This is a genomic window from Bradyrhizobium sp. 134, assembly GCF_023074155.1.
Taxonomy (GTDB): domain Bacteria; phylum Pseudomonadota; class Alphaproteobacteria; order Rhizobiales; family Xanthobacteraceae; genus Bradyrhizobium.
The window spans coordinates 1-57,671 of record NZ_JADPKX010000072.1 but is presented as its reverse complement, the minus strand read 5'-3'; the positions used below and the strand labels follow the sequence as shown (position 1 = coordinate 57,671).

The 57,671-nt window shown below is 58.9% G+C and carries 46 protein-coding genes and 1 pseudogene (1 of these 47 running past the window's edge); 37 read left to right on the top strand and 10 right to left on the bottom strand.

Going from position 1 to position 57,671, the window contains the following annotated elements:
- A protein-coding gene (locus tag IVA75_RS27565) for an ABC transporter ATP-binding protein (protein ID WP_247285561.1) crosses the window boundary here: on the top strand, nt 1-579 show its 3' portion. 159 nt of this gene lie to the left of the window's left edge; the window shows 579 of its 738 coding nt (coding positions 160-738); the start codon falls outside the window, past its left edge; it ends in the stop codon at nt 577-579.
- A 15-nt stretch (nt 580-594) separates the two neighbouring features.
- Nucleotides 595-1,647: a phenylacetaldoxime dehydratase family protein gene (locus IVA75_RS27560; protein ID WP_018458442.1), complete on the top strand. Its 1,053-nt coding sequence runs from the start codon at nt 595-597 to the stop codon at nt 1,645-1,647.
- A gap of 15 nt (nt 1,648-1,662) precedes the next feature.
- Here IVA75_RS27560 and IVA75_RS27555 read toward each other — a convergent pair whose 3' ends face one another.
- Entirely contained in the window at nt 1,663-2,526 is an 864-nt protein-coding gene (locus IVA75_RS27555) for a LysR family transcriptional regulator (RefSeq protein WP_018458443.1), read from the bottom strand.
- 319 nt (nt 2,527-2,845) lie between these two features.
- Between IVA75_RS27555 and IVA75_RS27550 the strand changes: the two genes are divergently transcribed.
- From IVA75_RS27550 to IVA75_RS27480, 15 genes are all read left to right on the top strand, one after another.
- A complete protein-coding gene (locus IVA75_RS27550) occupies nt 2,846-4,528 on the top strand; it encodes a methyl-accepting chemotaxis protein (protein ID WP_247285562.1) in 1,683 nt (560 codons plus the stop codon).
- 169 nt (nt 4,529-4,697) lie between these two features.
- Nucleotides 4,698-5,090 carry a tautomerase family protein gene (locus IVA75_RS27545; protein ID WP_247285611.1) on the top strand — a complete coding sequence of 131 codons (393 nt, stop codon included), beginning with the start codon at nt 4,698-4,700 and terminating at the stop codon, nt 5,088-5,090.
- Nucleotides 5,091-6,707: 1,617 nt separating this feature from the next.
- Nucleotides 6,708-8,042 (top strand): NtaA/DmoA family FMN-dependent monooxygenase, encoded by a 1,335-nt coding sequence (locus IVA75_RS27540; RefSeq protein ID WP_247285563.1) that lies wholly within the window; start codon nt 6,708-6,710, stop codon nt 8,040-8,042.
- A 47-nt stretch (nt 8,043-8,089) separates the two neighbouring features.
- A complete protein-coding gene (locus IVA75_RS27535) occupies nt 8,090-9,793 on the top strand; it encodes an ABC transporter substrate-binding protein (RefSeq protein ID WP_247285564.1) in 1,704 nt (567 codons plus the stop codon).
- On the top strand, nt 9,790-10,746 hold the full coding sequence (locus IVA75_RS27530) for an ABC transporter permease (RefSeq protein ID WP_018458450.1): 957 nt from the start codon (nt 9,790-9,792) through the stop codon (nt 10,744-10,746). Before IVA75_RS27535 ends, IVA75_RS27530 begins: the two co-directional genes overlap by 4 nt.
- Before the next feature lie 89 nt (nt 10,747-10,835).
- Nucleotides 10,836-11,615, top strand: a complete 780-nt coding sequence (locus IVA75_RS27525) for an ABC transporter permease (RefSeq protein ID WP_247285565.1) — start codon at nt 10,836-10,838, stop codon at nt 11,613-11,615.
- 1 nt (nt 11,616) lies between these two features.
- A complete protein-coding gene (locus tag IVA75_RS27520) occupies nt 11,617-13,335 on the top strand; it encodes an ABC transporter ATP-binding protein (protein WP_247285566.1) in 1,719 nt (572 codons plus the stop codon).
- A 766-nt stretch (nt 13,336-14,101) separates the two neighbouring features.
- On the top strand, nt 14,102-15,487 hold the full coding sequence (locus IVA75_RS27515) for a sugar ABC transporter substrate-binding protein (protein ID WP_247285567.1): 1,386 nt from the start codon (nt 14,102-14,104) through the stop codon (nt 15,485-15,487).
- 82 nt (nt 15,488-15,569) lie between these two features.
- Nucleotides 15,570-16,505, top strand: a complete 936-nt coding sequence (locus tag IVA75_RS27510; protein ID WP_247285568.1) for a sugar ABC transporter permease — start codon at nt 15,570-15,572, stop codon at nt 16,503-16,505.
- Nucleotides 16,506-16,545: 40 nt separating this feature from the next.
- On the top strand, nt 16,546-17,376 hold the full coding sequence (locus IVA75_RS27505) for a carbohydrate ABC transporter permease (RefSeq protein ID WP_247285570.1): 831 nt from the start codon (nt 16,546-16,548) through the stop codon (nt 17,374-17,376).
- Nucleotides 17,373-18,314, top strand: a complete 942-nt coding sequence (locus IVA75_RS27500; protein WP_247285571.1) for a ribokinase — start codon at nt 17,373-17,375, stop codon at nt 18,312-18,314. Before IVA75_RS27505 ends, IVA75_RS27500 begins: the two co-directional genes overlap by 4 nt.
- On the top strand, nt 18,311-19,081 hold the full coding sequence (locus IVA75_RS27495; protein WP_026233437.1) for an SDR family oxidoreductase: 771 nt from the start codon (nt 18,311-18,313) through the stop codon (nt 19,079-19,081). Before IVA75_RS27500 ends, IVA75_RS27495 begins: the two co-directional genes overlap by 4 nt.
- On the top strand, nt 19,074-19,901 hold the full coding sequence (locus IVA75_RS27490; RefSeq protein ID WP_247285572.1) for an HAD-IIA family hydrolase: 828 nt from the start codon (nt 19,074-19,076) through the stop codon (nt 19,899-19,901). The genes IVA75_RS27495 and IVA75_RS27490 overlap by 8 nt, the downstream gene beginning before the upstream one ends.
- The gene (gene ugpC, locus IVA75_RS27485; protein WP_247285573.1) at nt 19,901-21,013 is read left to right on the top strand and encodes a sn-glycerol-3-phosphate ABC transporter ATP-binding protein UgpC; all 1,113 of its coding nucleotides are present in this window, start codon (nt 19,901-19,903) and stop codon (nt 21,011-21,013) included. The genes IVA75_RS27490 and ugpC overlap by 1 nt, the downstream gene beginning before the upstream one ends.
- 33 nt (nt 21,014-21,046) lie before the next feature.
- The gene (locus IVA75_RS27480; RefSeq protein ID WP_247285574.1) at nt 21,047-22,822 is read left to right on the top strand and encodes a phosphoenolpyruvate hydrolase family protein; all 1,776 of its coding nucleotides are present in this window, start codon (nt 21,047-21,049) and stop codon (nt 22,820-22,822) included.
- On the opposite strand, the gene IVA75_RS27475 is transcribed toward IVA75_RS27480, so the two are convergent.
- Complete coding sequence (locus IVA75_RS27475; protein ID WP_247285575.1) at nt 22,797-23,471, bottom strand: hypothetical protein; 675 nt, start codon at nt 23,469-23,471, stop codon at nt 22,797-22,799. The two genes, IVA75_RS27480 and IVA75_RS27475, sit on opposite strands and share 26 nt — an antisense overlap.
- 1,099 nt (nt 23,472-24,570) lie before the next feature.
- Between IVA75_RS27475 and IVA75_RS27470 the strand changes: the two genes are divergently transcribed.
- From IVA75_RS27470 to IVA75_RS27460, 3 genes are all read left to right on the top strand, one after another.
- Nucleotides 24,571-25,722, top strand: coding sequence for a glycoside hydrolase family 88 protein (locus IVA75_RS27470; RefSeq protein ID WP_247285576.1), 1,152 nt, complete (start codon nt 24,571-24,573; stop codon nt 25,720-25,722).
- A 10-nt stretch (nt 25,723-25,732) separates the two neighbouring features.
- A complete protein-coding gene (gene araD1 / locus IVA75_RS27465) occupies nt 25,733-26,725 on the top strand; it encodes an AraD1 family protein (protein WP_247285577.1) in 993 nt (330 codons plus the stop codon).
- Nucleotides 26,726-26,951: 226 nt separating this feature from the next.
- Nucleotides 26,952-28,304, top strand: coding sequence for a PLP-dependent aminotransferase family protein (locus tag IVA75_RS27460; RefSeq protein WP_247285578.1), 1,353 nt, complete (start codon nt 26,952-26,954; stop codon nt 28,302-28,304).
- A gap of 58 nt (nt 28,305-28,362) precedes the next feature.
- Here IVA75_RS27460 and IVA75_RS27455 read toward each other — a convergent pair whose 3' ends face one another.
- Nucleotides 28,363-29,808, bottom strand: coding sequence for an aldehyde dehydrogenase family protein (locus IVA75_RS27455; RefSeq protein WP_247285579.1), 1,446 nt, complete (start codon nt 29,806-29,808; stop codon nt 28,363-28,365).
- A 263-nt stretch (nt 29,809-30,071) separates the two neighbouring features.
- Between IVA75_RS27455 and IVA75_RS27450 the strand changes: the two genes are divergently transcribed.
- From IVA75_RS27450 to IVA75_RS27440, 3 genes are all read left to right on the top strand, one after another.
- Entirely contained in the window at nt 30,072-31,283 is a 1,212-nt protein-coding gene (locus IVA75_RS27450) for a CoA transferase (protein WP_247285581.1), read from the top strand.
- Nucleotides 31,284-31,357: 74 nt separating this feature from the next.
- A complete protein-coding gene (locus IVA75_RS27445; protein ID WP_247285583.1) occupies nt 31,358-32,137 on the top strand; it encodes an enoyl-CoA hydratase-related protein in 780 nt (259 codons plus the stop codon).
- A 1,246-nt stretch (nt 32,138-33,383) separates the two neighbouring features.
- Nucleotides 33,384-34,709 (top strand): MFS transporter, encoded by a 1,326-nt coding sequence (locus IVA75_RS27440; protein ID WP_247285585.1) that lies wholly within the window; start codon nt 33,384-33,386, stop codon nt 34,707-34,709.
- 501 nt (nt 34,710-35,210) lie between these two features.
- Here IVA75_RS27440 and IVA75_RS27435 read toward each other — a convergent pair.
- From IVA75_RS27435 to IVA75_RS27410, 6 genes are all read right to left on the bottom strand, one after another.
- Entirely contained in the window at nt 35,211-36,446 is a 1,236-nt protein-coding gene (locus IVA75_RS27435; RefSeq protein ID WP_247285587.1) for an FAD-dependent oxidoreductase, read from the bottom strand.
- On the bottom strand, nt 36,443-37,318 hold the full coding sequence (locus IVA75_RS27430) for a sugar phosphate isomerase/epimerase (protein ID WP_247285589.1): 876 nt from the start codon (nt 37,316-37,318) through the stop codon (nt 36,443-36,445). The genes IVA75_RS27435 and IVA75_RS27430 overlap by 4 nt, the downstream gene beginning before the upstream one ends.
- 28 nt (nt 37,319-37,346) lie before the next feature.
- A complete protein-coding gene (locus tag IVA75_RS27425; protein ID WP_247285591.1) occupies nt 37,347-37,667 on the bottom strand; it encodes a Rieske 2Fe-2S domain-containing protein in 321 nt (106 codons plus the stop codon).
- Nucleotides 37,668-37,819: 152 nt separating this feature from the next.
- On the bottom strand, nt 37,820-38,815 hold the full coding sequence (locus tag IVA75_RS27420) for a sterol desaturase family protein (RefSeq protein ID WP_247285593.1): 996 nt from the start codon (nt 38,813-38,815) through the stop codon (nt 37,820-37,822).
- A gap of 109 nt (nt 38,816-38,924) precedes the next feature.
- Nucleotides 38,925-39,755 carry a 3-methyl-2-oxobutanoate hydroxymethyltransferase gene (locus IVA75_RS27415; protein WP_247285612.1) on the bottom strand — a complete coding sequence of 277 codons (831 nt, stop codon included), beginning with the start codon at nt 39,753-39,755 and terminating at the stop codon, nt 38,925-38,927.
- A gap of 336 nt (nt 39,756-40,091) precedes the next feature.
- Nucleotides 40,092-41,027, bottom strand: a complete 936-nt coding sequence (locus IVA75_RS27410) for a ribokinase (protein WP_247285595.1) — start codon at nt 41,025-41,027, stop codon at nt 40,092-40,094.
- 246 nt (nt 41,028-41,273) lie between these two features.
- Between IVA75_RS27410 and IVA75_RS27405 the strand changes: the two genes are divergently transcribed.
- From IVA75_RS27405 to pyk, 11 genes are all read left to right on the top strand, one after another.
- Nucleotides 41,274-42,161: an AraC family transcriptional regulator gene (locus IVA75_RS27405; protein ID WP_247285597.1), complete on the top strand. Its 888-nt coding sequence runs from the start codon at nt 41,274-41,276 to the stop codon at nt 42,159-42,161.
- 409 nt (nt 42,162-42,570) lie between these two features.
- A complete protein-coding gene (locus tag IVA75_RS27400; protein ID WP_247285598.1) occupies nt 42,571-44,085 on the top strand; it encodes an amidase in 1,515 nt (504 codons plus the stop codon).
- Nucleotides 44,086-44,121: 36 nt separating this feature from the next.
- Nucleotides 44,122-44,979: a branched-chain amino acid ABC transporter permease gene (locus tag IVA75_RS27395; RefSeq protein WP_026233434.1), complete on the top strand. Its 858-nt coding sequence runs from the start codon at nt 44,122-44,124 to the stop codon at nt 44,977-44,979.
- Nucleotides 44,980-44,983: 4 nt separating this feature from the next.
- Nucleotides 44,984-46,204 (top strand): substrate-binding protein, encoded by a 1,221-nt coding sequence (locus tag IVA75_RS27390; protein ID WP_247285599.1) that lies wholly within the window; start codon nt 44,984-44,986, stop codon nt 46,202-46,204.
- Nucleotides 46,205-46,282: 78 nt separating this feature from the next.
- Nucleotides 46,283-47,320, top strand: a complete 1,038-nt coding sequence (locus IVA75_RS27385) for a branched-chain amino acid ABC transporter permease (protein ID WP_247285613.1) — start codon at nt 46,283-46,285, stop codon at nt 47,318-47,320.
- Complete coding sequence (locus IVA75_RS27380) at nt 47,307-48,041, top strand: ABC transporter ATP-binding protein (RefSeq protein ID WP_247285600.1); 735 nt, start codon at nt 47,307-47,309, stop codon at nt 48,039-48,041. Before IVA75_RS27385 ends, IVA75_RS27380 begins: the two co-directional genes overlap by 14 nt.
- A complete protein-coding gene (locus IVA75_RS27375) occupies nt 48,034-48,735 on the top strand; it encodes an ABC transporter ATP-binding protein (protein ID WP_247285601.1) in 702 nt (233 codons plus the stop codon). The genes IVA75_RS27380 and IVA75_RS27375 overlap by 8 nt, the downstream gene beginning before the upstream one ends.
- Before the next feature lie 921 nt (nt 48,736-49,656).
- Complete coding sequence (locus IVA75_RS27370) at nt 49,657-50,835, top strand: Tm-1-like ATP-binding domain-containing protein (protein ID WP_247285602.1); 1,179 nt, start codon at nt 49,657-49,659, stop codon at nt 50,833-50,835.
- Complete coding sequence (locus IVA75_RS27365) at nt 50,828-51,652, top strand: phosphoenolpyruvate hydrolase family protein (protein WP_247285603.1); 825 nt, start codon at nt 50,828-50,830, stop codon at nt 51,650-51,652. The genes IVA75_RS27370 and IVA75_RS27365 overlap by 8 nt, the downstream gene beginning before the upstream one ends.
- 30 nt (nt 51,653-51,682) lie before the next feature.
- Nucleotides 51,683-53,458, top strand: coding sequence for an FAD-dependent oxidoreductase (locus IVA75_RS27360; protein WP_247285604.1), 1,776 nt, complete (start codon nt 51,683-51,685; stop codon nt 53,456-53,458).
- A gap of 299 nt (nt 53,459-53,757) precedes the next feature.
- Nucleotides 53,758-55,170 (top strand): pyruvate kinase, encoded by a 1,413-nt coding sequence (pyk, locus tag IVA75_RS27355; protein ID WP_247285605.1) that lies wholly within the window; start codon nt 53,758-53,760, stop codon nt 55,168-55,170.
- Between the two features lie 6 nt (nt 55,171-55,176).
- Here the strand turns inward: pyk and IVA75_RS27350 are convergent, their stop codons facing one another.
- Entirely contained in the window at nt 55,177-55,437 is a 261-nt protein-coding gene (locus tag IVA75_RS27350; protein WP_247285607.1) for a hypothetical protein, read from the bottom strand.
- A 378-nt stretch (nt 55,438-55,815) separates the two neighbouring features.
- Between IVA75_RS27350 and IVA75_RS27345 the strand changes: the two genes are divergently transcribed.
- The 3 genes and pseudogenes from IVA75_RS27345 to IVA75_RS27335 all read left to right on the top strand — a co-directional run.
- Entirely contained in the window at nt 55,816-56,193 is a 378-nt protein-coding gene (locus tag IVA75_RS27345; protein ID WP_247285608.1) for a nuclear transport factor 2 family protein, read from the top strand.
- Nucleotides 56,194-56,473: 280 nt separating this feature from the next.
- Nucleotides 56,474-57,072 (top strand): annotated as a pseudogene (locus tag IVA75_RS27340) (IS481 family transposase); the annotation flags it as partial.
- Nucleotides 57,070-57,671 (top strand): rRNA adenine N-6-methyltransferase family protein (locus IVA75_RS27335; protein ID WP_247285614.1); only part of this gene is annotated, 602 nt, incomplete at its 3' end. The pseudogene IVA75_RS27340 and the gene IVA75_RS27335, both read left to right, overlap by 3 nt.

Here is a 57,671-nt window from a genome sequence, read left to right as displayed (position 1 = left end):
ATCCGGGCCATCCTCGGGTTGACCCGGATCCGGAAAGGCGAGGTTCGCTTTGGGCACGTAGCGACTACAAACATGCCTACCCACAAGATCGCGGCCCTCGGGATCGCGACGGTCCCAGAAGGCAATCGCGTGATGCCGCGCATGAGCGTCCTTGATAACCTCAAGGTGGGCGGATTGATCATGCGTGACGACAGGCGCGTTGCGGCCCGGATGGAGGAGATGTTCGAGGTGTTCCCGCGTCTGAAGGAGCGGCGAAGCCAGCTCGCGGGAACACTGTCCGGCGGTGAGCGGTCAATGCTCTCCATCGCGCGAGGGCTGATGGCCGATCCGGAGCTCGTGATCTTCGACGAGCCCTCGCTCGGACTGTCGCCGTTATTTGTCTCGGAGGTTTTCGGAATAGTCCGACAACTGAAGACAGCCGGACTTTCGGTTCTGCTGATCGAGCAGAACGTGCGTCAAACGCTCGACGTGGCCGATTACGGCTACGTGCTGGCACAAGGACTCGTTGTCGCCAAAGGAAGCGCTGAACTCTTGAAAGAGAACTCCGAGCTTCACAAGGCATATTTTGGAATCCACTAGGGAACGGAGCTCGCTATGAATTTTCAGGTGTTGGAGCGGATCAATCCGCTGCGTAAGCCGAAAGGTTTCGAGCCGGTGGTCCAGCGTTGGTCCGTCGGTTTCCCACGCAAATGCGACGCCTTGTGTGTTGCATTTCACGGCATCCAGGGACCGAACGCGGAAGCCGTCTACAAGTCCGGCTTCATACGGTGGATGTCCGAGGCCGTCAGCCTGCCGAACGGCCCGCACGTGCACGATCATGCGTGGTTCGTCGATCACAACGGCCTCTATACGCATGTGGTTGCGAGCTATTGGGTTGACCGGACCCGTCGTGATGATTGGCTCGAAGATAGTCGCGTGGCAAATTGGTGGAACGATTCGGCGAGGTGTTCGGAGGCAACGGGCTACTTCCGTGAGAGCTTGACCGTTCCGATCGAACGCCTTGAGACGCTGTATTGGAACGATTATCCAGCCGGAATGAGTCGCTCTAACGAAGTGGCGCTCTACCCGACACCGTATTGCGGCTATTACGGCGCGATGCGCGACCGGATCCCACTCGCCGCGGTCGATCCCTTGCCGTCGGCGCTGCCTGAGCTCCCATCGGCGACGCCGCGCGAGACCAGGTCCAATCGGTGGCGGATCGCTACGCCCCGGAACCTCACCGTCATTCGATCGGCGGCCTTTTGGGGGCGCTGCGATGCCGACCAAACCGAGGATTACATGCGCGACCTGCGAGCTCCCCTCGAACGCGGAATGGACTTCTTGCGCGAAAGTCCTGAGGCAACGGGTTGCTGCTCGCTGCGGTTTCAGCAAACATGCGATGTCGGCGGGGCACCCGAGCTCGAGACTCATGCGCTCGGATATTTTCTCTCGCTCGGCCACATGGAGAACTGGGCTGAGCATCATCCGTCGCACGGGGCGATCTTCCGCGCCGCAATGGCCCGTTACCGCAAGTTCGGCGCGAAGAACCAGCTCAGAACCTGGCATGAAGTCTTCGTGCTGCCGGAGAACAACCAGCTTTTCGAGTATGTCAACTGCGCACCAGGCACGGGCCTATTGAACTACTTCGAAGGCGAGCGGCGGTCCTAGGCTGGACGGCTCGAGTTACGGCCAGGATTCGATCAGATCGAACAGGGCTGTCATCGCGCTCGATACATAGACATCCTTTCGCCAGACGAACACCGTCTCAACGGCCGTCCGGGAAGGCGGCAACGCATGCGCAGCGACCCTGCCGTCCCGGGCGGCAGCTGCAATGACACCTCTCGGCATCAAGGTGACACCAAGGCCGGCGGAGACGCAACTGATGATGGCGTCGAGAGAACCAAGCTCTTGCGGCTCGGACAGAGTGATCCCCATTTCCATCAGCATCGTCTCCAGACGGGTGCGATAAGAGCAGCCGGTCTGAAAGACGATCATCTTCAAGGGCCCGATGGCAGCCAGGTCCTTTGTCCGGACCGAAGGGGCCGTTACCAGCACGAGCTCCTCGTGGAAGAAAGGCCGTTGATGCAGGTCCGGGTGATCGACCGGGCCCGCGACAAACGCGCCGTCGAGACGATACTCGAGGACGTCATTCAACAAGCGTGTAGTGTTTCCGGTCGTGATCGTGAGCTGGACGTGGGGACAGGCGCTGGCAAACCTTGGCAGAAGCGGAGACAATCGCAACGCGGTGGTCGTCTCGAGGCTTCCGATCAGCAGAGTGCCCCTCGGCACACCATCATCCCGTGCCGCAGCTCGGGCATCCGCGGCAAGTTTTGAAAGCCTAGCGACATAGGGGAGGACCCTGTGGGCTGCCGGGGTTGGCGTTACGCCCCGTGCGTGACGCTCGAAGAGTGAAATGCCAAGCTTGCCCTCAAGCACTCGGATACGAGTTGTGACTTTGGATTGAGCAGTACACAGCTGCGTTGCCGCACGGCTGATACTTCCAAGACGCAGAACCGTCTCGAACACTTTGAGATCGGAGAGATCCATTCCAGTCCACTCTTGAAGCCAGCAGCAGCAACATTTTGAATGTCGTCACAATCATCCTAACGACCAATGTGGGCCGCGTGAAAGACGCATTGGGGAACGATGCGGCGCGCATCGTCATCTAGAGAAGAGATGACCGTCATCTCAACTGGTAATGGTTCGCCGCGAAACGTCGCAACGAGGCTTGCATAAACTCGCATCCCTGCGCCCTTGTTCGACTGGCGCTGATATCAAGGTGGCCCTGTGGGCTAAAGGCAATTTTTATCAATGTGCGATAGATGAGGCGGAGTGATGGTCGGACTCAGCGTGTTGAGGATTTTTCATGCTTGCCAAGTTCAAGATTTCTTCCAGGCTGATGTTGATGGTGGTTCTCTCTGTTCTAGGTGTTGCATCCGTGGCCGGGGTCGGCTTGTCGGCCCTCAAGAGCAGCCTGCTCGAGGACCGAAAAGACAAGCTTCAGCAGCTCGTCCTCCTGGCGAAGCAGGTGCTTGAATTGGACTACCAGGGATCCCGAGCGGCAGGGCTCTCCGATGCGCAGGCCTTGGAACGGAGCAAGCAACTGCTTCAATCATTGCGTTTCGGCAAGGACGACTATTTCTATGCCCTCGACATGGATTCCGTACTGGTCGCGCATCCCAATCCCAAGTTTCAGAACAAGAGCATGAAGGACACCTCGGATGCCAACGGTGTCTTTTTCTCCCGGCTGCAAGTCGATCTTGTGAAGTCCGGCGGATCCGGCTTTGTCGCCTTTAGCTTTCCCCGTGCCGGCGTCGGCGACCCACTTCCCAAGATCGCCTATGTCGTGGGGTTCAAGCCCTATGACTGGGCAGTCGCGGGCGGCATCTATCTGGACGACGTAGACGCGATATTCATGGCAGAAGCAAAGCGCATTGGCCTTCTCATCCTTATAGCCCTTGCGCTTGTCGTGGCCACGTCAATTCTTCTCAGCCGCAGTATCACGCGGCCGATCGCCAGTCTCACGCGGGCGATGCGAAAGCTCGCCAGTGGCGATACAAGATCGGCGATTCCTGCGCTCTCGCGTGCGGATGAAGTGGGAGAGATGGCGACGACCGTCAAAGTGTTTCAGGACGCCATGATAGAGACCGCTCGCCTTCGCCAGGAACAGGACGAGATGAAATTGATGGCCGAGACGGAAAAACGGGGCCTCCTGGGCAAGCTGGCCGACGAGTTCGCACAAGGTGTAAGCACGTCACTCGATGCCCTCTCTCACTCGGCTTCCGCTATGAGGACGACGTCCCAAGGCATGTCGGAGACGGCGAGATCTGCCAGCCGCCAGTCCGGAGTGGTTGCGACTGCTGCAGAAGAGGCCAGCTCAAGCGTGCAGTCGGTCGCGTCGGCCACTGAGCAGCTCTCGGCCTCGATCGCCGAGATAGGCAATCAGGTGGCGCGTTCGACCAAGGTCGCCGGAGGCGCCGTTGAAGAGGCGCAACGCACTAATATCACAATTCAAGGTCTTGTAGCCGCGACATCAAAGATCGGAGACGTGGTTCAGTTAATAACTGCGATCGCAAGCCAGACGAACCTGCTGGCGCTAAATGCAACCATTGAGGCCGCCCGTGCCGGCGAGGCGGGAAGGGGGTTTGCCGTCGTAGCAAGCGAGGTGAAGTCGCTCGCAGGGCAGACCGCACGTGCAACGGAGGAGATCTCGACCCAAGTCAACGGCATGCAGGGCGCCATGAGCGAGGCTGTCCAAGCAATCGAGGGCGTGAGCGGCACGATATCCTCGATCAACGAGATCGCAATTGCGATTGCATCCGCCGTGGAGCAACAGGGCGTCGCGACGCGCGAAATCGCACGCAGCATCCAGAAGGTCGCGCAAGGCACCGAAGATGTAACGCGCAACATCGTCGGGGTGAGCGAGGCGTCTGCCCAAACCGGGGTGGCTGCGGCTGGTGTGCTTGCGGCTGCAGATGGGCTGAACCACCAGTCCACTTTGCTGAAAGCGGATGTCGATCGCTTCCTGGCAAGTGTTCGGGCCGCGTGAGTTGGAGTGCTCCGTCGTCCATCTTAAAGATAGATGACCGTCATCTTGAATGATGATGTCGATTTCGGCAGAGAAAACATACACCGAGTATTGCAGCTTTTCATTGCTCGGTCCACCTTGGTTGCCCGCCGCAGCTTTGTTAGTTGAGCCGGCAGTGAGGAGCATCGCCATGCCATTTTTACGGTTCGATTTGATCGAGGGACGAAGTGATGCGGAGATCCAACGGCTTTTGGATGTCACTCACGAAGTTCTGGTCGAAACGCTCCACGTGCCGCCCCGCGACCGCTATCAGGTGGTGCATCAGCACCCCAAGTCCAGCATCGTCGCGCTTGACACAGGTCTTGATATCAATCGGACCGATAAATTGGTCATGTTGCAGTTGACGAGCCGACCGCGCGACAAGGCGTCCAAATTGGAGTTTTATCGCGTCCTGGCCGAGAGGCTGTCGTCGTCCTGTGGAGTAGCGCCAACTGACCTCATGATAAGCTTCGTGATCAATGCGGACGAAGATTGGTCATTCGGCATGGGACGAGCCCAGTTCGTTACCGGCGAGTTACACTAGGCCTGGAGCAAGTTTCCCGCAGTGTTGATGCAGGGGACCGACCCCGCCCGCACCGAGCCGAGACGCCTGCCTCGCCCATGAACGGAAACGCGTTGTCCCGTTCGACTGACATAAGCGATTCGGGGCCGGAATTGCCGCTTTGCTGCGGATTTCCTCCCCCAGAAGGCCAACAAGATTTCTCCTTGCTTTCCCAAACCCGGGTTGGCAAGCGTACAATTCCGCCGCTGAACACCTTCGCGGACTAGCTGCCGCTCTGGCGGAATTCGATTTTGCTCGGGTTCGCACCCCCGCAGAAATGTCGGTCTCATTAGCGGTGCTGGAACCAGCCAATTGCTGCATCGGGGCCATTATGCGCGACCTTGATGGTGCGTCCGCAGCTGGACCGATCATCGAGCAGTCGCGGGATCTGTCGCATTCTATTCAGGATGCACGCGACAGGTTCGCTTCAAGCGGGCTTTAAATTCCATTACACGTCAAGAGCTGCTTACGAATGAACAGCAGCGGTGGACCAGTCAGGTCGGTGTCCCAGAAGCGCAGCGCAACCCAGGTGGCTGAGCCGACGGCATCTCCGGCGAAGTCGTCAGCATCCTGCCTCGATCAAGAAGGTCGTGGACGTCGGCAACTATGTGACGTCGGCAGCCCGCGGCGATTGACGAGCAAAGCGCCGCGGCGAACGAGCTATCGACCAGCGCGCAGCGGCGTCGCTGCTGGGTTGGCGGAGCGCCCTATCTCAGCTCCCTATTGATCGCGCCGGTTTCGGGAGACATGCGAGCGCAGGCTTGGTCAGGAGGCACAATTGCTAAAGACGCTTGATCTCGCGCGCCGAAGTCGATCACGTTTCGAGTGCGCGCTTTGACAGTCACACCACAGAGGCACGCGAGGCCACTAAAGCTCATGCTGGCGATGCTCGGGCGGAGAGCGCTGCCCGCGCAACAAGGGTGCCCGGCAAGCCGCGGGGCTATGTCCCTTGCCGATCGGCCCGAGAATTCTTCTACCCTATCGAGGGACACGCGAGGATCCCCATCGCCAACACCGTGCGCGCCCCGAACTGCTCCAAGAGACATACCAGATTTGCAATCACTCGCCTCGGCGTGACTTTGGGATCGCGCTCCGAAACTGCGACAAGCAGGCTGCACGCGCACAAATCCTGCAAGCTCGAAGACAACGAGGCTGTCGTAGAAGAGTATGCCAGCGCGCGGTAGCAGATTGAAATACGCAACTATTGCGTTTGATGTCCCGTCGCTTGATTCTCTCGCGATCGAAGGCCGCCGGTGTCGGCCGTGGAGTTGTCATGACAGCAGCTTTGGTCATCGCGCGAGTTGCACGCATTGTAAGGCTCACCAGCAGAGGTTCGGGCAGGTACAATACGCGATGTTCCCCGGCCAACCGTCGCTCGATCGAATTCGTCAGAGGTCCAGCTGGCTCGCGCTTGGGCGAGTGTTCGGGCTCTTTGAGCGCGCGAGTTGCTTCACCTGATCCGCTAATCTCGACCGGCGGCCTCGCCGCGTCCTCAGATGCCGCTCGTTCTCTGCGCGAGAGCGCAAGAAGCAGCCAGATCGCGTAGCCGAGCCAACACACCCCTTGAACTGCGCATGCCATCCCGCGCCTGGAGAATTCATGTCTTCTGCAATCCGAACGCTTCATCTTGGGCTTAATCTTCACGGCGCGGGCGGACACGCCGCAGCATGGCGTTGGCCGAGCACCAATCCGAGCGCTTTCTTTGACATCGAGCATTATCTTCGCGCAGCGAAGGTGGCCGAGCGTGGCTTGCTCGACGCGGTCTTTCTTGCAGATACCCCGGCAATATCTTGGGATATTACCCGCCGACCGCCACTCAACGGGCTTGAACCTACGCTTGTTCTCACCGTAATCGCACGTGAGACGAAGCACATCGGACTGATTGCAACCGCATCGACGACGTACAATGAGCCGTACAACCTGGCGCGTCGTTTCCAATCACTTGATGTCATTAGCGGCGGCCGTGTCGCCTGGAATGCTGTCACGACCTCCAGCCCCGCGACGGTCGGCAATTTCGGTGGGCGCGAGCTCGGTCGCGAGGAGCGCTACAAGCGCGCCGAAGACTTCGTCGAAACCGTCCGAGGGCTATGGCTGAGCTGGGGAGATGGAACAATCGTCGGGGATCAGACCTCTGGAATCTACGCCAATCCCCAGTTTCGACTGCTCGACCCCAACACCAATATCTTTAGCGTCCGCGGTCCGCTCACGCACCCCGGTTCGCCACAAGTGCACCCGATCATCGTTCAAGCGGGAGGCTCGGACGACGGATTGCGGCTCGCTGCGCGCAGCGCCGATCTGGTGTTCGCTGCTGCGGGCGACCTGGAGACAGCGCTGCGCGAGGCCGGACGCCTGCGTGCGCTGTCGCATCAACTCGGCCGGCGGACGGCGCCGATCATACTGCCGGGCCTGGTCACCTTCGTTGGCGGCACGGAAGAGGAGGCGTATCGCCGCAAGAGAGCGATCGACGAATTACTCGATCTGCCCGGCGCGCTTGTCGCTTTGGCGCGAGGCATCAATGTGGCGCCCGAAAAGCTCAGCCTTGACAAACCCATTCCCGAGGAACTGCTGCCCGATCCGAATGATGTCCCATTTTCGGTCGGTCATCACCGCACCATCGAAAGCTTGGCACGCCAAGGCCGGACGGTTAGGGAGATCATAAGCAGCGTTCAGGGTTTCGGCCATCGCGTGATCGCGGGCGCACCGGAACAGATCGCCGATTCGATCGAGGCATGGTACCGCGCCGGCGCAGTTGATGGCTTCAACATCATCCCAGATGTGTTGGAGGATGGTGCGCCCGCCTTCATCGATCATGTCGTTCCAATACTGCAGCGCCGCCGACTGTTTCGCACCGAGTATCGGGAAGAAACCTTGCGTGACCGTTTTGGCCTTGCGCTCCCAGGGGGCGTTCCGTCGCAAGAGCGGGCGACGGCCTGATCCGCCGTCTGCCCCGCGGTTTCACTATCAATAGCTTGGAGTTCGATATGTCTCTGTCCGACACACAATCATCTGCGTTTCTCGCGGGCCAGCCACACGCTTACAGAAAGCAAAAGGCAGCAGCCATTGCAATCGCGCTCTCCACGCTGTCGCAGATCGCCTATGCGCCCAGCACTTTTGCTCAGGACGGTTCGAGCGAAAGTACGAGGCGCGGTGGCATTATTCGATATGGCCACTTTCAGGAGCCGCCTTGCTTGTTCGGAGGATGGGTCCAGCAGTGGTATCTACAGCGGCAATATAGCGACAATCTAGTCGCCCGGACCAAGGACGGGGAGATTGTGCCATGGCTGGCCACATCATGGACCATCTCCGACGACAAGAAAGTGTACACGTTTGAGATCAAGCCGAACGTGAAATTCACCGACGGGACACCGCTCGATGCACAGGCCGTTGCCGACAACATCAATGGCTGGCTCAGCACCAATCCGGACCTCCGCAATCCGACGGCCGCTCCTTACCTCAGCGACAACTTTGAATCGGCAGCGGCAATCGCGCCCGCGACACTTCGACTAACGCTAAAGGCGCCGTTCCAGCCGTTGCTCAATGTTCTGGCCCAGTCGTCCCAGGGCATTCTGTCGCCAACGGCGCTCAAGCGTGGACTTGCGGTGAACTGCGAGAACCCGGTCGGATCGGGTCCATTCATCGTCCAGAAGTGGAATCGGGGAAAAGAGGTTATATTCCGCCGCAATCCCGACTACAACTCCGCGCCGGCAACAGCCAAGCACCAGGGACCGGCTTACGTTGACGGGATCCAGTGGAAGTTCTTCCCCGATCAGACCGTTCGGTATGGCTCTCTGCTAACCGGGGAATCTGATGCAGCTTACGACGTTCCAGCCGTCGCTTGGAAAGATGCCAACTCGCGCTTCACTGTCTTGCGGCACATTACGGGTGGCACGCCCCTGCGCTTGGCGTTGTATACGGCTCGCTCGCCTTTTGACGATCTGCTCGTTCGCCAGGCGTTTGCCTGTGCCGCCGACCGAAAAGCCGCGGTCGAGTCCTCGTTCCTGGGCTCCTTGCCGTTTGAAGGCAATGGCGCGCTAAGCCAAAGCTCGCCCGAATATATCAGCGAGCTTGCCCCGTCATACAGGTATGACGTCGGCAAAGCCAATCAGCTCCTGGATCAGGCAGGTTGGACCGAGCGTGACAGCAGGGGCGTTCGCCTCAAGCATGGCAAGCCGCTCGTCGTACGCATCTCCTATTCGAGTTCGTTCTTGAAGCCCGACGGTGAGCAGGCCGTGCAGGTGATCCAACAGCAGGCAAAGGCTGCCGGCTTCGACGTGCGGCTTCAGCCAACGAACCAGGCCGATTTCTTCGCCGGGAAAAATCTCGGTCCGAACGATTACGAGGTCGTCCTTCTCTACTGGGTTGCTCCCGGCGCTGAAATCTTCCGCATCTCCTGGAAGCCTGACCTTAATGGTGAGCTCAATCGCTTCAATCCCTCACGCTACCAGGACCGGGCACTGTGGGACATTATTCAGAAGGCCGAAAAACACTTCGACAATGCTGAGCGAACCGCGCTCTATCAGGAAGCAGAGCGCAAGATCGTCGCTGACGCTCCTGTCGTGGGGTTCGCAGTCCTTGACGTCACTCTAGCTGTGCAAGCACATCTAAAGGACATTTGGCTCGACCGCGGCTCCGTCGGCGAGCCGGTCTTTTATGATAGCTATTTCGACAAGAAATCCGCCCCGTGAAAGTCGCAGCCCGCAGACAGGCCGTGTGGTTCGCACATCGCATCCTGTCCGCCGCAGCGACCGTATGGGCTGCGGCAACATTCACCTTCCTTGTCCAATGTCTGCTGCCAGGTGACCGCGCCCAGATCATCCTCAACGTCGTCAGCGGCAATGTAGGGGCGGCCCCTCGACAAGAGCTTGCGGCAATCAACGCAAAATATGGCTTCGACCAGCCGATTTTCTTGCAATACGCAAAATACATCTCCGGGATTTTGCAGGGGGACCTTGGCCAATCCTACCACCAGCATCGGCCAGTGGCAGCCATCATTGCCGAACAGATTGGGCCAACCGTCCTCCTTGCGGTCGCCGCGCTCGTAACCGCGTGGGTGATCACTATTCTGACCACAGTTTTTGCAGCCGGGAGAGATAATTTCTGGGCGAAGCTGCTGAGCGGGATGCAGGTTCTGTTGGCGACCGTGCCGCCTTACTGGTTAGCTACCATCCTGCTCGTCGTCTTTGCTGTACAGCTTCGCATCTTCCCTGTGGTGGGAGGCAATTCGGCGATCGGCCTCATTCTTCCAACCCTGGCGCTGGCGTTGGAACTGTCTGGGCTCTTCGGGCAAGTCGTTACGAGTGAGTTCACGCGTTTGCTCGAGTTGCCCTTTGTAACTTCGGCGCGAACGCGAGGCATGGGCGATCTCGGCGTGCGGTTTCGTCATGTCCTGCGCCATGCAGCTTTGCCAGCAATCACCTTGTCAGGCTGGGCGTTCGGTAAGCTTCTGTCCGGTGCCGTTTTAATTGAGGCCGTCTTTGCCCGACAGGGACTTGGCGGCGTCCTGGTCGCCGCTACATCCACGCGCGACGTTCCCGTCGTCTCCGGCGTCATTCTGGTCTCCGCTGGCCTGTTTGTCATTGTCAGCGTGACCGTCGATTTCGCCTACAGTATCGTTGACCCAAGGATCAAATTGGCGTGACTTGCTCTGCCGCGCTACCAGACGTCCTCAAATCTCACTATTGGAAGGAAGCACTTTCAACGGCACAGGCAATTCCTTTGCGGGTTTGCTTGGCCATAACCATCGTTACGTTCTTCTTAACAGCGGCGGCCGCGCCCTGGCTGCTACAGACCCATGATCCGCTGGCGATTGACCTGACGTCCTCACTACAGGCCCCGTCGCCCAGCCACTGGCTGGGGACTGATCAGTCCGGTCGCGATTTATACTCCCGCATTGTTGAAGGGGCAGGGCAGTCCCTGACCATCGGTCTTGGCGCGACCGCGTTGAGCGTGTCAATTGCACTCGTTCTGGGGTTCGCCGCCGGTCTTTGCGGCGGAGTCATCGATAATGTTCTCAGCCGTTTGCTCGACGCACTTTTCGCGCTACCGGTGCTTTTCCTTGCGCTTCTGTTCGTGGCCGTTTTCGGCACGACTGTGCTGACGTTGGTCATCGCGGTCGGGATCGGAACGGCCCCGGGTTATGCCCGGATGATCAGGGGGCAGGTCCTGTCTGTTAAGGGCGCAGGATATGTGGAGGCAGCCAAGGCGCTTGGACACCCGTATTGGCGTATCGTGCGAAGGCACATCCTCCCGAATGCCATGAACCCGTTGGCCGCGATGATCACGCTTGGCGTCGGCCAGGCCATCATCTGGGCATCGGGCGTTGCATTTCTGGGACTCGGTGTTCCCCCTCCAGCCCCTGAATGGGGGGCGCTCCTGAATGCTGGCCGCAACTACGTGATCTATGCGTGGTGGCTCGAGATCATGCCGGGTCTGGCAGTGGTGATCTTTGCTCTCAGCGTGACGGTGATCGGACGTTATCTGCAGAACCGCCTCGAAGGAAAGGGCTGACATGTTGCATGTTCTTCCTCCCCAGCCTCCTCAGCCAAGTCTTCTCAACGTAGATTCGCTGCGCGTGTCATTCGGACGCGACAATCCAAACGGCACGGCCGTGCGTGGCGTGTCGTTCTCGCTTCGACCGGGGCGTTGCCTCGCGATCGTCGGCGAATCCGGCTCGGGCAAGAGCGTAACCGCGCGCGCTCTCGTCGGGCTTGCGGGCCATGGCGCACATGTTCATGCGCACGAGATGAACTTCACAGGGACAGACCTGACTGACCTCAATGAACGTTCATGGCGGCTCATCCGGGGCAAGAAGATCGGCTTCGTGCTGCAGGACGCCCTTCTCTCGCTCGATCCACTCCGTCAGGTCGGCAGAGAAATCGGCGAGGGCCTCCTCCTCCATCGTGCTGTCCACTCCCGTGAGGAACTCAAACGCCGCGTGGTTGAGCTGCTCGAACTCGTTGGGGTTCCTGAGCCTGAGATCAAAGCCCGGCAGCTGCCGCATCAATTGTCCGGTGGCCAACGCCAGCGAGCCCTCATTGCGTCGGCGCTCGCACTCGATCCAGACCTCTTGATCGCCGATGAGCCAACCACCGCGCTCGACGTGACCGTGCAGGCGCAGGTGCTGGCGCTGCTGGAGGAAACCAAGGCACGGGGCAAGGCTCTGATCCTGATCAGCCATGACCTGGCGGTGGTCTCGCGCATGGCGGATGATGTTCTGGTCATGCGCGAAGGCGAGGTCGTCGAGCGTGGACCAGCTGCGCAGATCTTCGGCGACCCGCAACACGATTACACCTCGCAGCTCCTGAACGCGGTACCCTCGGGACGTCCCCGCGGCTCCCGTTTGTCGTCCACGGCGATTGCACGGCTACCCAAGTCTCTGAGCCCGCTGCAACAACAACACTCGCCTAGATCCACTGCAATCATCCTCAGTGCGACCAAGCTTGTGAAGCGATTCAACGGCCCTGATGGCGTCCCGCGGACGGTGGTTGACGGTGTGTCCTTCGAGCTTCGGTCAGGCGAAACACTGGGCCTTGTGGGGGAATCAGGATCAGGTAAATCCACCACAGCCCGCCTGGCGATGGCTCTGGATACTCCCGACGAGGGAGCCATTCTGTTCCAGGGAGAGGCGTGGAGCGAAATCGCCGAACGCAAGCGTAGGGCGCGACGCCGCTCGATCTCCGTGATCTATCAAGATCCGCTCAGCTCCTTTGATCCACGCTGGACCGTCGGCCGCATCATATCTGACAGCCTCCTTGATTTGAACACCGGGTCGGAGCGTCGCCTGCGCATTATTGAGCTGCTCGAGTCGGTGGGCCTATCGCCAGCATTCCTGGATCGCCGGCCACTGGAGCTCTCGGGCGGCCAGCGCCAACGCGTCGCGATCGCGCGTGCGATCGCGCCAAAGCCAGCCGTGATCGTCTGCGATGAACGGGTTTCCGCTCTGGATGTCTCGATCCAGGCGCAGGTGCTCGATCTGCTCGGGGATCTCAAGGCGCAGCTCGGTATGAGCTATCTCTTCATCTCGCACGATCTCGGCGTGATTCGCCATCTCAGCGACCGGGTCATGGTCATGCGCCATGGACGCGTCGTCGAGAGTGGCGATACGGATGAGGTTTTCCTCAATCCACGGGCCGACTATACCAAGCGTCTGATTGCTGCGGTACCTCGCCTCGTCCGACCAGTCGCAACCGATCGCTCCTCGAGCCTCGTCAGCGGAGAGGTCGCATGAATGCGCCAGTACTTTCGGTTAGGTTTAGCGTGGATTGGGGACCAATAGACTGCCCGCCGAGACCGATGTCCCGCCAATCCCATCGGGGCTGCTGATACCTCTTGCCCGCAAACGGATCGGAGGATCCGTCTCAACCAATAGACGAGAACCCTCCTGATATGGTTGAGCCGGCTCATTGAAGGCGAGTATGCGGGCGGTCCAAGCCGCACAAGCTTCTCTAGAGTCTATGTTGCTTGCTGATTGCCATGCACGACGATCTGTCCGGGCATCTCACGACTTCTCCACCTGTGACGGGATGGAGTAGGTGCAGACTCATTTGAACGCTTTCTCCTGACACGATTGCCGTGCAGGGCGGCGACCGCTTCAACGCGAATATTGCTGCGCCCATACCTCTTGGCTGCACTAACGCCCATCATATCGCCGCTTGGATCGCGCTCCAGAAGCCGTATATCGTATACGGCAACGGAGCACCGATCGCGATGCTCGCCCTGTGCGCCTTGGTGCTGTTCGTCTCGAACTGGGCTATAAACGCAGCCATCACAGCGCTCGCCAGGCTGTGGCGTCAACCGGGGCCCATTCCAAACTCCGCTTCTTCCAATTGATACTTTCCCAATCGCCCGACTTTTTGACTTACCCAACCTTACCCAATCCGAGCCTCAAAGGCCGCTTTCGTTGGATGCGCGAAGATTAGCCTCGGCAACGCCGCGGCCGCTTGAAGAGGAGGGGGCGCGTGGTTTGCGGGCCAAAGAGCCCATCGGAGGGAATCATGCCAAGGAAGCTCGCCGCTTTGCGCGGCCATACGGCTAGTTTTGCAAAAAAAGCTCTCATCTGCTCCACGCTTTTGGCCGGAACGGCCATGGCGTTTTCCCAAGCTAAGGCGGACGACATCAACTGGCGCCAGTTCGAAGGCACGTCGATCGTCTGGGCCTACGACATTCATCCGTATGCCGACGCGGTCGCGGCCCAGCTGCCGGAATTCGAGAAACTCACCGGCATCAAGGTGACGCCCGAACTCTATCCCGACGATGCCTATTGGAATAAGCTGACCATCCAGCTCAGTACGAAATCCCGCAGCTGGGACGTGGTGGGCACGGGCATTCAACCGGCCTGGGATCTCGCACCGGGCCAGTTGCTCGAGCCGCTCGATCAGTATCTGAACGACGCTAAGCTCACGGCCGCGGGCTACGACTACAAGGATTTCTTCCCTGCATTGCGGGATGCACTGACCTGGAAAGTCAAGGAAGGCCAAATCGAGCCGGGAAGCGGGCAGGTGTGGGCGATCCCGCATGGCTTTGAGAACATCCAGCTGTTCTACCGTAAGGACATACTTGCCAAATACGGCATCGGGGTCCCAACGACTCCGCCAGAGATGTCCGCCGCCTGCGAAAAGCTGAAGGCTGCGGATCCCGCCATCACCCCTTTGGGCGTGCGCGGCGTGCGCTTTTGGAGCAGCATCCACACAGCTGCCATCTCGATTGCCAGGTCCTATGGCGTGCATGATTTCGTCGTCCAGGACGGCAAGTTGGAGACAGGGCTGGATTCGCCCGAGTCGATCGCCTTCCACAAAGACTATGTGGACATGATCAAGAAATGCGCGGCGCCGTCCTTTGCCAATGACAACTGGTACCAGGTCGTTGATGGCATCAATTCAGGGCGCACCGCGATGGCGATTGATTCTAATATGTTCGGGTTTTGGAACGACGTGGCTGGCAAGCCCGCGTCCGGCAAAATCGCGTTCGCACCCCCATTGCACGCTCCGACTAGCAAGAACTTCGAGTCGAATATCTGGATCTGGTCGCTTGCGATGAACGCTGCGTCCCAGAAAAAAGGAGCCGCCTGGCTGTTCATCCAATGGGCGACATCGAAGCAAGTCGAGCTGAACGGCGCCATCGCCGGCAAGCTCGTCAACTCTCCGCGCGCCTCGACCTGGAGCGACAAGGCCTGGCTCGACTATGCGGCAAAGCCAGAGTTCAACAATTTCGTAGACACGTTTAAAACCGTGCAGGAACGGGCGCAACTCGCCTTCACAGCCCGCGTCGGCTTTGCCGAAGCAATGAACGCATGGGCCGTAGCCATGCAGAAAATGGTCAACGGAGCCGACGTGAAGGCGACGCTGGCCGCCCTTGCCTCGGAAATCCGTTCGTCAATGTGAAACAAATGGGGCGGCGAGCTCATCGCCGCCCCATGCATTTTAGAGATAGACCGAGATGGACCTTCGAGGATCCGACGGGCTCGTGACGCTGCAGTCTTCAGCCAGCCCACTTGTTGCGTCAAACGATAAGGCGGTCGCGCGCGCCGAGCAGTCGCATCTTGACTGGTGGAGCATCGCAGCCATAGCGCCAGCGATCACGATATTGCTCGGCTTTCTTTTTCTGTTCTTCTATGGCGTCTTTCAGTCGCTGACGGATCTCAAGTTCGGTCGGCCGCTGGTCCACTTCGTCGGCCTCAACAACTATGCAGCGCTGATCAAGTCGGATGATTTCTGGAACAGCATTCGGGCCACTCTTGTCTACGCCGGATCGGCGGTGGTTGCGGAGGCTGCCTTCGGTCTTGCACTTGCAAAATTGTTCGCGACCGAAGTCATCGTTGCACGGCTGATGCGGCCGGTCATCCTCTTGCCCCTCGTGCTGCCTCCGATGAGCGTAGCGCTCATGTGGACGACGATGATGGACCCGCAAAGCGGAATCCTTAACTATCTGCTCTCGCTTGCAGGAATCGCCCGCTTTGCATGGATTTCAGATCCCAACACCGCAATGTTCTCGCTCGTCCTGATTGACGTCTGGACCTACACGCCATTCTTTGCGCTGATCATTTTCGCAGGCCTTCAGGGTATCAATGAAGAAGTGAGGGAGGCCGCGCGTGTCAATGGCGCAAAGGGGTGGGCAACCTTTGTGCATATCGAGTTGCCGCTGATCGCTCCCTACATTCTGATCGCCGCGGTGTTTCGGCTGATCGAATCGCTCAATCAGTTCGACATCATTTTTGGCACTACGCAAGGCGGGCCTGGAGATAGCACCTCCGTTCTTTCCGTGCGCGCCTACATTATCGCATTCCAGAATCTCGCCTTCGGGCGTGGTGCAGCCCTCATGGTCGTCAACTGGATGATCGTGCTGGTGGGAACGTTCGCCATGGTCAAGCTGTGGCGCGTCGTGCGGCAGCGCGTCAGCTGAGGGCCAACGTATGCGACTGAAACGCGCCGCCTCCGTCAATTTGATCCTGAACCTGCTCGTCGGCATTTGCGCATTGATCCTCGCCTTCCCGCTTGTCTGGATCGTGATGATGTCGCTCAAGCAGCAGGCAGAGGTCATGACCTGGCCGCCGACCTTCTTGTTCTCGCCGACATTGGAAAACTTTCGCGTCTTGTTTGACGTCGCCCAAGCCGGAGCAACCAGCTACGGCACTATCAAGATCGATTTCCTGACCCCGATCACGAACAGCGTCGTCATAGCGCTTGGCTCTGTCTTCGTGTCCCTGCTCGTGGGGGTCCCTGCCGGCTACGTGCTGGCAAGGCGGGACATTCCCCTCAAAGAAGACATTGCCTTCTTCATTCTGGGCTTCCGCTTTGCCCCGGTCCTACTGGTCGTCATCCCCCTGTTCAGCGTTTTCCAGACGATTGGCCTGTATGACACCTATATCGGCATGATCTGGGTCTACCAGGTCTTCACACTGCCGATGATCGTTTGGCTGAGCCGCTCCTATATCGAAGATATCCCAAAGGACATCGAAGAGGCGGCTGCCATGGATGGCGCCAAGCCGGTCAGGGTCGTGTTGCACATCGTGCTGCCGCTTTTGAAGCCCGGTCTGATTGGGGCCTCTCTGCTCATCTTCCTGCTCGCGTGGCACAATTTTGCGCTCGGCCTGATCCTCTCTTCGACCAGGGCGCCGGTAACCGTCGCTCTGCTCAAGCTGCTAAACCCGGGCGTGCAATTCTATCCCGTCATGGCGGCAGGATTGGTCGTGACGATGATCATTCCCGTGATCCTGATCGTCATCGGCCAGCGCCACCTGGAGCGTGGCCTTACCTTTGGTGCTGTAAAATGAGTGCCAGGCCGTTGATGTTCTTCGGAACGACAAACCTCGATCTCTGCTTCAATGTCGAGCGGCTGCCAACGCCAGGTGAAAGCCTGATGGGAACGCTGACCCGTCACCCTGGAGGGAAAGGCGCCAATCAGGCTGTGGCCGCGGCTCGGCTTGGCTTGAGACCGCACTTTTACACGCGCCTTGGCGATGATGATGCGGGTCATTGGCTCCTGCAGTCCCTGACAGAGGCCGGCGTTTGCGCCGACGCGATCAAAATCGCGCCGGGCGAAGTCTCCGGCTCCGCTCTGGTCATGGTCGGTGACGACGGCACTAACATGATTGTCATAGATCCCGGCGCCAACCTAAACGTCACGCCGCAGATGATTGAGAACGCCGCGGAATTCATTCAGCACAATGCGATCGTGGTCGCCGAAATGGGTATGCCGGTCGGAGCGCTCAACAGGCTCTTCGAGCTGAAGCGGGACAAGGGCTTCGAGCTGATCTTCAATCCGGCGCCAGTGAGGTCCGGGCTTCCGTCGACAGCGTGGAGCTGTGTCGATTTCGTCACACCGAACCAGACAGAGGCTTTTGAGCTGACAGGTATCGAGGTCGACGACTTTGAAGGTGCCGCCCACGCTGCGTCCAAGCTTCTTGATCTCGGGCCAGGTGCCGCGCTGATCACCCTCGGGGCACAGGGCGCCTATTATGCTGATAAGACCCGCTCTTTTGCCCTGCGAGCCTTTCCCGTGAGAGCGGTCGATACTACCGCCGCAGGCGATGCCTTCAACGGAGCATTCGCCGCATCACTGGCCGAACGGCTGCCCTTGAGAGAAGCAGTTAGGAAAGCGCTGGCGGTAGCCGCGCTCTGTGTGACTAGACGCGGCGCGCAAACCTCCATGCCGAGCGCCGAGACCGTTGACGAGTTTCTGAAATCCCAAACGATCCTGGAGTTGGAATGACCGAACAGTTCTCAGTTTCAAACAGAACGGTGCTCGTGACCGGTGCCGGGGGCGGCATCGGGTCTGCCATCGTGAATGCGTTTCGATCTGGTGGAGCGAATGTCCTTGCCACCGATGCCAACCTGGAAACTCTCAGGAGCACTCTGGCAAGCCTGCCCCATGGCAACGGCGTACTGCCGATGGCGATGGATGTCGCAAGTGAGGACGATGTTAACAGGGTTCTGGACGCGGTCGCCAAGCACTTTGGCCGGCTCGATGTGCTGGTTAACAATGCGGGCGTCAAATCTGCCCAACCGCTCCTGAATGGCGACGCGGACAAAATCGAGCGGACCATCCAGATCAACTCGGTCGCGGTCCTGCGTTGCTCAAAGCTCGCGATCGAGCGCTTCATGAAGGACAAAGGGGGCCGGATCGTCAATATCGGATCCTCGCTATCGTCCCAAGGTGCAGTCTTTAACTACCAGGCGGGCGGCGCCGACTATTGTTTGTCGAAAGCAATTGTTCACGACCTCACCAAGCTGCTCGCCTATGAATGTGCCCCACACAAGATCAATGTGAATGCCATTGCGCCCGGGATCATCGATACACCGATGCATGGGCGCCCGCGCGAGGAAACCGAGGCACGTCACGGGGGCCGTATCCCGCTCGGACGGGTCGGCGTGCCGGAGGATATCGCAGGTCTTGCTGTTTTTCTTGCAAGTCCTGCAGCTTCCTACATGACCGGGCAGATCGTACACGTGAATGGCGGGATGCTGATGAATGGCTAGTGTCGCTTCTCCCCCCATTTGGCCGCCAGTGGACGGTATCATTTCGGATCTCGACGGCGTCGTCTACCGCGGCAACGCGGCTATCGTCGATTCCGTGGAGGCATTTGGACGGTGGCAGGCGGCCGGATTGCCCATCTGCTTCGTGACGAACAACTCGACGCACACGCCAGCGGATGTCGTCAGCAAACTGGCAGGCCTTGGGCTTGTTATTGCGCCGAAGGACGTGGTCACCAGCGCCATCACCGCCGCCGAGCTCATCCGCGCTACATACCCGGAGTTTGGGCGTATATTCGTCATCGGCGCGCCATCCCTTACGAAAGCCATGACAGACGCGGGGCTCGAGGTGACGGATCGAAAGCCCGACGCCGTGGTCATGGGGCTCGATCGACAAATTACGCATGAGAAGCTGCGGATTGCGGTCGACGCGATCCTAAATGGAGCAGCCTTTATTGGCACCAACCCCGACCTCCTGTTGCCGACGGCAGGTGGGTTCGAGCCCGGGGCAGGAGCTACGATCGCGGCCGTGGCTGCTGCCACGAAAGTGGAGCCTTTGATCGTTGGTAAGCCGGAGCCGCATATGATCGAGACTGCACTTTCCCGCCTGGGCACGGTACGCAGCGCCACCTTGATGATCGGAGACCAGATTCAAACTGATATTCAGGCTGGCAAGAGAGCAGGGCTTCCGACCGTGCTGGTCACGACCGGCGTGCCGCCCCGAGATGATCCCTCACTGGTATCGCCCGATTTCATCGTGTCCAGCCTGTCTGAGGTTGGGACAGCCCGAGCCACCATTGGAAGCCAGCGACCGAGGAGAGCGTGATGGCCGATGTTCGCCTGGAAGGTATCAATAAGGCCTATGGGACGATCCAAATCCTGCGGAATGTCGACCTGATCATTGAACATGGCGAATTCGTCGTGTTCGTTGGACCATCGGGTTCAGGCAAGTCGACACTGCTCCGAATGATCGGAGGGCTCGAGCGTATCAGCGGCGGGCGGCTCTTGATCGACAATGAAGTCGTCAATGACGTTGATGCCGCCGACCGAAACATCGGCATGGTGTTTCAGAGCTACGCACTCTATCCGCACATGACCGTGCGCGAGAACCTTGCCTTCCCCCTGCGTATGGCCAAAGTTCCGAAGGCCGGGATTGAGGCCAGGGTCACCGAGACTGCATCACTCTTGCAGATCGATCATCTGCTGGGACGTAAGCCTCGGCAACTTTCAGGCGGACAAAGGCAACGCGTAGCTATTGGGCGTGCCATTGTACGCGAACCCAAAGTGTTCCTGTTCGACGAGCCGCTGTCGAATCTCGATACTGAGTTGCGGGTGCAGATGCGGGTGCAGATTGCCAAGTTACACAAGCAGCTTGGCAACACCATGATCTACGTGACCCACGATCAGGTTGAGGCAATGACAATGGCCGACAAGATCGTCGTACTCAAGGACGGCAATATCGAGCAAGTGGGCAGTCCGCACGACCTCTATCACAATCCGGCATCTCGCTTTGTCGCCGGGTTCATCGGATCGCCTAAGATGAATTTTCTCAGCGGCCACATCGAATCAGCGCACGCGACGGGCATGGGCGTCAAGCTCGATGCAGGCGCGACAATCCTCGTTCCCGTCCAGCCGAACCAGTCGCTTGTCGGCAAGCCGATCACGGTCGGAATTCGCCCCGATGATTTCTCTCCATCCGCGGCGGAGAAGACCGATATCGGGATCGAGATCGACGTCGATTTCGTCGAGCATCTTGGCAGCGTCACCTACATCTACGGCAATGCTGGCAGAGAATCGATGGTTGCCAAGGCACCGAACGCGGCGGCGCCCAGTAGGTCGGGCAAGGTTCGTCTTGCGGCTTCGCCGGCGGACTGCCACCTCTTCATGATGAACGGAAATGCGCTGCGACGGTTGCATGCGCCGGCAAATTGGAGCTAGCCTTCCGACCTGCCCTGCAGGAGGCGGGACGGCATGCACACGCGGGTGGACCAGGTCAAGGGCGGCGGGATCAGGCGGTTCTTCCGGAACTCTCGTTCTTTTGTACTCGGGGCGGGGATCGGATCAGGCATGGCCGCCAGAGCTGCCGAGCGGGCGGGCGCGGATTTCGTGCTTGCGCTCAATGCTGGCCGGTTTCGCGCAATGGGTGGCTCTTCACCTGCCTCAATTCTTCCGATCCGCAACAGCAACGAATTCGTGGCTGGCTTCGGTCGGACCGAGATCCTGCCTTCAACGAAATTGCCAGTCTTTTTCGGGGCCTGTACCTTCGATCCAAAGCTCGACATCGACCGCTTTCTCGAGCGCATCATCAGCTGGGGCTTTTCCGGAGTCACCAACTTTCCTTCCGTGATCCACATCGATGACTACAGAAGATCTCTGCTGGAAAAGTCCGGCCTTGGCTACGAGCGGGAAATCGAACTCCTGGTCAAAGCTGCACAACACGGCCTGATGGCAATCGGCTATACGCGCACCCAGCCCGAGGCAAGGCGCATGGTCGAAGCCGGCGTCGAGGCCATCTGCATCAATTTCAACCTCAACCGGCCGATCGAAAGCGGATGCGACCCCACGATCAGCCTGTCCGAGCTCGCCGCGCGCACAAGCGCTGTTGCTCGCGTCGCTCAATCCATCGACAGGAACACGATCTGCCTGATGGGGGGCGGGCCAATTACGAAGCCTGACGAACTCCTCGATATCTGCCGCGAAACAGGTGTTCAGGGCTTCATCGGCGGCTCGTCGCTCGACCGCGTCCCGTTGGAAATGTCGGTCCTTGAGGTGACTTCAGGCTTCAAGACCATTCACTTGTTGCGGGAGAAGGTCGATCTTCTCGAGCGTCAGCTCCAACTGAGCGGATTCAGGCACGGTGTGATCGCGCAATCCTCAATCATGAAGCGCGTGCTCGAGACCGCAAGGCGCTTGGCAGGCCATCCTAGTCCTGTGCTGGTGTGGGGCGAGGCGGGGTCAGGAAAGCGACGAATAGCCAGTCTGGTCCACGCCTTCAGCGACAAGAAACTGACCAAGCCTGCGCTGTTTCAATGTCGGCCCGGCCCAGCCATCGATACGGTCGGCGTCCTGTTCGGCGCCGGGCAGACTGAGACCAGGCGACGCCAAGTGTCGCTCCTGGAAACCGCAACGGATTCTACGATCCTGCTCATGCATGTCGATCAATTGTCGCGGGACGGGCAAGAGCGTCTTGCCGACTATCTGGAAACCGGCAGTTTCACGCCGCTGAATAGCGTAGCACTGGCACGTTCCTCTGCACGGATCATTGCAACTGCAACCGTTGCTCGCGGGGGGGCTCTTAACGCTGTACTATGCCCTCGGCTTGTTGCGCTATTTGCCGGGCTGGATATTGGGTTACCCCCGCTGCCCGATCGTCTCGAGGACCTTCCGCAACTTGTTCAGCATTTCACGGTGGAGGCTAAAGGAGATTCGAATGCCCAGACGCTCGGTATAGAACATTCTGCGTTCTTGGCGCTCGCAGGCCACAACTGGCCGGGCAATTTGAGAGAATTACGCCAGATCGTGAATCAGCTGGTGACGTTGCAACAAACGCACATTACGGCTGATGTCCTGAGGCCACTCTTGACGGCGTCATCACCTCTGAAGCCGACAAGCGCGTTCTCCGAACGCGAGTGGATCATCGAGGGCTTGAAACGAAACAAGCTGCATCGAGGGAAGACTGCCCGGTATCTGGGGCTTTCAAGAAAAACTCTGTACAACAAGATCAAGGGGCTGAGGATCTTGGAGTAGCAGTTGCCCTCTTGTTTTTGCCCACCGGCCGCCTTGAAGCTGTCACGTCCAAGAGCGCGAACTTCGGGATCGACGACCCCTGTTGGTCAAGCCTGGCCAATTCCATCTCGTCGCAAATCCTCAGCGCGAGAGCCGTTTCCGGCAAGTAGACAATGCCATGGAGATGCGGACCAAGTCGTCTCTCTGCCGATATCATCGCAGCATCATCGGCAGCGGCGAACAAGATCTTAAACCCCAGGCTAGCAAACCATTCCATGCGCCGAAGTTCGAGCTCCTGGCCGGAATCGACCGGTTCGCCAGCCGCAGATCGCTCAATCATGGACGCTGGTGGGAAATTTACTACTCCGCTGACCCCAGCTTTTTTCAACGCTTCGGCAACGTCCTCCCAACACGCGAACGGATCGATCATCATGATGGCCGCGTACGTGTGGGCGCGCTTTATCTCGGAAACGTTTTGCAAGCCGCGCAGCAGACAGTCATTCCAATCGATAATGGGCAAGGTAGCCATCACGAGTATGGAGCCCTTCGGAAGGCTGCGCAAAGATGGTGCGTAGATTTCCAACGACGCACCTTTACGGCCGACGGGCAGAAGACTGGCAAGTTTCCCGACGCCTGTCACTTTCAACGCATTATACCCGATTTTACTCATCGTATCATTCGCCGATCTTACACGTGATTTGAACCCGGTCTACATGTGAGCGCACGCCGGATCCGCTGGCAGACCGGGCTTGTCTGCTTCCTCCCTCGACTTAAGCCGCTGTTGGAGAAGTCCAGCAGCGGCCTCTTTTTCAGGTTCCGGGCCAGTGAGGGCATGCGATGCCACCCATTCCGTCAGAAGCTTTCCGAGCAGGCGTGCTTTTTTGAACTGCGGGGGACCATCTTCGAAGCACTCGCAGGAGTGTGGCTCCATCCGGTCCTTCCGCGGACATACTAATCAGATTGCAGGTAAAAGCAGGTCGGCATTCTGCGTACGACACCCGAAAAGTCTGTACGGCGCGGCGATCTCCTCCTAGTCGAAGTCCTCGATCCCGGACACAACTAGGACGGCGATGGAGAAGCACGCAGACTTTCTTGGTGCTCAAGATAGAACTTGTTCATCTTGGCTATGACCTGCGGAATGTTCGTCTCGAACGATCTACTAACGATCTACTGAAGCTGGTCTCTCATGTCGGCCGAGGCGCTCGCAGGCTCGACGCACCTGCAGGTCTTCGTTCCAATGCTCGTTGATATCTGCTCAGCCTCCACGCGCGTCAGTCTCGGAAGGGTGATCTTCGGCATGTCCGGCCTCCTCTTAGGCACGACAGAGGGTTGTACCAATTGTAGAGCTCTTGCCGGGTGGCGCCGCCCGATCTTCGTACATTCCGACCGCGAAGCGTCCGGCCAGATCGTAGCCGAAACTTGTTGGGCGTTGCGTTAGCCTTGTGAGGACGAATTCGCGCGGCTCCTGCAGGGGAACGTTCGCAGTATTCGAGGCCGATGCCCGTTGCGACTCGGACCGATAGCCGGTCGCGAGTGGCCATGTGAGCGCTGTTCAGGACAGCGATCGAGACCGTCGCACCAATCGTGACCCGACGAGCAATTTGGCAAGCCAGTGCGGGCTAGTCGGGCGACGATAAGAGGGCAATGCCCCAATGTCAACCAAGAGAGCGGAACCAATCCGCAATTGATGTATCTCAATAATCATGCAAACCTTGCCATGTGTATGGAGTGGCCACAGAGGCGCCCGATAACGGCAACAAGGACGTGAGATGACTAGGAACTGGGATGAAGCGATCGAGCGCATCAAAGATCGCATTCGTTCGACAGCGCAGCAGGTGGGCGATGGTTTCCCGCATTGGGCTGATCCAAATACCGGAATCTGGAAAACGACAGCTCATGGTGATTGGACCGGCGGCTACTGGCTCGGAATGTTGTGGCTTGCGTCGCGAGACGAGGAAGGCGAGCGCTGCAAGCATTTGGCTGACGAAGTCTGTAAGCGTCTCGTATCCCGCGTAAATGCCGACACAGCCTTCAAGGCTGCGACGTTCTACTACGGTGCGGGCCTGGGGGCGCTGCTCGGAGGAAGCAAGTCAGCGCGAGAGTTGGGTCTCGCGGCGGCAAGAGACATCAAACATCGATTCGACCCCAAGCTGGGTTTGGTGCCGCTCGGAGCGAATGCCGAAGAAGGATCACATGTTGGAGCGACCGCAAGCAGCATCGATAGCCTGGTCGTATCTCTGCTGCTCTTTTGGGCTGCAAGGGAGTCGAACGACAGCCAAATGCTGGACGTCGCCGCCAAACATACAGCCCGGGTTCTCTCAATCCATCAACGAGAAGATGGTGCCTTCGTTCAATCCTCTTCCCTAGACGTGCAGAGTGGCGAAGTGCTTCAACGCTATACGCACAAGGGATACAGCGAAAGCAGCGTTTGGGCGAGGGCGCAGGCATGGGGCGTGCTGGGTGCGACCATCAGTTGCCTCTCGGGAGGCATCGACGAGCGCTTCCTTGCTGCCGCAGTCAAGGGTGCGGATTGGTGGATTGATCACGTGCCAGCCGATGGCATTTCTTACTGGGACTTCAACGATCCTGCGGCCCCGAATACTGAACGAGACACAGCCGCGAGCGCCTTCATGGCGTCTACTCTGTTCAAGCTGAGTTCGGTCGCGCCCTGTGAAGGCAAGCGTCAAAAATACAAAGATGCTGCGGAAAAGACGGCCGCCGCTCTCGTCGATGGCTATCTCACCCCGTTGGGAGACGATGACAAGAGACCCGTCGGCATGTTGGTCGAGGGCTGCTTCAACAAACGGGAAGATTCTCGGCCCGAGGACTACGTCAAAAATGCCGAGCTTATCTTCGGTAGCTATTATTTGTTTGAGGCGCTGCTGATGCTCAGCGGTCGCCTGCAGCCCTCTGAGGTGTAAGGAACGCGAGATGCGACTAGTTCAATTTGTGACGCCGGAAGGCCGTCGGCAGGTGGGCGCCATTCTCAATGATGGTGCCCAGCCGGTGGTCGTTAAAGATGCGACGAGCGTCCGCGAGCTTGCGCTGGAAGCCGCGCGCTCGGATGCGTCCTTGGAACAACTTATTTCGGCACGGGGGGGTGAGGGAGAAGTCGATTATGACGAAATTGTTGCCGAGAAGAGGTTGCTTCTGCCGCTCGATCATGCGGAGCCGTCCCGCTGCACCATTTCCGTGACGGGCCTAACGCATCTCGGAAGCGCCGAATCTCGAGATGCCATGCACGCAAAATTAGCAGCAGATGATCTCTCCGACTCGATGCGCATGTTCAAACTCGGTCTTGAAGGTGGCAAGCCGGATCATGGAAGCATCGGGGTGCAGCCCGAGTGGGCATACAAGGGGGATGGTTCGTGGGCGGTGCCTCCCGAGCATCCGCTTAGTTTGCCGGCGTGGGCCGAAGATGGCGGCGATGAAGCAGAGGTCGTGGGCCTCTACGTCATCGGCGACCAAGGGGAGGTCCTGCGTGTGGGCTTCAGCCTCGGCAACGAGTACTCGGATCACGTGATGGAGCAGCAGAACTATCTCTATCTCGCCCATTCAAAATTGCGCGAGTGCTCTTACGGTCCCGAAGCCTTGCTCGGCGAGCTCCCGAGTGACGTAACGGGTACCGTGCGCGTATCGCGGGCCGGTTCAACGATCTGGTCTGACAAATTCATTTCCGGCGAAGACAACATGTCACATACCATCCGCAACCTTGAACATCACCACTTCAAGTATCGCGGTTTCCGTCGGCCGGGTGATGTTCACGTGCATTTCTTCGGCGCGAGCGTTTTGAGCTTCGCCGCCGGGGTCAGGCCGCGCAGCGGTGACGTTTTCGAGGTGGAATCGAAAGCGTTTGGCCGACCATTGCGCAACCCACTTATCGCGGACGAAAAGACGGAGCTCCTTTCAGTCAAGGTACTTTAGGTTTCACAATCGAGGCAGGTCTACCTAAGTGACGCTTGGGTCCTTCATGGAGCGAGTGACCGTGCGGCGAGGCGGCGGCTACTGACCTCTCCTGTATCCGGAGCGCTCCGCCGTCTTTCGACACGTCGGAAATCTGTTGAAAATCAGCGGCTTCTCGCCCAAATTCATGATTGCGAGCTCGGCCTCGGGAGTTGAAGGTCAAGGTCCTCTAAGATAAGCGGTTGAAATGCAAAAATGGTATCCCGAACTGCGCCCCGGCAAGGCACCCGCTTTTCTCCGTTTACTCGAGGCTATTGAAAAGGACGTTTCGTCCGGGTCGCTTGCTGTCGGGGCGAAACTCCCGACTCAGCGTGACTTGGCGGAGCGCCTCGGTCTCAGCGTCGGCACGGTGATCAAGGCCTACGCAGAGGGGCAACGCAGAAGCCTGCTCGTTGGCCACGTTGGCCGAGGGACGTTTGTTGCAGAACAGCGCCAGAGCGTCCAGTCTCGCGGGCGGGTGATCGACCTGAGCTTGAACATACCAGGCCCCTCGCGGTTGCCGAAAGTGCTCGCAGATAGCAGGTGGACGTTCCCCAGTGACATCTCCGATTATGTCGGCTACCTCTCTCAGTCCGGGGTGATGGATCATCGTAGCCAGTTCGCCAGGCTGTTGCGCGATACCGGCTTCGATACCGGACCTGACAATCTCGTCGTCACGAATGGGGCGCAACACGGGTTCTCGTTGACACTGAGCGCCATTTGTCAGCCGGGTGACAAGGTATTCGTCGAGGCCGCCACTTACCACGGCATGAAATCGTACGCTCATTTCGCCAAGCTTGAGCTGGTCGGGCTTCCAATGGATAGCGAAGGCCTCGTTCCGGAAGCGTTCGACAGAGCGGCGGCTTCGGGCAATGCGCGAGTGCTGTTCACGATGCCCACGGTCCAGAGTTCCACGGCCACAATCATGGGAGCCGCTCGCCGCCAGGAGATTGTGCGAATTGCACGCAAGCACGACATCCTAATCATCGAGGACGATGCCTACGGCTTCTTGGACCAGGCCAGCATTCCTCTCGCCTCGCTGGCTCCGGAGCGGACGTTCTACGTCAATACGCTGTCGAAATGCCTGGCGCCCGGCCTACGCCTGGGCATGCTCGTCGTGCCCGAACAGTATATACCCCGTATCCATCAGGCCATGCGGGCGACCGTTTGGATGGCGTCTCCCATCTCCTCCATGATCGCCTCCGAGTGGATCGAGAACGGCCTTGCCGCCAAGGTGCGTCAGTCGTTGGCACAAGAAGCGAAGAACCGCGTCAAACTCGCTTCACAGATCCTACGGCCGCATGTTAGGCCCAACCATCCACCGAGCTTTCACGTCTGGCTGGATTTGCCGAGTGGCGCCGTCGAGCATGTTGCCGCCAGAGCATTGCAACGTGGAGTGATCACCACGCCGTCTTCCGCTCTGCTTGTCGATCCGTCGCTGATCTCGGGATTGCGAATCTCGATCGGCGTGCCGGATCGTATCGAGGATCTCGAGTGGGCCTTGCGGCAATTGGCCGGATCGTTAGAGCCCACCAACGAAGCTGACATGTCCATCATCTGAAACCAGAATGCGCCGAGCGCATTCTGGTTGTGCTGTCTCTTCCGGAAGTGGCACCTGGTCAGATGTTGCCGCCGAAGGAATAGGACGTCTTGACTGTCGTGTAGAACTCGGCGGCATATCTGCCCTGTTCGCGCGGTCCGTAGGACGAACCCTTACGGCCGCCGAACGGAACGTGGTAGTCCACCCCCGCGGTTGGCAGGTTGACCATGATCATCCCCGCTTGAGCATTGCGTTTGAAGTGACTCGCGTACTTCAGACTCGAAGTGCAGATCCCAGCCGACAGTCCGAACGGGGTATCGTTTGCGATCTCCAGGGCATTTTCATAGTTACGAGCACGGATCACCGTTGCAACGGGTCCGAATATTTCCTCTCGTGCGATCCGCATTCGATTGTCGACTTCCGCGAAGAGGGCAGGAAATAAATAGAAGCCCGGCATATCTCGACTAAGCAGTTCGCCGCCAGCCACGAGCTTGGCGCCTTCATCCTGGCCTAGACGAATATAGCTGAGATCTTGATGGAGCTGACGCTGATCTACCACCGGGCCAATGTGGGTTCCGGCTCTGCAGGCGTCGTCCACTACAAGGGATTTCATACGTTCTGCCATTGCCGCAACGAAATCGTCGTGGACGCCATCTGTCACGATAAAGCGGGAGGAGGCAGTGCAACGCTGGCCCGTCGAGAAGAAGGCGCTGTTCACTGCACATTCGATGGCGACGTTGAGGTCGGCGTCGTCCAGAACGACCATCGGATTTTTCCCGCCCATCTCAAGCTGAACCTTTTTCATCGGATGAGCCGTCGTACAACTTTGCGCGATGTGTTCCCCCGTGGAGGTCGAGCCGGTGAATGAAATCGCGGCAATTTTGATATTCTTCAGCATGGCCTCACCAACGACGGAGCCGCGGCCCATGACGAGGTTGAACACACCTGGCGGAATACCTGCGCGCGAGATGATCTCCGTTAACGCGTGCGCCGATCCTGGCACCAGCTCTGCTGGCTTGAATACGACCGTGTTCCCGCACGCGAGAGCAGGAGCAATCTTCCAGGCAGGGATCGCGACGGGAAAATTCCAGGGCGTGATGAGCCCCACAACGCCCACGGGTTCTCGCGTAATCTCGACGTCCACCCCAGCGCGAACGGACGGCAGCTTCTCGCCTGGGAGACGCAGACATTCACCCGCGAAGAACTGGAAGATCTGTCCTGCACGCGTGACCTCGCCAATCCCCTCTGGAAGGGTCTTACCCTCTTCGCGGGAGAGAAGCCGCCCAAGTTCCTCCTTCCGTGAAAGGATCTCGGCGGCGATCGCATTGAGGCAATCGTGCCGGGTCTGGATGGTTGAATGGGACCAGGCTCGGAAAGCGTCGAATGCCGCGTCAATCGCTCGCTCCACATCGGCTGCCGAAGCTTGCGCAAATTCCCCGACCACGTCGGACGTGTTCGAAGGGTTCACGTTCGGCACTGCGTTTGACGCAGCAAGCCATTCCCCGGCGATGTAATTCAAAGTCATCGATGTCCATCCAAATTAGGTTTGTCGTAAAATGCCATGCGGGCGCGATGGCGAATTCATCATCGCTCTACGCGTCAGCGGCGTTGGTACCGGAATTCCCGGGGGACATTGCTCGACCGCGCCGCAATCCAATTTCACATATATTGGGATATATCAATGCCACATTGGGCTAGCATATGATTTGACCTGTTTAGAGTTGTGCTGTAGCTTTCGTGTGTCGGCTTGTGGCCAACCAAAATCAGATCCATCAGAGAGGTCGCCAAGTGATCGCTGAACCCGCAGACAACGCGCTCGCCCCCAAAGCCGGCGCCCTCAACGGAATTGTCGTGCTGGAAGTGGGAATGGTGATGCAGGTCCCTCTTGCCGGCCAAGTCTTGGGCGATCTCGGCGCGGACGTCATCAAGGTCGAAAGACCCCAGGGCGACATCACCCGTGGGCTCGATTTCGAGGCGACTCGGGTTGGAGGAATGAGCTCCTACTATGCAGCCATGGGACGCAATAAGCGTACACTCGCCTTGGATCTCAAGAATCCAGTCGCCAAGGAAATCCTGCTTCAGCTGGTCGATAAGGCCGACGTGCTCATGCATAACTTCCGACCGGGCGTGATGGAGCGACTAGGCCTCGGATTCCCCGAACTGAGCGCGCGCAATCCTCGGTTGGTCTATGCCGCTGGGTTCGGCTTCGGTGAAAGCGGGCCTCTGGCGAGCCGGCCCGGCCAGGATATGTTGGCGCAGGCTTTCAGCGGGCTTGCTCGCGGCGGGCTTGAAGAGCATCAGCCGCCTCACTTGACCAATTCGCCTATCGTTGACTACGGCGCTGCAATGTCGCTTGTACAAGGTGTTCTCGCCGCCCTTATTGAACGTCAAACCTCCGGGCTCGGCCAAGTCGTCTCGACCTGTCTGTACGATGTTGCACTCGCCATGCAACTCTGTGAAATTGCGAGCGAGAGCATTTACGGAACGAAGACGAACTGGATCAGTCAGTCGATCTTCTTCAAAACTAAAGACGGCTGGGTCTCGGTGGTTATGCTGTTCCGTGACAATCCGCTTGGGCTGATGTGCCAAGCGCTCGGTCTGCCCGACATCAGCACGCGACCTGAGCTGTCAACCCGCGAAGGTCAGGTTGCGAACCTTTCGACCGTTCAGGAATATTGCGCGGAGGCGATAGCCTCACTCACGACCGAGGCGGTCGTGCAGCGACTGTCTGAGGTGGATCTCCTTTGCACGGCCGTCAATGAGATCGCGGACGCCGTCAGTCAGGCCCAAACTGCGCACAATGGCATCATGTGGCAAGTAGATGTACCCGGGCGCGGAACCGTTCCGTTGGCCGGTCTTCCGATTAGCCTGTCGCGTACCCCGCCAGGCATCCGGATCCACCCAGCACCGATCGGTGCTGCCACCGACGAGGTGTTGTCCTCATTCGGATTCTCAGTCGACGCCATTGCCGAGGCCCGCAATAGAAGGGCGTTCGGCTAGCCGCCGTGACCTTCGTTCGCGGCTAGCGCGAAGAAGCGCCATAAATTCCAAGCCAAACCTTCACGGATCATCCTTTGACCACATCAGACCTCGTCATCGCGTCCACGCCGTCCCCACATGTTCGGCTGTTGAGCATGAATAGACATGCGAAACGAAACGCTCTGAGCAATGAACTCATCGCACATATTGCCCAAGCCTGCCGCACTGCCGTTTCCGACGAGGATGTACGTTGCATCGTGCTCACAGGAGGTGACGCCTTCTTTTGTGCGGGCGCGGACATCAAGGAAATGCAGCAGCGCGGGTTCGAAGCCATCAACAACCCTATCAGGCGGAATAATTGGAGAGATATTACGACCTGCGTGAAGCCCATCATTGCAGCCGTTGAAGGTGTATGTTTCGGCGGCGGGAACGAACTGGCCATGCTCGCCGACATCGTGGTGGCGGGCGAGAATGCACAGTTTGGGCAGCCAGAAATCAATATAGGCGTGATCCCTGGCGACGGCGGCACTCAACGATTGACCCGCGTAGCAGGAAAATCATTGGCAATGTTGATGGTTCTGGGCGGTCAGCCAATTTCTGCTCAGGCCGCGCTGCGTGCCGGGCTCATCGCGGACATCGTCCCCACCGGCACGGCGAGCGCGCGAGCGCTCGAGATCGCAGGCCTCATTGCGCAGAAGCCGCCGCGCTCCGTCGAACTCGCCAAATCAGCGGTGCTCGCCGCATATCAGACGCCTCTGGATGCGGGTGTGGAATTCGAACGACAGGCAATTCGGGTGGCCTTCACGACTTCGGACCAGCAAGAGGGGATGGATGCCTTCTTTGAAAAGCGCCCGCCCAGATATCGGGGAGAATGAGATATTTGACGCAAGGGCCTTTGCATTCCGTCGTTCGTGCGGAACGGCTCCACCGGAACGAGGCATAAGGCGGCGGTCTTCACCAATCGAAATGCCAATACCTGGCCAGGCTCCCCTCTCGGCTTGAGAGTAAGGGAGCCGTTCGCAGTATCAGGGTCGCGATGTAACCGTGCCCAGTGGCTGAGTTCCTAAAATGGCGATGTGCGGCGCCACGGCGACTGACTCGTGCGCACTGTTAGTGATGCGCACCTTCGTCGCACCTCGCAAAAACGCGCAAAGCGCAAACCTCCTTCGCCGTATGACAAGGCCGCGCGGCAATCTACTGCAGCATTACCGACACCTTGGATGACGGCGGCCCAGCCGTTTGCCTTCCAGTATGCTCCGTCAAGGTGGTTAGGATGGGAGTACAGCGACATGTCCGCGAACGCGATCACCTCCTCGTACGCGAGAGACCCATGGACGGGGACCGGGTGTTCCGACTCAGCCCATCGTAGCGCCGCTGTTCGTTGCCTTTCCTTTTCGAGCACTTGAATTCTTGGTGTTGTCAGTTGCGCCGGATGTTGAGAGAGGCGGGCGCTGATCGCTCCTGCAGATCCGGAGTTCAGGGCCATTTTTCGTCGAGGCGGTCGGCATTTCCGGCCCCGCAATGTAACCAAGCGCGCGCATTGAGCTAGTGCACTCTGGCTCGAAAAATAGAGCATCTTGGGCGCGATTATGCTGCGTTTATCGCGATTCTGCCGACGTTCCTTAACTTCACCACGAGTTCTCGCGATCTCGACGCGCTATTCACTAGCCCAATCCGGTATTGCCGTGCTGCAAGATTGACATTGGGCTATCCGCGTGTTGTGCTGCTCGCGTGAGAACTGGGGCAAGTACGACCGGCGTTGAAAAATAGCGACCGTGAGCGAGACGCTCTTTTCGCCCGCGGATGATGCCGCCAACTCACGGCGTCATCGCCATAGAAAGACGAACGCGACGCGCAAAGCGCGGGTGCAACAGGAGGGAACGGTGAAATGAGCCAGACGCTCGCATATGCAGGCTGCTTGCAATATCAAAACGAAACGGCTCAGGGACGTCATCTCCGCGCACCTCTGTCTTCTTGCCTGAGTTCGCCGCGCACAGCGCGGAGGTGCTCGCTTGTATTCCGCATCGGCGCCACTGAAGCCGACGAACGGCGATGACCTCTCGCCTCGCACTCCTGCGCCCATCATCCATGACGAATTGATTAAAGGAGCGGAAGCAAACCATGCAATTGACAGCACACCCGGTACGCGACGTCGTTGAGATTGAAAAGTCCGTCGCGACGAGGTCAATGACTCTGGGCCTCGGCGGAGGCGTCGCCCTCGAATTCTACGACTGGCAGCTCTATGGCTTCATGGCGGCATTCCTGTCGCCGCACTTCTTTCCAGCCACTGACCCTGTCGTCTCGCTGCTCGCGGGACTGGCAGTATTCGGAGCAGGGTTTGCCGCACGGCCTTTAGGGGCGGCGCTGCTCGGCCCCATCGCAGATCGCATCAGCCACAAAGCCGTCATGCTGATCGCTGTTTCCGCTATGGCGCTATCGTCGCTGATGATCGCAGTGCTGCCAGGCTACAAGGATCTCGGCATCACTGCCACCATCGTGCTGGTTTCCCTCCGACTGGTGCAAGGCCTCGCCGTAGGCGCCGAAGCGGGCGTTGCCAATGCGATCGCGATCGAATTGGCACCGGCAGGTCAGGAGGGACGATACCTCGGACTGATCAATGGCACATTCATCATGGTGGGCTCGATCGGAGCCAGCTTGGTTGCCTTCCTGGTCAGCGGCGCCGTGTCCCCTGAAGTCATGCGCGATTGGGCTTGGCGCGTTCCGTTTGGAGTCGGAGGTGTTCTAGGCTTGCTCATCATCTATCTTCGGCAAACCCTTCCAGAAACCCTAATCGCTCGCGCTATGCATCGGGTCGACGAGGACTCGCGCATCCAACAAACGACTGGCGGAGTGTGGAAAGCGCTTTGGAAGGCAAGGCTGTCGCTTTTCGCCGCGATTCTGGTTGTTGGCGGCGTGCAGATCGCTAATTACACGTACAATTTCGGTTTGCCTAACATTGCCAACGGCGTATTCAAGGAAAACAGCACTTATGTGTATGGCATCGTGACGGTCATGGGCGCGATTTGGATGGTGTTCTCGCCGACAATCGGTGCCTTTGCGGATAAAGTGAAACCGTCGCGGGCGTTCGTGATGATGCGCCTGCTGCTAATCCCGTCGTTCTTTCTATCCCTGCTCTATGCCGAGAAGAGCATTCTGACCTTCTCAATCGTTATGTTGGTGGGCGGAACTCTGGTCGGCTGCAATATGGCGCTCTATAACTTTATTGCCACAACGTTGATGCCCAGAAATATTCGGACAACCGGCGTCGCGCTCGGGTACGCTATTGGCGCAACGATATTCGGCGGTACCACACCATTCCTGCTGCTGTGGCTCCAACGCTCTAATCTGTCCTGGGTGTTTCCATTCTATGGCACGGCCGTCGCGTTGCTTAGCATCATAGTTTATCTGATCGCGAAAAAACGAGGCGGCGTCTACGTCGGGGATTAGGCACGGCGGGGCTTCGTCTCCTACTTCTGGCTACCCCAGCGTGAACGATCCACATCACGAAGGGCCCCGCATTCTGACGGGCCCTTCTCATTCAGACCGATTGCAACACGGAGATTTGGCCTGCTCTGGATCGAGGATCATCCGCAGATTATAGACGTTTGTGATCGATAGTCGCAGTCTTAGACGAGGCCCTCGGCGGGCACTCCGGGCAGGTTTTCGGTCCTCGTATCTAGGACCATTCGATCGTGGCCGCGGCGCCCCCCCGAAGTCGGCCGGGGATGGATCCTGGCGCGACGTCGAGCGCAAGCTGATTGGCGCAGGGAGCGCAGCGATCAGCATCCAGCCGTTCTAGCCCGCGCTCGTATAGCTCCAGCGTCATTGAGGACCAGGCCAGCCGCGTAGCGCGCCCGAGCGGCGAGCAGCATCAGCATCGGATTAACGCCAGTTCTCCGGCTGCAATCAGGATCGGCGCTGAGGCGGTCTCGGATACTGAATTCTATTCTAACCCATTAGTTTCTTCATGTTCATCTCGGGGCTTGCGAGCGCGTCTGCTGGAGGTCTAAGCCGCCTCGCGATCATGATTTCGGCGGCACGCATTTCTCTCGCTACGACGCCTAGGCTCCCGAATCCGCATGCGGCCACCAGGCGTCCATCTGCTGCGAGGTAAAACAAGATCTGGGCCCTCGCACCGAAGTCTCTGATTATGGGAGTTCCTCCTTCCGGAACGAGGCCCACGATTTGCAGTGTCTCGTCGTATTGATCTGACCAAAACCAAGGAACGTCCTCGTAAGGACGGTTCTCGCCCAACATGTTCGCCGCCGCCACCGCACCTTGCCGCTGGGCGTTACGCCAGGCCTCCAGCCTGATTCGCCTTTCATAGAGGCGGTGAGGAAACGAACAGCAGTCACCCGCCGCGAAAACGTGCGGATCTGAAGTCGCGAGCGTCTCGTCCAGAGCGATACCGTCCTCGATTGCTAGTCCCGCCGCTTGCGCAAGGCCGACATTCGGCGTCGCGCCGACCCCAACGATCACGAGATCGGCGTCACGCGAGCGACCCTCGGCCATTACCACTTTGGAACGGCCTTCGCTCCTATCGATGCGTTCGACGATCGCGGCTATCTCGATGCGCACGCCAGAACGTTCGTGCTTGGCTTTGATCAACTCGGCCATAGAAGCTGGCACTGCCCGCGTAAGTAGCCGCGGTCCTGCCTCGAGTACGGTCACCGAAGCACCTCTCGAGACGGCGCTCGCGGCAACCTCAAGCCCGATGAAGCCGCCTCCGATCACGATCACGTCGCATCCTTGACCAATGACATGGCGGATGCGCGTGGCGTCCTCGTACGTCCGTAGTGTCGCCACCTCGGCTCCTTCGGCGATCGGAACGCTCAGTTTCCGAGGTCGGCCTCCCGTGGCCAGTAGGAGACGGTGATACGCTATCGCTGAGCTGTTTGAGAGCGTAACCATGTTGGTCACGCGATCAATTGAGACCGCTTCGGTTCCCTGAAGATACTCTATTTCCAACTCGGCAAGGCGTTGTGACGTCACAATCAGCTTGGGTCCAGGGTTGATTTTGTCGAGCAGGAGCGCCTTGGATAGAGGCGGGCGCTCATACGGCAGTATAGATTCGTTGCCTACTAAGACCAGTCTGCCCCGCCATCCACGTTCGCGCAGGGCGATGGCGGCGGCTGTGCCGGCTTCGCCCGCGCCGACAATCACTATTGTGGATTTTGCACTCAAGTGGCCACCCGATCGCCAGTTGAAGGCGGCGCATCGTTTGCCACACTCTCGAACACGTTGCGCACCAGGGATTTGAGTAAGAGAGCTTCCTTCCAGCGATCTGTGCTGTCGTTGCCTTGTCGGTCGGTAATTGCATAAGGCTGCGGACCAAGTTCGCAGACGAAAGCGAGACGAGCATCCGCACCAGCGCGCCTTTGCCAGCTCTTGAATCCATACTTCCACCAACAGAGAAACAGATCCAACCAGATTTTGTGCTGAGGGAACGTGATCTCAATTTGTATCTGCTCGCGCGATGCAACGCGGCCATGAAATGCCCAGGTGCGGTCGAGCACCTGCCGCACCTGCGCTTCGTCTTCGTCCGAGATCGGATACCAAAACTCGCGGCCCAATAGGACGTGCGAGAGATCAGCAAGCATGCGCATCTCGGGAACCTGATCCATCAACTCGAGTGTAAACAGGAGATCTGTCGTCATCCTATTGCGATGCGTCTCGAAGTAGATCGGCATGTTCGCATCTTGCGCCACCCTGATCCAGCCTTCCAGCAGCGGGACACAGTCGGCGACACGGCGCGGGCGAATGTCAGGCTGGACGTCGAGATGCACGACGTCGAGGCGCCGAGCAAGGTCAATAGCAGCTTTCAGGTGATCGATCGTCTGCGGGAAGCACATACCCTCGACTGCAAGTCCCGAGCCGGCTAGGGCACGTGCAATCAGGGCGACGCGCGCAGGATCAGTGCACGAGGTGCTAATGCCGTCGAACCCGGCTTCTTGGATCATCGCTATGTTCTGATCGATGGAACGTTCGACCCCGTCGGGCTGGCGCCGTTCCATCGCCCAAAGGGACTGTAGTATAAGCAAGCTCTGCTTCGACATTGTCCTGCATTCCGCCCTTTGGCTCCAATTAGAGCTTGATGAAGACGGTGTCGTTCTCGACCTTCACCTCGTAACTGCGCAAGTCGACGCATGCGGGCAAAGCACGCGACTCGCCCGTTCGGTAATCGAAGGTCCCGAAGTGCTTGGGACACTCAATGATTCCGCCGTCGACGATGCCATCCGCTAGATGGACTTTCTCGTGGGAGCAATGGCCATCGATCGCGAAGTAGTCTCCCTCGGGAGAGCAAACAACTACAAACGTGCGGCTACCATGATCGAAGCGAAGGGTCTCTTCGGGCATCAATGCATTGGTAGCACAGGCGGCAACCCATTCTCCTTGGCTAGTCATTCCGTATCCCTCTGAATCTAAATCGCAACAATTGCACCGATGCCTTGGCAAATCCGCGACCCGCGCAAATGTCCTTGGCAGGCGGACGGGAGGCTCCCGCGCCTGCGCAGTGCTCGTAAGAAGAGCCGGACGGACATTCCGCAACATCAGAGCTAACTGCCGCGCGCCCACTTCTTGGCCTTTATGCGTTTGTACATCCTCTCGTCCGCTTCCGGAGAACCGTCGTGAGCTGTGCCGAACCACTCGTCGAGCGGGATGCGACGCTCACCGTAGTTCACTTCGAAATACTTGTGGTGGAGGTAGTGATAGAAGTTGTCTGTGTTGACGGCCTTCGCATCGTCTACGACCACCCGGTCGAAACCGGTGTGAGACTTCGCGGCGGACAACCCTGCGTGCATGAGCTGAAACATTGCATGCACCGGGTGGGAGGGCACGACGAAATGGATCAGCACGCCGGAAAAATAGGCGATGTGTTCAAGGGGAGACATTGACAAGCCCGACCACGGCCCCGGGTTTACGTTCTTGTGGTGTACTATGTGTACCAAGTGGTACAGCGGCCCGATATGAATGAGCCGGTGAATCAGATAGAAGTGCAACTCGCGCCAGACCGGCATCACCAAGACGAGGATGGCGCAGTACACCGGGTGCTGTCCGAAATCGACGTACGGCAGATAGCTGTTAGCGTAGAGCCACCAGGTGGCCGCCTCGTATGCGGTCCATACTGGCACCGCGCTACACATGGTCCAAAACACGTTCTCAGCCGTCTGGCTTCCGAACATAAAGGCCGTATTGTCGGTGTCGGGCCACTTTGCATTATACTTGAAGTTGGTTTCCTGGCGCCGTTGGATATAGAGGATGAAGTGAAAGCTGCCATAGACTAGGAGCGTTAGCCCAGCGTTGCGCAGCAGAATGAGCAAAATCCAGTCAGCGCGGAATTCCCGCATTGTATCAAGCGCGGGTGTCAGATAGATCCACGATACAAGCGAGATCACGAAATAGAGGGTATTCCAGGGCAAGAAGTACCCCGGCAACCAACGAATAACTTTCTTCGGTTGCACTGGCCAGACAAAAATCGGCGCGCGTTCGGGCCTCTTGTTCGGTGTCCAATTCCCGCGTTTGTCGCGCGCCCCGTATAAGATGTCATCCATATTTGCTACTCCATCAACGTTTTGAAGAGAGAGGCTCGCCTACGCGGCCAGATCCTCAGGCGCCGAGACATCATCGCGGTTATCGCCCGCACGAGACTCAGATCAAAACTCAAAAGCCCTCTTGCTTCAGCCTTGACATAAACGCGGCGAATTCGTCGTCGTCGATAATCGAGGTTTCCTGCGGCCCCGGAAACGCATTCGCACTGACGTCAGCGCGAAATGCACTGAGGGCTTTCACACGCTCTTCCTTGACACGCTCTTGCAGCGCTTGCAGGTTCCCATAGGTCCGGGCGTGCCGGGGCCGCCGGCCTTCGCCACCACATATGTCCTCGGTGAAGAGAAAGATCACGTCGGCATCAGGTCCGGAGCCGAGCGAAACCGTCACCAGTCCGGTTCGCCGACGGATCTCTGCCATGACTCTGGCGGGGATAACCTCGCATTCGACTGCAAAAGCGCCGGCCTCTTCGAGGCGGCGGAAGCGGTGAAAAAGCGTCAAGGCTTCATCGGCATTCTTGCCGAAAGCGCGAAGCTTTCCGACCCAGGTCGATTTCCTTGGAACGAGTCCCAGGTGACCCACGACCGGGATATCTTCGGCTGCGAGCATAGAGACAGTCGCCATGCCGCGTGCCGTGATCACCGCATCGGCGCCGTCCGTCAGCGCCTTCAATGCGGTGCGTAGGATATCGTCCCGGGTTACGGCATCGGCAAAGCCCAGCGCCGCAGTGACGAAAAGCCGTTTCGAACCCTTGCGCACGGCCTCCACGTTACGGGCGCGGGCAACCAGCATCTGGACACCAGCTTCCTCCGCAGCTGCTGCCTCGTCCGCCGTCTCAGCGGTGACTTGAGTGTAGCGCTTGCCCGAGTCTCGGGCCGCGCACAGATCGGCTACGGTCACCGTGCGCTCAGCTTCGCGCGCGGCCCAATCGTAAATCCGCGGCATCTTGCTCACTAGCTCTCAACGTTTTTGCCAAAGGTCCGGCGCGTCGATTCGGCGCCTGTGAAGGAATTTCGGAGGGTCGCCTCGCCACCTATCAACTGCGTGTCGTCCTGCGGTCGAGTGTTCATGTACAAAGTCGTCAAGCCGCCGGCCATCACTGTGCATATGGTTCGATATGCGGATGCCCTGCAGCGACAGCGAGACCATGCCAAACGGAGTGCGGCGGGTTTCGACACGCTGGCTGACAGCCGATCCTCACCTCGCTATTGCTTCTCTTGACGACGGAGCAGGCCAAGTCGGCATCTGGAAGCATATGGTTCAGGCTCATTCTGATTCCTTTCAAGCCGACGCGAAAATTGTACGATACATTTCTTCGACTGCTCTGCGTGTTGCCATGCCAGGAATGACCCCGAGCTTGGTGCAGACCAGGGCGCCGCAGCAAACCCCGAACCGCGCGGCTTCGATCACATCCCGTCCTTCGGCCAGAGCCACGGCGAAGCCGGAATTAAACGCGTCGCCAGCGCCAGTCGTGTCCACGACGTCGACCTCGGCGGCTGGGATGGCTGTATCGATCGTGTCGGTCACAATGAGCACGCCGCGGTCGCCAAGGGTTACGATCACATTGGCGGCGCCGCGCTTGCGCAGCATCTCCACTAGCTCGCGCGAAGGGCGCGGATCGTCCGGCCGTAGACCGAGCAGAATACGAAGTTCGCTCTCGTTCGGCGTCAGGTAATCGACTAGCGGGAAAATCTCATCAGGAAGCGGCGCGGCGGGAGCTGGATTAAGGACAGTTTTCTTGCCATGTTTTCGGCCCAGCTCCATGGCTCGCATTGCTACCTCGACCGGGGGTTCGAGCACCGCCATGACGACGTCGCTCTCCCGGATGCGGCTCTCGGCGCGATCTACATAAGCCGGATCCATAGCGTTGGTTGCGCCATAGTCCATGATGATGAAGTTCTCACCGCGCTCGTTGAGAATGATGAAGCCCACCGCCGTCGGGCTCTCAGCGATTTGCTTGACATGCGCTGTACCAACGCCCTCGGCCTTGAACAGATCGATTGCGATATCGGCGAACTTGTCGTTGCCGATGATGGCCACCAGCGAGGAGTCCGCCCCCAGCCGCGCGGTCGCAACCGCCTGGTTTGAGCCCTTTCCGCCAGGCCCCATATCGAAACTGCTGCCGAGCATTGTGACGCCGAAGACGGGAATGTTCGGAGCCCGAATGGTAAGTCCCACTGCGAAGCTGCCAACGACGGTGATTTTCGGTTTACCCATCGATTCCTCCCTTGAAGGTGCTTAAAGCTCGCGCTTGTGTGGATTGCCTCCACGATATCGGCATAAGGGAAGTGCGGCGCTCAGCGTGACGGCGCTGTTCGCGGGCGCTGAGTATTGACACCAGCTCCTCCCTAAATACTCGCAGCAGCCGCCCAAGGAGACAAAACGTGCATCCAGAATGGCCCATCGGCGAGTTTGCTTATTAGTCGTTGTGAGCGAGCATAGATGTGCAGCTCGTGCGTAGAAATGGACAAAGCACGCTCTGATTTATATAAAACGCGCATGGTAAAAATACCGCAGCGCACATTTTTCCCTGAGAGCCATCAGTATGTCCTTCCTGATGTCGCCTGGACTCGCTGCGCCTTTACGGTGCTGAGGGCTGGTAAAGTCATCACTGCCCCTGACCATCACATCGCGCGAGATAGCTATCCGGGCCAGGACATTCTCTACTGCACAGCGGGTCGTGGCTTCGTATCGAGCGAGGGAAGGACATTGAGTGTTGGGCGCAATCAGTTGATGTGGATCGCCAACGAGACACCGCATGCGCACTGGCCCGACGAGAGCGATCCCTGGACCGTTCTATGGGTACGGATCGACGGACCAAACTGTGCAGCCATTCGGCGAAAGGTGTTCGGCGGTGGTGCAACCCTCGCAACAATATTGGCGCCGAACAACATCGACCGGTGGTTCGAAGAGCTGTTTGGTGTCTTGCGCGCTCGAGATGATAGCGTCGATATGGCCCTCAATCACCTTGTGGCAGAACTGCTGCACCTCATAGCAGCGCCTTCACCCAGGCACGGTGAGTCTCGTCTTCCAGACCCATTGCGCGCCATCGTCTCAAAGATGCGGCAGGCTCCAGCGCGATCCTGGCATGCCGAGGAACTGGCCTCCGTCACCGGACTTAGTGCCGCGCAAACGCGGCGGCTATTCCAAAGGTATCTACAGATCAGTCCGCGGCGCTGGCTGATCCGAGAGCGCATTTTGATGGCGCAAAAGTTACTTTTGGAAACTGACGCGGGGCTCGATGCTATCGCCGAACGCTGCGGTTTCTGCGACGTCTATCACTTCAGTCGTGAATTTAAGCGCAGCACTGGCACGGCCCCCCATACGTGGCGGCGCGCCGAAGGGAACTGAATCGATACGTCGCAGCCTTCAACGTTTGGCCATTAAATGTTTGGGGCACATCTCCAAGATGAAGTAGCTGGATGTTTCCCTGCGGAAACTAGCTGCTTACTCTGTCAGATCGCTGCCACATTGCAACTCCAAGCTGATGATGCTGGTTTGCTTGAATCGCCGCGCATCTTCGGAACATCCGACGTGACCGCGACAGGAAGTGGCAAGGTGTGCGGGGTCGGCAGGGGCTCCACACCGCCAAACGCATTCAGCACCGGAGTCGTTTTACCCAATATTACCCAGATCACGTTGCGCGCCCACTTCGGGCGAATGCACTTGCTCCGCAGTATGTGGCGAGTAAGTGGCCATCGTAGAATAATCGATGGGCGGCACGTCCAAATGCCGGGATGAAATTTCTTAGGAGAGCCTCATGTCAGTCGCCCTTCCCACGCCAACCCAGCTTCGTAGCATCGCCGAACAGTGTGGTCTCTCACTGACCGATGAGGACGTTGCCTCGTTCCGAGGCCTGATGCAGGGCTCGCTCGAAGCGTACAATCTCGTCGCTGCAATGCCCGACGAATTGCCGGTGGTCAAATATCCACGCACTCCGGGCTATCGGCCGTCACCGGAGGAGAACCCGCGCAACGCCTGGTACCGCAAGTCGACGGTGAAGGGCGCGGCGAGCGGCAAGCTCAAGGGCAAGACGGTGGCCCTGAAGGACAACATCATGCTGGCCGGGGTGCCCATGATGAATGGCTCGGCCACCCTCGAAGGCTACGTACCCGACTTCGACGCCACCATTGTTACGCGCATGCTCGATGCTGGTGCCGAGATTGCCGGCAAGGTTCACTGCGAGGCCTTCTGTCTCTCGGGTGGCAGCCACACCAATGCGACCGGTCCGGTGCATAATCCACACAGGATGGGCTATTCGGCCGGCGGTTCTTCCTCGGGAAGCGGGGTTGTGGTCGCGCTCGGCGAGGTCGACATGGCGATCGGGGGCGACCAAGGCGGCTCGATCCGCATGCCATCCTCGTTCTGCGGCACATACGGTATGAAGCCGACCTGGGGTCTCGTTCCCTACACGGGCATCATGCCGATCGAGGTCTTTATTGATCACACCGGACCGATCACGGCAACAGTGGCCGATAACGCGCTGCTGCTCGAGGTGATCGCCGGTGACGACGGCTACGATTCGCGCATCAAGGCACCAAAGGTTGACGAATACACCAAGGCCTTGGGTGCAGGCATCAAAGGGATGAAGATCGGCATCCTTAAGGAAGGCTTCGAGCAGCCGTCCGCGGAGGCTGCGGTCAATGAATGCGTACGCGAGGCAGCCAAGCGCTTTAAAGATCTCGGTGCGACTGTTGAGACCGTCTCCATTCCGATGCATCTCCTCGGGGCGGCGATCTGGACCCCGATCGGAACCGAGGGCGCCGTCCAGACCATGATGTTCGGCGACGGCTATGGTCTCAGCCGAGGCGATCTGTACCCGACCTCCCTGATGGATTTCCATCGCGGATGGCGGCGGCAGGCAGACTCGTTGTCCGAGACGAACAAGCTGTTCCTGTTGCTCGGCACTTACATCAACAACACGTTTGGTTCCAGGTTTTACGGCAAGGCCGTCAATATTTCTCGCCGCCTCGCTGCAACATACGACAAGGCTCTGGAGACCTATGACCTTCTACTCATGCCGACGACGCCGATGAAGGCAACGCCGCTGCCGCCTGCCGGCGCCAGTCGCGAGGACTATTTCACGCGCGCGATCGAGATGTTCACCAATACCGCGCCATTCGACATTACGCATCATCCAGCCATGTCACTGCCCTGTGGAATGGTCGACGGCTTACCAGTGGGCCTGATGCTGGTCGGTCGTTACTTCGAGGAATCCACCGTCTACCGCGCCGCCCATGCTTTCGAACAGATGGGCGACTGGAAGAAGATGTGAGACGGGCTGCGATGGCGTCCAGGTGGATCGCAACATATGACTAACGCATTCATGGCGGCATTCGACATTCTGAGCTTCGGCGCGATCATGGTCCTGATCGTACTGGGCCTCGGAGTCATAGCGAGCATGATGGGCATCTTCAATTTTGCCCAAGGCGAGTTCGTGTTGCTCGGTGCCTATATTACGTATCTCGCCTATAGTCATGGTCTCCCCGTTTGGGTCGGTATGGCGGCCGCACCGATCCTCGTCGGATTGCTGGGTTTTGTACTCGAAGCACTCATTATCCGCCGCTTCTATGCGGCACCGATCGTGGCGATGCTCGGCACCTATGCCCTCGGTCTTATCATCCGAGAAACGGTGCGGGGCCTGATTGGCGGCTTCTATCTGACGGTTCCGGAGCCGATCGGCGGATCTATCGCTATCGCCACGATGCACATCTCGGCCTGGCGCTTCGCGATACTCGTGATCACGGGTTTGGTGATGGGGGCCTGCTATCTGCTCCTGTCGCGCACGAGCTTCGGCCTGCGCGTTCGGGCGACGCTGGAAAATCCAGCGCTGGCGCGCGCCTCTGGCGTTTCGACGACGTTCATCTATGGCGCCACCTTTGCTTTCGGCGCAGCGTTAGCGGGGCTCGCCGGTGCGCTTATCGTGCCGGTTTTCGATCTATTTGCCGATCTCGGAATTCGTTTTCTGATCCAGGGATTTGTTGCCGTCATGGTCGGTGGCGTCGGCTCCTTCATCGGACCGGTGGCAGGGGCTGGCGTAATCGGCGCTCTTACCGCGGCGCTACCTTGGGCAGTGGCACCGGTAGTCGCCGACGTGCTCGTCTTCGTGCTTGCCATCTGTTTCATCAAGTTCCGCCCGCAAGGCCTCATCGCGCAAAGGGGAGTGTAGTCATATGATTGCTGATCGCGTCCAACTCACACGCCGTCGTTTCCTTTCGAACTTCGCTTTCACGGCTGGTGCGATCGCCACAGGAGCCAGCAGTTGGGTGATCCGCCCCGACTGGGCCAATGCGGCCGAAGGCCCCATCAAGGTCGGCATCGCGATCGATCTCACCGGCCCAATCGGCTTTGCCGGAAAGGCGGATGCCAACGTCGCCAGAATGGTGATCAAGGAAATCAACAATTCCGGCGGACTTTTGGGCCGGCCGCTCGAGCTTTATATCGAAGACACCGCCTCTAATGAATCGGTGGCGGTGGGCAATGTGCGCAAGCTGATCCAGCGCGACAAGGTGGACATGGTCCTCGGCGGCCTCGCGAGCTCGATGCGCAACGCGATCAAGGATGTAATCGTATCACGGGGCAAGACGCTCTATATTTATCCACAATTCTATGAAGGTCAGGAATGCACACCATACCTGTTCTGCACCGGCGCCACACCGGCGCAGCAATGCGACACATTTATCCCTTGGCTGATCAAAAACGGCGGCAAGAGGTTTGCCCTTCCAGGTTCTAACTATATCTGGCCGCGTAATCTGAATGCATACGCCCGTAAGATGATTGAAGCAAATGGCGGCGAGGTCGTGTTCGAGGAGTATTATCCTCTCGACCAGGTCGATTTCTCCGCCACTGTCCACGGGATTATCTCTAACAAGGTCGACACTGTCTTCAACACTGTCATTCCACCCGGTGTCGGCCCCTTATTCAAGCAGCTCTATGAAGCGGGCTATCTCAAGAACGGCGGACGGCTTGCTGCCGTGAATGAGGATGAGAATTATCTTAGCCTTCATCCGGTCAATGAGATGGAAGGGCTTGCGAGTTGCCTCGACTATTACAAAGCAGTCGCCAAAGATGATCCCGTCTCCGCCAGAATTCAGGCGGCCTATGAAAAGGAGTATCCTGGAGATTCCCTGTTTGCCGCGAGCAGTGCCGCGCCCAGCACCTATCGCGGTCTGAAACTTTGGGAGGCCGCGGTCAAGGAAGCCGGGAAGGTCGATCGCGAGTCGGTGGCTGCGACGCTCGATCACGCCAAGATCGCGGAAGGTCCGGGCGGACCCGCCGAGATGGTGCCGGGCAAGCGGCACTGTAAGATGAACATGTACACGGCGGTGTGCAAAAGCGGGAAGTTTGAAATCGTGGAACGTAGCAATGGGCTTGTTGATCCCAGGGAATGCTGACGAATCGCGGTGGATGCGATGAGCGTGGTAGAGAGGCCATCGGTGCCCACATTAGAAGTGAATTGTGCGACGGCTGAAATGGCGGAAACCGCCTTTGCAGGGCAAGTTGGCCCTGCGCGACGGGTCCTGCTCATCATCGAAGGGCTAGTGCTGATTGGAGCACTAGTCCTTCCGGTGATGCTGCACGACTATCTTACGGTGTTTGCGACTCGCGTCGTGATCCTGGCGCTCTTCGCTCTCTCGTTCGATCTGGTGTGGGGGTATGCCGGGATCATGAGTTTCGGGCAGGCCCTCTTCTTCGGCTCGGCAGGCTATGGCGTCGCGCTGCTTGCACGCGATCTCGACATCACCTCAATCCTTTTAGTGCTGCCGGCGGGCACACTAATCGGCCTCGTCTTCGCGCTGCTGCTCGGTGGTTTCCTCCTACTCGGCCGGCATCCAGCCAGCGTGATCTTCGTTTCGCTCGGTACGCTCACCGGCGCCTATGCCGCCGATCGTCTCGCGCGAGGCTGGTACTATCTTGGCGGCCAGAACGGCATTCCCTCGATTCCGCCGATGACGCTCGGCTCCTACGAACTCTCGGAAGGGCCGATCTTTTACTATCTCGCACTGGGGCTTCTCGTCATTGTCTACTTAGCATGCCGCTTCCTGGTGCGCTCGCAGTTCGGTCTCGCGCTCGCAGGACTCCGCGAGAACGAGCAGCGCATCGCTTTCTTCGGCTATAAGACACAGCATCTGAAGGCCATAGTGTTCGCGATCAGCGGCGCCATCGCAGGCCTGGCCGGTAGCCTCTATGCCTTCCACGAGGGTTTTGTGTGGCCCAATATGATCGGCGTTGTGGTCTCCACGCAGGTCGTGCTCTACGTGCTGTTCGGCGGCTCCGGCACGCTGATCGGCGCGGTGATCGGTACGGCCATTGTCGAAGGCCTCTCCTTCTGGCTGTCGGACAATTACCGCGACATCTGGCCGATCATTCTGGGCCTGCTCCTGCTACTCGTGATCCTTTTCCGGCCGCTCGGGCTTATCAGCATAGTGTTGACGGAGCGCGAGCGCGTGGGCGGCTTCGCCGCGAAAGCGCAAAACAAGAAGAGGGCGCAGCATCATGCCGCTTCTTGAAGCCGCAGGCATTGGAAAGAACTTTGGCAAGCTTACGGCACTCGATGGCGCGGCTCTCACGATCGGCGAGAACGAGTTCCACGGTTTGATCGGGCCGAACGGCTCGGGCAAAAGCACGCTGATGAAGTGCATTGCCGGGGCGGAGGTGCCGACCCAAGGCAAGGTCAGCTTCATCAACACTGATATCACCGCATTCACGCCCACCGAGCGCGCTCGGGCTGGCATGAGCCTGAAGTTCCAAATCACATCGGTGCTGCCAACCCTCACCCTCTACGACAATATCTTGCTCGCGCTGCAGGGGCACTGCTCGCTTCTTGATCTTGTGTTCTCGCGCAGCCGCAGACAGTTGCACGACCAAGTCATGATGATGCTCACCCAGTTTCGTCTTGCTGATCGTGCGTTTGATGCCGCAGCAGCGCTTTCTCATGGTCAGCAACAATGGCTGGAGATTGCGATGGCGCTCGCGGGCAAGCCCCGGCTGCTGCTGTTGGACGAGCCCACCGGAGGCATGAGTCTGGAGGAGCGCCGCGTCACCGGCGAACTCTTGCGACCAATCAAGGAGCATTGCTCTCTCGTTATCGTAGAGCACGATCTCGATTTCATCCGCGATATCTGCGACCGCCTCACCGTCCTCGACCAAGGCAAGGTGCTTGCGACAGGAAGCGTCGCGGAGATCCAGGCCAACAAACGTGTCCAGGAGATTTACTTACGCCGTGCTTAAACAACAGTTCCTCGACATAAGGCATCTTGACGCGGGTTATGGCCGCAGCCAGGTGCTGTTTGACATTACCCTCGACATTCCCAGGCGCGGCGGTGTCGCCGTGCTTGGCCGGAATGGTGCAGGCAAGACTACGCTGATGAAGGCCATCGTCGGCGAGCTACCAAGCTGGAGAGGCGAGGTTTTCTTTGATGGCCACGATTTCAATCGCCTCCGGACCGAGCAGCGTGTGCGCGCCGGTATCGGCTATGTGCCGCAAGAGCACTCGGTCTTCGCACGCCTCTCGGTACGTGATAATCTCGCAGTGGGATCGCTCTCCAACACCGACGCTTCGGCGATTGATCGGGTCCTGACGATCTTTCCCAAGCTCGGCCACCGCTTGGATCAGGCAGCTGGCACTCTTTCGGGCGGCGAGCGTAAGATGCTAGCGATCGGGCGTGCGCTACTGGGAAACCCAAAGCTGCTGCTGCTGGATGAGCCGACCGAGGGAGTTTGGATCGGCGTGATCGAGGAGATTACTGAACGCCTGACTGCGCTCACCAAGGAGATCGCGGTGATCATCGTCGAGCAGCACCTGGATCTCGCTTTGCGCGTGGCGAGCCACGCGTACGTACTCGATCGCGGCCGCATCGCGCTGCACGGCGCGGCAGGCGATGTCCGCGGCAATCCGGAACTTCTGCGGTACCTCGCACCTTAGTTTCTAGCGCCAGTCCGAGATAGTTAACTCACTCGCTAAGTGAGCTTGGCGGAGCAGGCGAGGGTTCGCCATAGCAGTCGGCGAACAGGCCGCTCAAGCGTTGTTGTCAGCGAGGATGCGGCGGCACGTTGTGGCCAACGGCTGAGAGGATGACATTTGCGGCATCGTCGGCGCTGCACTTGAGGTACGTGGCCGAGGTCACGTTCGGCTTTTGTGATGGGGAAGCGGCGGCGCAGCTCTCGCCTCATGACACCGAAGACGCCGCGCTTCTCCCGGAAATGAAGACGCGAAGGTGGATTTTGTGCGTCGTGACCGCAGTGCCCCTGTCGACATAGGCCCGCTCAATCGCACCGCCACAGAGTGTCTCGGCGCAGTCGATGACGTCCCACAAACGTGTGACCTTCGCAGGGGGGCGGGCATTGCGCCGGCGTGCAGCACGAATAGGCCCACCACGGGCCCGGCGGTTTGTTGCTGAGGACGGAGGTCCTCACGTCCAATTCGTAGGGCGCGGCGGCCTTTGCCGAATGCACTCCACCTGCGGTGGCATGGAGGCGAACTGGCGCCCCTGCAAGCGCAACGCAACCTCGATGAGGGATTCGTTCCAGGGCTGTGACACAGCAGGATTGCTTGGTCGAGCCCACAGACACGCTACATCAATTTCCAGAAAGACGCGCTTTTGAGAAAAGCCGAGGGGAGGCCGGCAGTCTTCCTATAGGCCGCCGTTTCAGGGCATCTACCCAATCTTACCCAATCACACTCCTCGCCGATGTTATGGCCAGCGTCGGCTCGGTTTAGACCACATGCTATTAAGAATGATCCGGGAGGAAGATCGTGTCTCACCATTGCACGGGCGACCAGGGGTCGGTCCGGGATGGTAATCGATCTGGGATTACGGCCGGCGCCTCAGGCGCGGTTGCAATCGTGGCTACGCTGGACACCAAAGGCCCCGAAGCATCCTTCCTCTCGGACATCATCCAAACATGCGGCCGAAAGACCATCCTGATCGATATCGGGACCTCGAATAATGAGGTGAAGGCCGCCCACGCAACTGACGCGAGCCGCGCGCGCTCAGCCTCGCCCGCCGAGCTCCTGAAAGAGATTGCCGCAGCTACCCGCATAAAGGTGGCTGGCCTGCTCGCCTCGGACGCAATCAGCGCGATTGTGGCCATTGCAGGAGGGAAGGGAAGCGCTGTTTTCGGCGAGGTCGTGTCTGATTTGCCTTACGGCTTCCCCAAGCTGCTGGTGACCAGTGCAAGACCAGCGCTCCTGGCCGAACTCGCGATTCACAACGACATCATGCTCTATCCGACCTTGGTCGATTTCTTCGGCATTAACGCGTTCACGGCAAGGGTGCTGGAGAATGCAGGCCGAGCCATTGCGGCCATGCGCTATGTGCCGGCCAAGCATGGGTGCGAAAGAAAGATTGTTGCGATCACGGCCTTCGGTGTGACGACGCCCGCGGCAACTCAATGCGTGGCACGTCTTGCAGAGGCCGGCGCAGACGCGATCGTTTTTCCCGCCAACGGTGCTGGCGGTCGCAAAATGGAGCAGCTGATTGCTGCCGGCGAATTCGATGCCGTGCTCGATCTGACCACAACGGAATTGGCCGATGAACTCATGGGAGGCACGGCCAGCGCCGGGCCCGATCGGCTCAAGGCGGCCTCGCGCCGCTCAATCCCACAAATCATCGCGCCCGGCGCGATCGACATGGTCAATTTTGGTCCACCGGCCAGCGTTCCCGATCAATTTCGCGGCCGCCAATTCTATTCACATACACCGTACACGACACTGATGCGAACCACGCCTGCGGAGAGCGCAAAAATCGGCCGGGTTACGGCCGAGCGGCTCTCGCAAGCACGCGGGCCGGCAGCCGTGCTTTGGCCAGCCAAAGGCGTGTCCGATTACGACCGAGAGGGTGGCGTCTTTCGCGATGCCGATGCCGATGGGGCATGGCTCCAGGCAGTTAAGGACAATCTCCGGCCAGAGATCGTTGTTTGCGAGCTGGACTGTCACATCAACGACCCCGAATTTGCCGAGGCCGCCGTGACGTGGCTCCTCAAACAACTAGGTCAAGGAGGCTCGTCCCGTGCGGATGTTTGAGCGAACCGACATTCTCTCGCGGCTTGCAGGTCAGGTCGCGGAGCGAAAAGCGATCCTTGCCGCGGCGAGCAGCTGCGGCCTCGTCGCAAAATGCGCCGCACTCGGAGGGGCGGATATGCTGGTGGTCTACTCTACTGGGCTCTCGCGGCTCATGGGGCTCCCCACCAGTCGTATCGGTGACTCCAACGCGCGTACGCTGGAGCTTGCGGCAGAAATCCGCAACGTCGTGTCTTCCGTCCCCGTCATAGGCGGCGTCGAGGCCTGGGATCCCCTGCGGCTCGATCTCGACGATCTTCTCGACAATTTCCTAGCCGCCGGATTCTCCGGTGTGATCAACTATCCCACCATCTCCACGATGGGAGAGAAATGGCGTGACCGCCGCGGTCGCGTTGGACTTGGCTTCGAGCGCGAGCTCGAGATGATTGCGACTGCCCGCAAGAAGAACATCTTCTCGCTTGCCTACGTTGCGAGCCCCGAAGATGCCAAAGCCATGGCAAGCAGCGGAGCCGACTGCATCGTCCCACATGTCGGCGCGACGCGCGGCGGGCTCGTGGGCCATGAGGAGGGCCAGTCCATCCAGGAGGCGATCCGGCGCATCAACGAGATCAACGCGGCCGCGCAAGCGGTCCGCTCGGACGTCATCCTGCTCTGTCATGGTGGGGCGGTCGCGGAGCCCCAGCACACGTTCGAGGTCTATCGGTCGACCGAGTGTGTCGGCTTTGTCGGGGCCTCCTCAATCGAACGAATACCGATTGAACGCTCGGTCAAAGCGGCGGCAGAGGAGTTCAAAGCCGTTCCCCTTCCGCGACATCACTGACGTTCAAAGAAACACCGCAGCGAGGCGGAGATGGACAAGCCGATCAACCAATCAGGCGAAAAAAGGACAGCGGCATTGCCAGCAATAGGTGCTACTCAAACGTTCGAAACAGAGGTGCTCGTGGTCGGTAGCGGAGCAGCCGGCCTTTCGGCGGCACTCTACGCCGCAAAGAATGGCCTTCGCGTGACGGTTTGCGAAAAGTCTTCTCGTCTCGGCGGGACCACGTCGCTGTCGAATGGCATGATCTGGGTTCCCTGTTCGCTTCAGGCGCGCTCCGCCAAAATCGATGACTCGCTTCCAAAAGCCAGGACTTATCTTGAGCATGAGCTTGGCAATTACTATCGGCAAGACTTCATCGAAGCCTATCTTGAGGACGGGCCGACTGCGCTTGCCGCTCTCGAGACCGGGACAGAGGTCAAGTTCACGCTGGCCTCGGCGCCCGATTATCACTCAAGCCAGGTCGGCGGAGTCGACAAAGGCCGGGCACTCAGCCCTGCACCCTACGATGCGCGGCTGCTCGGCTCCGACTTCGATCTGATCGGCGACCCCATTCGCGTTGTGCTCGGGGGGATGATGATTTCTTCCAGCGAAGTCCGAAGCTTCCTGAATCCGTTCCAATCGTTTGCTTCCCTCAAGCATGTCTTGCGTCGCGTGACTCGCTACGCGCGGGATCGCTTGAGCTACAGGCGCGGCACCGAGTTCAGCGGAGGCAATGCCCTGATTGCGCGCCTGCTCGTGAGTTTGCGGAAGTTAGGCGTCGAAATATGGCCGGCGTCTCCTCTCGTTGAGCTCGTCATGGAAGACGGGCGCGTCACAGGGGCAATCGTCAAGCGCGGCAATTCTGAGATCCGCGTGCGCGCATCCCACGCTGTCATTCTCGCTACCGGCGGCTTCGCCCGCAACGCGCAGCTGAGAGCCGAGCTGAGCGGCCCACACCAGCATGACGACACGCTGGCTCATGCCGATGTTACAGGCGATGGCATTAACCTTGCCACGAAGCTCGGAGCTGCAATCGACAAGGATGTCGCTTCTGCAGGGTTCTGGACTCCAGTCTCGATGTTCAGGAGTGGGACAGGCTCCCAAATTGTCCCCTACGGATGGCTCGACCGCGGACGACCCGGCGTCATCGCGGTTGCCCCAAATGGGCAACGCTTCGTCAACGAATCCAATTCATACCACGATATCTGCCTCGCGATGTTTGGAAACGGATATCCCGCAGACAAGCGGTTCTACTTCGTCTGCGATCACGAGTTCGTTCGGCTGAGGGGCATGGGACATCTGCTGCCTTGGCCATGGACGCTGAATATCCGGAAGTACGCGCGGCTCGGCTACATCAAACTGGGCCGAACGATACCGGAGCTCGCCATGCAAATCGGCCTGAATCCCGGCGAGCTCAAAAGGACGGTCGAGGAGCATAATGCGCACGCCGCCGCTGGCGTCGATCCGCTCTTCAAACGCGGTGAATCGGCGTTCAACCGCACGCTTGGCGATCCGTTGGTAGGAACGAAAAATCCAAATCTTGGGCCCATCCAGAGTGGCCCCTTCATCGCGCTGCCGATCGTTCCGGCAACGCTCGGCACAGCCGCTGGCTTGGCGACCGATAGCTACGGCAAGGTTCTGGACGCAGAACGCGAGCCAATCCCGGGTCTTTATGCCTGCGGCAATGATATGACCTCACCAATGCGTGGAATTTATCCGGGAGCAGGCATCACCATCGGCCCCGGCATAGTCTTCGCTTACCGGGCAGTTTCGAACATTCTGGCATCCGCTCATCGCGTGCAGAAGGCGCCTGCATCCGCAACGTGAAATCGCGTCTCACGGCATCTGTATCGCGACAAGAGGTCAATTCAGTCATCTTGTGCCGTCGATTTTGCTGCTTTGGGAAGCAAGGACCATGTCTTCATTCTGGCGGCGTTCTCCTGTTCGAACCTCTGCTGGATGCCTCCCGGACCACGTTGAACCGGGGCGATCAATTTCGCCTTCGGCGGAGGTGCATTGTGGCGGCGGGATGCGAGCCCATCACGCGAGTGTCTGAACGCCGTCATCGAAGACCGACCTTCGTATTTTATTCACACGCGTTTCATCCTCTTACGTCTGGAATCAACATGCGTCGTTCGCGCCTCGCCAAAATCGTTGCGACCGTTGGTCCGGCGACAGCTGCACCAGAACGATTGCGTGCTCTCTATCTCTCAGGCGCAGATACGTTCCGACTAAATTTCAGTCACGGGAGCCCGGACGATCACGCACGGGTCTATGACTCGATCCGCAGTCTCGAACGGGACTTCGGCACGCCAATAGGCGTCCTGCAGGATCTGCAAGGACCGAAGATCCGCATCGGCGCCGTCGAAGGCGGCAAGCTCGATCTACGCGCCGACGAGAAGGTTCGATTTGTGCTCGACGGAGCTACGGGCGGAAAGCAATCGATCCCACTACCTCATCCGGAAATATTCGCGGCCGCACGTCCGGGCCAGACTCTTCTCGTCGACGACGGCCGAGTGCGCCTGCGCGTTGAGAGTCCGGGCGATAGGCAGATCATCGCGACAGTTCTCGTCGGTGGAGCTATCCGCGATCGCAAAGGGGTAAACCTACCAGGTTCGCTGCTTGCTATATCTCCTCTGACGAAGAAGGACCGCGGCGACCTCGCCTTCGGCCTCACCCTCGGGGTCGACTGGGTCGCCCTGTCGTTCGTCCAGAAGCCTGCCGACCTCCTAGAGGCGCGCGGGCTGATCGGCGAGCGTGCCGGTCTGATAGCGAAGATCGAGACGCCTATGGCACTCGATCGTATCGACGATATCATTCTCCTGTCAGACGGCATTATGGTCGCACGCGGTGATCTCGGTGTCGAAATCCCGCCCGAGGAGGTGCCGGGCCGACAGAAGGAACTCATCCGCGCCTGTCGGCTGACCGGAAAGCCCGTGATCGTCGCAACACAGATGTTGGAGTCGATGGTGGCTGCACCGACAGCGACGCGCGCGGAAGCCTCAGACGTCGCTACCGCCATCTACGATGGAGCTGACGCGGTCATGCTGTCGGCTGAGTCGGCAAGCGGCGCCTATCCAATCGAGGCAGTTGTCATGATGGACAAAGTAATCAGAAGTACTGAACGGCATCATCTCTATCGGTCGCTGGTCCAAGCCTCGCAAGCCGACGAAGAGATGTCCCCACCGCATGCAGTCGCCGCCGCTGGTGCAGACCTTGCGGTGACCCTCAATGCGAAGGCGATCATCGGTTTCACCGCAAGCGGCACGACGGCGGCGCGCATCGCGCGCAAGCGGCCCCCGGTCCCGGTTCTTGCTCTCACTCCAGATGAGAAAGTCGCGCGGCGCATGTGCCTGCTGTGGGGGGTGCACAGCATCGTTTCAGACGACCCCGCCACCGACGAGGAGATGACGCAGATAGCCGCAGCGGTGGCGCGCAACGAAGGTTATCTTGAAGCAGGTGATTTGATGATCGTCGTATCCGGCGTGCCGTTTGGGCAAATAGGTGCAACCAACAACGTCCGTATTGTCACCTGCTAAAATGGTTCAGGACAATTTCGCTACATCCGCCCTAAGAAACGAAGCACTACGGGCCGAACAATGATCGCCGACAACGCTCTGATTCTTCATCGGTGAGACCAGGAGCTGACCTTGCTTGGGCTCGACTACAGCATTCGGCTCTTTGATTTGCTCCCGGTTATCGAAGACACGCTTTCGGTCGAAATCTGGTGCAGTGATGCGGCGGGCCGGATGCAATGCTCTGGCGGCTTTTTTGCGCTCCTCGGAGGTTCGAACAAACAATGACATTCAACCGATGCCGACGAGGTGATGAAAGCGCGGCGGAACGCGTTCTTCGGCGCTGGTCGGCAAGCCCAGCGTCCGACGGCGATAGGTTGAACCCTTCGTCCGCTTCCCAAATGACGATCCGCCAAATGTCGGTACCGTTCGTCCCACAGCCGCACCGTAGTGTGACATTCAAAGTCATCGAGCGCGCCACTGTTCGGCGACAACTGCGATACTACAAGGCTTTACTGGCTCCACCAAATCGGGCCTTGTCATCAGCATCGGATAAGGAAACGTCAGGCTCGGGTGCTTGATTGCGAGTAGCCGGTGTTAGCGGTGATACACGCGTACCGGAAACGGCATTCCAGCTTATCAGAGTCTTCGAACGAAACGGGATCTGTAGTGAACAACAACTCCTTGGTGCCGGACGTCAGCGAGTTCCTGGAGCTCTGGCAGCAAACTTTCAATGTGCACGCGCCGGAACGTCTGGTTGTGCTATACGCCGATGATGCGCTGTTTCAGGGTACATCGAGTGCTAAGCTCTGCATCGGGGCTAAAGAGATAGGCACTTACTTTCATGGCATCTCTACCGTAACAATGGACGTATGGCATTCCGTCAGTTTGGCGTACAACGTTGTTTTGGTGGTGGGAAATTATGTCTTTTCACAGCTGCGGAATGGTCATGAGGTGTCGACACCGGCTCGGTTCACCTTCGTATTACGTCGCGAGGACGGCGTGTGGAAGATCGTGTACCATCACTCATCTGCCATCCCCGATTGATCGCCGAACCAAGCTTTGCGGTATCGGAGTTTGTAGCTGAAGTGGCACACTCAGGCTGCCTCTCGCCAGCCTGCCCATCGTGCGGCTGGATCGCAAAAATTTGCAGCGCTCGCAATGACAACAGGACGGCAGCGAGGTACCGCCTGCTTTGCTGAAGCGACTGACGGCAGAAGGGCAGTCCCTGGTCGAACGACGCGACGCCTTCGAGCTGGTGCGCGACTAGGTGGTTGGTCCCAAGCTTTGATGGTGCATTCTTATCGCATGATTCGAAGGATGCGCCATTGGTCAAGTTTTACACGGCTGCGCCACCACGACGGAGGACGTCCGTCGAGCAATACAAAATAGTCACGAGAGCTTGAGATCGCTCGCGAAGCGCTACTATCAACCAGAAGACTGTCGCGAAGGGGAAGCAGCGCGAGACCGTCGTCGATCGCTCGACAGCCCCCAAAGAAGCCAAGTCGACTGTCCTTTGCATCAAGGCGGAGGCGATCATCGTCGCCTTCCGGCGGCATACGCTGCTGCCACTGGACGATTGCCTCTATGCGCTGCAGCCAACCATCCATCCCGCATCTGACGAGGTCATCTCTGCATCGCTACCTCCAGCGTCATGGGATTAGCCGATTGCCGGAGGTCGAAGGCAGCAAGCCTTCGAAGAAACAGTTCAAGGCTTATCCGATCGGCTATTTCCACATCGACATTGCTGAACTCCAGACCGCTGAAGCCAAGCTCTACCTCTACTTCCCCATCGATCGCACCAGTAAGTTCGCCTTCGTGCAACTGGTCAAGAAGGCGGAAAGGACCTCCGCCTCGGCCTTCCTCGAAGCTCTGATCGCCGCGGTCCCCTACAGAATCCACACGGTTCTCACCGACAATGGGATGCCCAGCTTCTGGGCCCGCAATTTTGACCATCTTAACATCGCCGCCGGCGAGCAGGTACTTCAGGTCGGTGCCGGCACCGGATACTATTCGGCGGTGCTGGCCGAGATTGTCGGACCCGCTGGTCGTGTGACGGCGATCGAAACCGACACAGAGTTGGCGTCGCGGGCCCGAGTGAACCTCGAGAGCTGGCCCCAGGTCGATGTCGTCTCGGGCGACGGCCGGGCGGTAGATGTCGGCGAGCTTGATATCGCCATCGTGTTCGCCGGAGCCACTCACCCATCCCGTGTCTGGCTTGATCGCCTTGTCGAAGGTGGCCGGCTTCTGATGCCTATGACGGACGATACCTGGAAAGGCTTTCTTCTCCATGTGGTACGGCGGCGAGACCACTTCGAGGCCTCTTCCATTGGTGCCGTCTCTATTTATCCTTGCACGGGTGGACGCGATGAGGACGCTGCAAGACGTCTACATAACGCGATCGACCGGTTGCCCCTTCGCAACCTTGCGGATTCCGGGGATTGCGGCCAGAGATTCCGATTGAACGCGACCATGCATTCCGATCGAAGGCGGCCACCTGTTCCGACGAAGGCGGCCGGGGTGTC

Coding starts and splice junctions, on each gene's coding strand:
- IVA75_RS27560 (WP_018458442.1), top strand. CDS start 595: ATGAATTTTCAGGTGTTGGAGCGGATCAATCCGCTGCGTAAGCCGAAA.
- IVA75_RS27555 (WP_018458443.1), bottom strand. CDS start 2,526: ATGGATCTCTCCGATCTCAAAGTGTTCGAGACGGTTCTGCGTCTTGGA.
- IVA75_RS27550 (WP_247285562.1), top strand. CDS start 2,846: ATGCTTGCCAAGTTCAAGATTTCTTCCAGGCTGATGTTGATGGTGGTT.
- IVA75_RS27545 (WP_247285611.1), top strand. CDS start 4,698: ATGCCATTTTTACGGTTCGATTTGATCGAGGGACGAAGTGATGCGGAG.
- IVA75_RS27540 (WP_247285563.1), top strand. CDS start 6,708: ATGTCTTCTGCAATCCGAACGCTTCATCTTGGGCTTAATCTTCACGGC.
- IVA75_RS27535 (WP_247285564.1), top strand. CDS start 8,090: ATGTCTCTGTCCGACACACAATCATCTGCGTTTCTCGCGGGCCAGCCA.
- IVA75_RS27520 (WP_247285566.1), top strand. CDS start 11,617: ATGTTGCATGTTCTTCCTCCCCAGCCTCCTCAGCCAAGTCTTCTCAAC.
- IVA75_RS27515 (WP_247285567.1), top strand. CDS start 14,102: ATGCCAAGGAAGCTCGCCGCTTTGCGCGGCCATACGGCTAGTTTTGCA.
- IVA75_RS27500 (WP_247285571.1), top strand. CDS start 17,373: ATGAGTGCCAGGCCGTTGATGTTCTTCGGAACGACAAACCTCGATCTC.
- IVA75_RS27495 (WP_026233437.1), top strand. CDS start 18,311: ATGACCGAACAGTTCTCAGTTTCAAACAGAACGGTGCTCGTGACCGGT.
- IVA75_RS27490 (WP_247285572.1), top strand. CDS start 19,074: ATGGCTAGTGTCGCTTCTCCCCCCATTTGGCCGCCAGTGGACGGTATC.
- ugpC (WP_247285573.1), top strand. CDS start 19,901: ATGGCCGATGTTCGCCTGGAAGGTATCAATAAGGCCTATGGGACGATC.
- IVA75_RS27480 (WP_247285574.1), top strand. CDS start 21,047: ATGCACACGCGGGTGGACCAGGTCAAGGGCGGCGGGATCAGGCGGTTC.
- IVA75_RS27475 (WP_247285575.1), bottom strand. CDS start 23,471: ATGAGTAAAATCGGGTATAATGCGTTGAAAGTGACAGGCGTCGGGAAA.
- IVA75_RS27470 (WP_247285576.1), top strand. CDS start 24,571: ATGACTAGGAACTGGGATGAAGCGATCGAGCGCATCAAAGATCGCATT.
- araD1 (WP_247285577.1), top strand. CDS start 25,733: ATGCGACTAGTTCAATTTGTGACGCCGGAAGGCCGTCGGCAGGTGGGC.
- IVA75_RS27460 (WP_247285578.1), top strand. CDS start 26,952: ATGCAAAAATGGTATCCCGAACTGCGCCCCGGCAAGGCACCCGCTTTT.
- IVA75_RS27455 (WP_247285579.1), bottom strand. CDS start 29,808: ATGACTTTGAATTACATCGCCGGGGAATGGCTTGCTGCGTCAAACGCA.
- IVA75_RS27440 (WP_247285585.1), top strand. CDS start 33,384: ATGCAATTGACAGCACACCCGGTACGCGACGTCGTTGAGATTGAAAAG.
- IVA75_RS27430 (WP_247285589.1), bottom strand. CDS start 37,318: ATGTCGAAGCAGAGCTTGCTTATACTACAGTCCCTTTGGGCGATGGAA.
- IVA75_RS27425 (WP_247285591.1), bottom strand. CDS start 37,667: ATGACTAGCCAAGGAGAATGGGTTGCCGCCTGTGCTACCAATGCATTG.
- IVA75_RS27420 (WP_247285593.1), bottom strand. CDS start 38,815: ATGGATGACATCTTATACGGGGCGCGCGACAAACGCGGGAATTGGACA.
- IVA75_RS27415 (WP_247285612.1), bottom strand. CDS start 39,755: ATGCCGCGGATTTACGATTGGGCCGCGCGCGAAGCTGAGCGCACGGTG.
- IVA75_RS27410 (WP_247285595.1), bottom strand. CDS start 41,027: ATGGGTAAACCGAAAATCACCGTCGTTGGCAGCTTCGCAGTGGGACTT.
- IVA75_RS27405 (WP_247285597.1), top strand. CDS start 41,274: ATGGACAAAGCACGCTCTGATTTATATAAAACGCGCATGGTAAAAATA.
- IVA75_RS27400 (WP_247285598.1), top strand. CDS start 42,571: ATGTCAGTCGCCCTTCCCACGCCAACCCAGCTTCGTAGCATCGCCGAA.
- IVA75_RS27395 (WP_026233434.1), top strand. CDS start 44,122: ATGACTAACGCATTCATGGCGGCATTCGACATTCTGAGCTTCGGCGCG.
- IVA75_RS27390 (WP_247285599.1), top strand. CDS start 44,984: ATGATTGCTGATCGCGTCCAACTCACACGCCGTCGTTTCCTTTCGAAC.
- IVA75_RS27385 (WP_247285613.1), top strand. CDS start 46,283: ATGGCGGAAACCGCCTTTGCAGGGCAAGTTGGCCCTGCGCGACGGGTC.
- IVA75_RS27380 (WP_247285600.1), top strand. CDS start 47,307: ATGCCGCTTCTTGAAGCCGCAGGCATTGGAAAGAACTTTGGCAAGCTT.
- IVA75_RS27365 (WP_247285603.1), top strand. CDS start 50,828: ATGTTTGAGCGAACCGACATTCTCTCGCGGCTTGCAGGTCAGGTCGCG.
- IVA75_RS27360 (WP_247285604.1), top strand. CDS start 51,683: ATGGACAAGCCGATCAACCAATCAGGCGAAAAAAGGACAGCGGCATTG.
- pyk (WP_247285605.1), top strand. CDS start 53,758: ATGCGTCGTTCGCGCCTCGCCAAAATCGTTGCGACCGTTGGTCCGGCG.
- IVA75_RS27350 (WP_247285607.1), bottom strand. CDS start 55,437: ATGTCATTGTTTGTTCGAACCTCCGAGGAGCGCAAAAAAGCCGCCAGA.